At 39.2% G+C, this 56614-nt stretch carries 53 protein-coding genes, 33 tRNA genes, 1 rRNA gene and 1 riboswitch; of the genes, 65 read left to right on the forward strand and 22 right to left on the reverse strand.

What is annotated here, in order from left to right; translation table 11 throughout:
* The 23 genes from rrf to ACFSX4_RS00115 all read left to right on the forward strand — a co-directional run.
* A 5S ribosomal RNA gene (gene rrf, locus ACFSX4_RS00005) occupies positions 1 to 100 on the forward strand; the annotation flags it as partial.
* A gap of 33 nt (positions 101 to 133) precedes the next feature.
* A tRNA-Val gene (locus ACFSX4_RS00010) sits at positions 134 to 209 on the forward strand.
* 4 nt (positions 210 to 213) lie between these two features.
* Positions 214 to 289: transfer RNA gene (locus ACFSX4_RS00015), tRNA-Thr, on the forward strand.
* A gap of 15 nt (positions 290 to 304) precedes the next feature.
* Positions 305 to 377, forward strand: a tRNA-Lys gene (locus tag ACFSX4_RS00020).
* Between the two features lie 6 nt (positions 378 to 383).
* Positions 384 to 468 (forward strand) — tRNA-Leu (locus ACFSX4_RS00025).
* Positions 469 to 502: 34 nt separating this feature from the next.
* Positions 503 to 577, forward strand: a tRNA-Gly gene (locus tag ACFSX4_RS00030).
* A gap of 14 nt (positions 578 to 591) precedes the next feature.
* Positions 592 to 680, forward strand: a tRNA-Leu gene (locus tag ACFSX4_RS00035).
* Between the two features lie 7 nt (positions 681 to 687).
* Positions 688 to 761 (forward strand) — tRNA-Arg (locus ACFSX4_RS00040).
* Between the two features lie 11 nt (positions 762 to 772).
* Positions 773 to 846 (forward strand) — tRNA-Pro (locus ACFSX4_RS00045).
* 29 nt (positions 847 to 875) lie between these two features.
* Positions 876 to 951 (forward strand) — tRNA-Ala (locus tag ACFSX4_RS00050).
* A 30-nt stretch (positions 952 to 981) separates the two neighbouring features.
* Positions 982 to 1055, forward strand: a tRNA-Met gene (locus ACFSX4_RS00055).
* 3 nt (positions 1056 to 1058) lie between these two features.
* A tRNA-Ile gene (locus ACFSX4_RS00060) sits at positions 1059 to 1135 on the forward strand.
* Positions 1136 to 1157: 22 nt separating this feature from the next.
* Positions 1158 to 1250, forward strand: a tRNA-Ser gene (locus ACFSX4_RS00065).
* A gap of 17 nt (positions 1251 to 1267) precedes the next feature.
* Positions 1268 to 1341 (forward strand) — tRNA-Met (locus tag ACFSX4_RS00070).
* Between the two features lie 25 nt (positions 1342 to 1366).
* Positions 1367 to 1442 (forward strand) — tRNA-Asp (locus ACFSX4_RS00075).
* A gap of 24 nt (positions 1443 to 1466) precedes the next feature.
* Positions 1467 to 1539, forward strand: a tRNA-Phe gene (locus ACFSX4_RS00080).
* A 13-nt stretch (positions 1540 to 1552) separates the two neighbouring features.
* Positions 1553 to 1628: transfer RNA gene (locus tag ACFSX4_RS00085), tRNA-Thr, on the forward strand.
* 1 nt (position 1629) lies between these two features.
* Positions 1630 to 1710, forward strand: a tRNA-Tyr gene (locus ACFSX4_RS00090).
* Between the two features lie 10 nt (positions 1711 to 1720).
* Positions 1721 to 1794 (forward strand) — tRNA-Trp (locus ACFSX4_RS00095).
* Positions 1795 to 1796: 2 nt separating this feature from the next.
* Positions 1797 to 1872: transfer RNA gene (locus ACFSX4_RS00100), tRNA-His, on the forward strand.
* Between the two features lie 4 nt (positions 1873 to 1876).
* Positions 1877 to 1948: transfer RNA gene (locus tag ACFSX4_RS00105), tRNA-Gln, on the forward strand.
* 7 nt (positions 1949 to 1955) lie between these two features.
* Positions 1956 to 2029, forward strand: a tRNA-Cys gene (locus ACFSX4_RS00110).
* Between the two features lie 8 nt (positions 2030 to 2037).
* Positions 2038 to 2112, forward strand: a tRNA-OTHER gene (locus tag ACFSX4_RS00115).
* 511 nt (positions 2113 to 2623) lie between these two features.
* Here ACFSX4_RS00115 and ACFSX4_RS00120 read toward each other — a convergent pair.
* Positions 2624 to 2708 (reverse strand) — tRNA-Leu (locus ACFSX4_RS00120).
* Positions 2709 to 2919: 211 nt separating this feature from the next.
* On the opposite strand from ACFSX4_RS00120, the gene ACFSX4_RS00125 reads away from it, so the two are divergent.
* The 3 genes from ACFSX4_RS00125 (at position 2920) to ACFSX4_RS00135 (ending at position 6764) form a co-directional block, all read left to right on the forward strand.
* Positions 2920 to 4014, forward strand: a complete 1095-nt coding sequence (locus ACFSX4_RS00125) for a carbohydrate kinase (RefSeq protein WP_377770336.1) — start codon at positions 2920 to 2922, stop codon at positions 4012 to 4014.
* Positions 4011 to 4928 (forward strand): pseudouridine-5'-phosphate glycosidase, encoded by a 918-nt coding sequence (locus tag ACFSX4_RS00130; RefSeq protein WP_377770338.1) that lies wholly within the window; start codon positions 4011 to 4013, stop codon positions 4926 to 4928. Before ACFSX4_RS00125 ends, ACFSX4_RS00130 begins: the two co-directional genes overlap by 4 nt.
* 138 nt (positions 4929 to 5066) lie before the next feature.
* The gene (locus ACFSX4_RS00135) at positions 5067 to 6764 is read left to right on the forward strand and encodes a S9 family peptidase (RefSeq protein WP_377770340.1); all 1698 of its coding nucleotides are present in this window, start codon (positions 5067 to 5069) and stop codon (positions 6762 to 6764) included.
* A 28-nt stretch (positions 6765 to 6792) separates the two neighbouring features.
* Here the strand turns inward: ACFSX4_RS00135 and ACFSX4_RS00140 are convergent, their stop codons facing one another.
* Positions 6793 to 8145 carry an MFS transporter gene (locus ACFSX4_RS00140; protein ID WP_377770342.1) on the reverse strand — a complete coding sequence of 451 codons (1353 nt, stop codon included), beginning with the start codon at positions 8143 to 8145 and terminating at the stop codon, positions 6793 to 6795.
* 106 nt (positions 8146 to 8251) lie between these two features.
* Here ACFSX4_RS00140 and ACFSX4_RS00145 point away from each other — a divergent pair, with 106 nt between their 5' ends.
* On the forward strand, positions 8252 to 9484 hold the full coding sequence (locus ACFSX4_RS00145; protein WP_377770344.1) for a helix-turn-helix domain-containing protein: 1233 nt from the start codon (positions 8252 to 8254) through the stop codon (positions 9482 to 9484).
* Between the two features lie 27 nt (positions 9485 to 9511).
* Here ACFSX4_RS00145 and ACFSX4_RS00150 read toward each other — a convergent pair whose 3' ends face one another.
* From ACFSX4_RS00150 to ACFSX4_RS00160, 3 genes are all read right to left on the reverse strand, one after another.
* Positions 9512 to 10804, reverse strand: coding sequence for a Na+/H+ antiporter NhaC family protein (locus tag ACFSX4_RS00150; RefSeq protein ID WP_377770346.1), 1293 nt, complete (start codon positions 10802 to 10804; stop codon positions 9512 to 9514).
* Positions 10805 to 10872: 68 nt separating this feature from the next.
* A riboswitch (SAM riboswitch) is annotated at positions 10873 to 10971 on the reverse strand.
* 48 nt (positions 10972 to 11019) lie between these two features.
* Positions 11020 to 11592, reverse strand: coding sequence for a Maf family protein (locus tag ACFSX4_RS00155; protein ID WP_377770348.1), 573 nt, complete (start codon positions 11590 to 11592; stop codon positions 11020 to 11022).
* A gap of 12 nt (positions 11593 to 11604) precedes the next feature.
* Positions 11605 to 12144 carry a DUF4269 domain-containing protein gene (locus ACFSX4_RS00160; protein ID WP_377770350.1) on the reverse strand — a complete coding sequence of 180 codons (540 nt, stop codon included), beginning with the start codon at positions 12142 to 12144 and terminating at the stop codon, positions 11605 to 11607.
* A 216-nt stretch (positions 12145 to 12360) separates the two neighbouring features.
* Between ACFSX4_RS00160 and ACFSX4_RS00165 the strand changes: the two genes are divergently transcribed.
* Entirely contained in the window at positions 12361 to 12714 is a 354-nt protein-coding gene (locus ACFSX4_RS00165; RefSeq protein ID WP_377770352.1) for a DUF6176 family protein, read from the forward strand.
* A gap of 25 nt (positions 12715 to 12739) precedes the next feature.
* On the opposite strand, the gene ACFSX4_RS00170 is transcribed toward ACFSX4_RS00165, so the two are convergent.
* Together ACFSX4_RS00170 and ACFSX4_RS00175 are read right to left on the reverse strand one after the other, a co-directional pair.
* Positions 12740 to 13570, reverse strand: a complete 831-nt coding sequence (locus ACFSX4_RS00170) for an aldo/keto reductase (protein WP_377770354.1) — start codon at positions 13568 to 13570, stop codon at positions 12740 to 12742.
* A gap of 52 nt (positions 13571 to 13622) precedes the next feature.
* Positions 13623 to 14780, reverse strand: a complete 1158-nt coding sequence (locus ACFSX4_RS00175) for an MFS transporter (RefSeq protein WP_377773393.1) — start codon at positions 14778 to 14780, stop codon at positions 13623 to 13625.
* Between the two features lie 333 nt (positions 14781 to 15113).
* On the opposite strand from ACFSX4_RS00175, the gene ACFSX4_RS00180 reads away from it, so the two are divergent.
* The gene (locus tag ACFSX4_RS00180; protein ID WP_377770356.1) at positions 15114 to 15440 is read left to right on the forward strand and encodes a winged helix-turn-helix transcriptional regulator; all 327 of its coding nucleotides are present in this window, start codon (positions 15114 to 15116) and stop codon (positions 15438 to 15440) included.
* A gap of 101 nt (positions 15441 to 15541) precedes the next feature.
* On the opposite strand, the gene abc-f is transcribed toward ACFSX4_RS00180, so the two are convergent.
* Positions 15542 to 17038: a ribosomal protection-like ABC-F family protein gene (gene abc-f, locus ACFSX4_RS00185; RefSeq protein WP_377770358.1), complete on the reverse strand. Its 1497-nt coding sequence runs from the start codon at positions 17036 to 17038 to the stop codon at positions 15542 to 15544.
* A gap of 286 nt (positions 17039 to 17324) precedes the next feature.
* Between abc-f and queG the strand changes: the two genes are divergently transcribed.
* Genes queG through nfsA form a run of 3 tightly spaced genes read left to right on the forward strand, consistent with a single transcriptional unit; the run spans position 17325 to position 19694 of the window.
* Positions 17325 to 18458, forward strand: coding sequence for a tRNA epoxyqueuosine(34) reductase QueG (queG, locus tag ACFSX4_RS00190; protein WP_377770360.1), 1134 nt, complete (start codon positions 17325 to 17327; stop codon positions 18456 to 18458).
* A 17-nt stretch (positions 18459 to 18475) separates the two neighbouring features.
* The gene (gene trmL / locus ACFSX4_RS00195; RefSeq protein WP_377770361.1) at positions 18476 to 18946 is read left to right on the forward strand and encodes a tRNA (uridine(34)/cytosine(34)/5-carboxymethylaminomethyluridine(34)-2'-O)-methyltransferase TrmL; all 471 of its coding nucleotides are present in this window, start codon (positions 18476 to 18478) and stop codon (positions 18944 to 18946) included.
* Positions 18947 to 18956: 10 nt separating this feature from the next.
* The gene (gene nfsA / locus ACFSX4_RS00200) at positions 18957 to 19694 is read left to right on the forward strand and encodes an oxygen-insensitive NADPH nitroreductase (RefSeq protein ID WP_377770363.1); all 738 of its coding nucleotides are present in this window, start codon (positions 18957 to 18959) and stop codon (positions 19692 to 19694) included.
* A 31-nt stretch (positions 19695 to 19725) separates the two neighbouring features.
* Here the strand turns inward: nfsA and ACFSX4_RS00205 are convergent, their stop codons facing one another.
* Positions 19726 to 20796: a YkvI family membrane protein gene (locus tag ACFSX4_RS00205; RefSeq protein ID WP_377770365.1), complete on the reverse strand. Its 1071-nt coding sequence runs from the start codon at positions 20794 to 20796 to the stop codon at positions 19726 to 19728.
* Positions 20797 to 21290: 494 nt separating this feature from the next.
* Between ACFSX4_RS00205 and ACFSX4_RS00210 the strand changes: the two genes are divergently transcribed.
* The 6 genes from ACFSX4_RS00210 (at position 21291) to ACFSX4_RS00235 (ending at position 28167) form a co-directional block, all read left to right on the forward strand.
* The gene (locus tag ACFSX4_RS00210) at positions 21291 to 21884 is read left to right on the forward strand and encodes a hypothetical protein (RefSeq protein ID WP_377770367.1); all 594 of its coding nucleotides are present in this window, start codon (positions 21291 to 21293) and stop codon (positions 21882 to 21884) included.
* 141 nt (positions 21885 to 22025) lie between these two features.
* Complete coding sequence (gene fumC, locus ACFSX4_RS00215; RefSeq protein WP_377770369.1) at positions 22026 to 23414, forward strand: class II fumarate hydratase; 1389 nt, start codon at positions 22026 to 22028, stop codon at positions 23412 to 23414.
* Between the two features lie 9 nt (positions 23415 to 23423).
* Positions 23424 to 24950 (forward strand): exopolyphosphatase, encoded by a 1527-nt coding sequence (gene ppx / locus ACFSX4_RS00220; protein ID WP_377770371.1) that lies wholly within the window; start codon positions 23424 to 23426, stop codon positions 24948 to 24950.
* 35 nt (positions 24951 to 24985) lie between these two features.
* Positions 24986 to 27100, forward strand: coding sequence for an RNA degradosome polyphosphate kinase (locus ACFSX4_RS00225; RefSeq protein ID WP_377770373.1), 2115 nt, complete (start codon positions 24986 to 24988; stop codon positions 27098 to 27100).
* A gap of 292 nt (positions 27101 to 27392) precedes the next feature.
* On the forward strand, positions 27393 to 27827 hold the full coding sequence (locus ACFSX4_RS00230; protein ID WP_377770375.1) for a hypothetical protein: 435 nt from the start codon (positions 27393 to 27395) through the stop codon (positions 27825 to 27827).
* A gap of 13 nt (positions 27828 to 27840) precedes the next feature.
* Positions 27841 to 28167, forward strand: coding sequence for a helix-turn-helix domain-containing protein (locus ACFSX4_RS00235; protein ID WP_377770377.1), 327 nt, complete (start codon positions 27841 to 27843; stop codon positions 28165 to 28167).
* A 293-nt stretch (positions 28168 to 28460) separates the two neighbouring features.
* On the opposite strand, the gene ACFSX4_RS00240 is transcribed toward ACFSX4_RS00235, so the two are convergent.
* Genes ACFSX4_RS00240 through ACFSX4_RS00250 form a run of 3 tightly spaced genes read right to left on the reverse strand, consistent with a single transcriptional unit; the run spans position 28461 to position 30206 of the window.
* Positions 28461 to 29288: an RluA family pseudouridine synthase gene (locus tag ACFSX4_RS00240; RefSeq protein WP_377770379.1), complete on the reverse strand. Its 828-nt coding sequence runs from the start codon at positions 29286 to 29288 to the stop codon at positions 28461 to 28463.
* 2 nt (positions 29289 to 29290) lie between these two features.
* Positions 29291 to 29791: a thioredoxin family protein gene (locus tag ACFSX4_RS00245; RefSeq protein ID WP_377770381.1), complete on the reverse strand. Its 501-nt coding sequence runs from the start codon at positions 29789 to 29791 to the stop codon at positions 29291 to 29293.
* A gap of 1 nt (position 29792) precedes the next feature.
* The gene (locus ACFSX4_RS00250; RefSeq protein WP_377770383.1) at positions 29793 to 30206 is read right to left on the reverse strand and encodes a disulfide oxidoreductase; all 414 of its coding nucleotides are present in this window, start codon (positions 30204 to 30206) and stop codon (positions 29793 to 29795) included.
* A 121-nt stretch (positions 30207 to 30327) separates the two neighbouring features.
* Between ACFSX4_RS00250 and ACFSX4_RS00255 the strand changes: the two genes are divergently transcribed.
* The 9 genes from ACFSX4_RS00255 (at position 30328) to yhaM (ending at position 40896) form a co-directional block, all read left to right on the forward strand.
* Complete coding sequence (locus ACFSX4_RS00255) at positions 30328 to 31434, forward strand: GAF domain-containing sensor histidine kinase (RefSeq protein WP_377770385.1); 1107 nt, start codon at positions 30328 to 30330, stop codon at positions 31432 to 31434.
* A 4-nt stretch (positions 31435 to 31438) separates the two neighbouring features.
* The gene (locus tag ACFSX4_RS00260; RefSeq protein WP_377770387.1) at positions 31439 to 32071 is read left to right on the forward strand and encodes a response regulator; all 633 of its coding nucleotides are present in this window, start codon (positions 31439 to 31441) and stop codon (positions 32069 to 32071) included.
* Positions 32072 to 32186: 115 nt separating this feature from the next.
* Complete coding sequence (locus tag ACFSX4_RS00265; RefSeq protein WP_377770389.1) at positions 32187 to 33476, forward strand: dicarboxylate/amino acid:cation symporter; 1290 nt, start codon at positions 32187 to 32189, stop codon at positions 33474 to 33476.
* Positions 33477 to 33629: 153 nt separating this feature from the next.
* Positions 33630 to 34085 (forward strand): XRE family transcriptional regulator XdrA, encoded by a 456-nt coding sequence (gene xdrA / locus ACFSX4_RS00270; protein WP_377770391.1) that lies wholly within the window; start codon positions 33630 to 33632, stop codon positions 34083 to 34085.
* Positions 34086 to 34186: 101 nt separating this feature from the next.
* Positions 34187 to 35317: a DUF445 domain-containing protein gene (locus tag ACFSX4_RS00275; protein ID WP_377770393.1), complete on the forward strand. Its 1131-nt coding sequence runs from the start codon at positions 34187 to 34189 to the stop codon at positions 35315 to 35317.
* A gap of 53 nt (positions 35318 to 35370) precedes the next feature.
* On the forward strand, positions 35371 to 35721 hold the full coding sequence (locus ACFSX4_RS00280) for a YlbF family regulator (RefSeq protein ID WP_377770395.1): 351 nt from the start codon (positions 35371 to 35373) through the stop codon (positions 35719 to 35721).
* 101 nt (positions 35722 to 35822) lie between these two features.
* Positions 35823 to 37007, forward strand: a complete 1185-nt coding sequence (locus ACFSX4_RS00285; RefSeq protein ID WP_377770397.1) for a metallophosphoesterase family protein — start codon at positions 35823 to 35825, stop codon at positions 37005 to 37007.
* A gap of 7 nt (positions 37008 to 37014) precedes the next feature.
* Complete coding sequence (locus ACFSX4_RS00290; protein WP_377770399.1) at positions 37015 to 39942, forward strand: ATP-binding protein; 2928 nt, start codon at positions 37015 to 37017, stop codon at positions 39940 to 39942.
* 12 nt (positions 39943 to 39954) lie between these two features.
* A complete protein-coding gene (gene yhaM, locus ACFSX4_RS00295; RefSeq protein WP_377770401.1) occupies positions 39955 to 40896 on the forward strand; it encodes a 3'-5' exoribonuclease YhaM in 942 nt (313 codons plus the stop codon).
* Between the two features lie 207 nt (positions 40897 to 41103).
* Here the strand turns inward: yhaM and ACFSX4_RS00300 are convergent, their stop codons facing one another.
* The 3 genes from ACFSX4_RS00300 to ACFSX4_RS00310 all read right to left on the reverse strand — a co-directional run bounded on the left by ACFSX4_RS00300 (position 41104) and on the right by ACFSX4_RS00310 (position 43063).
* Positions 41104 to 42111 carry a peptidylprolyl isomerase gene (locus tag ACFSX4_RS00300; protein ID WP_377770403.1) on the reverse strand — a complete coding sequence of 336 codons (1008 nt, stop codon included), beginning with the start codon at positions 42109 to 42111 and terminating at the stop codon, positions 41104 to 41106.
* A gap of 133 nt (positions 42112 to 42244) precedes the next feature.
* Positions 42245 to 42589 carry a YtxH domain-containing protein gene (locus ACFSX4_RS00305; protein ID WP_377770405.1) on the reverse strand — a complete coding sequence of 115 codons (345 nt, stop codon included), beginning with the start codon at positions 42587 to 42589 and terminating at the stop codon, positions 42245 to 42247.
* Between the two features lie 36 nt (positions 42590 to 42625).
* Complete coding sequence (locus tag ACFSX4_RS00310) at positions 42626 to 43063, reverse strand: HIT family protein (RefSeq protein WP_377770407.1); 438 nt, start codon at positions 43061 to 43063, stop codon at positions 42626 to 42628.
* An 89-nt stretch (positions 43064 to 43152) separates the two neighbouring features.
* Between ACFSX4_RS00310 and ACFSX4_RS00315 the strand changes: the two genes are divergently transcribed.
* On the forward strand, positions 43153 to 43884 hold the full coding sequence (locus ACFSX4_RS00315) for an ABC transporter ATP-binding protein (RefSeq protein WP_377770409.1): 732 nt from the start codon (positions 43153 to 43155) through the stop codon (positions 43882 to 43884).
* Complete coding sequence (locus ACFSX4_RS00320; RefSeq protein WP_377770411.1) at positions 43884 to 45086, forward strand: ABC transporter permease; 1203 nt, start codon at positions 43884 to 43886, stop codon at positions 45084 to 45086. The genes ACFSX4_RS00315 and ACFSX4_RS00320 overlap by 1 nt, the downstream gene beginning before the upstream one ends.
* A gap of 512 nt (positions 45087 to 45598) precedes the next feature.
* On the opposite strand, the gene ACFSX4_RS00325 is transcribed toward ACFSX4_RS00320, so the two are convergent.
* Positions 45599 to 45886, reverse strand: coding sequence for a hypothetical protein (locus ACFSX4_RS00325; RefSeq protein ID WP_377770413.1), 288 nt, complete (start codon positions 45884 to 45886; stop codon positions 45599 to 45601).
* Positions 45887 to 45948: 62 nt separating this feature from the next.
* On the reverse strand, positions 45949 to 46485 hold the full coding sequence (locus ACFSX4_RS00330) for an antibiotic biosynthesis monooxygenase (RefSeq protein ID WP_377770415.1): 537 nt from the start codon (positions 46483 to 46485) through the stop codon (positions 45949 to 45951).
* A gap of 150 nt (positions 46486 to 46635) precedes the next feature.
* On the opposite strand from ACFSX4_RS00330, the gene hemE reads away from it, so the two are divergent.
* The 4 genes from hemE to ACFSX4_RS00350 all read left to right on the forward strand — a co-directional run bounded on the left by hemE (position 46636) and on the right by ACFSX4_RS00350 (position 51053).
* On the forward strand, positions 46636 to 47682 hold the full coding sequence (hemE, locus tag ACFSX4_RS00335; protein WP_377770417.1) for a uroporphyrinogen decarboxylase: 1047 nt from the start codon (positions 46636 to 46638) through the stop codon (positions 47680 to 47682).
* A gap of 8 nt (positions 47683 to 47690) precedes the next feature.
* On the forward strand, positions 47691 to 48608 hold the full coding sequence (hemH, locus tag ACFSX4_RS00340; protein WP_377770419.1) for a ferrochelatase: 918 nt from the start codon (positions 47691 to 47693) through the stop codon (positions 48606 to 48608).
* Positions 48609 to 48627: 19 nt separating this feature from the next.
* Positions 48628 to 49995, forward strand: coding sequence for a protoporphyrinogen oxidase (hemY, locus tag ACFSX4_RS00345; protein WP_377770421.1), 1368 nt, complete (start codon positions 48628 to 48630; stop codon positions 49993 to 49995).
* Positions 49996 to 50063: 68 nt separating this feature from the next.
* Positions 50064 to 51053 carry a lipoate--protein ligase gene (locus ACFSX4_RS00350; protein WP_377770423.1) on the forward strand — a complete coding sequence of 330 codons (990 nt, stop codon included), beginning with the start codon at positions 50064 to 50066 and terminating at the stop codon, positions 51051 to 51053.
* A gap of 51 nt (positions 51054 to 51104) precedes the next feature.
* Here ACFSX4_RS00350 and ACFSX4_RS00355 read toward each other — a convergent pair whose 3' ends face one another.
* Positions 51105 to 51332, reverse strand: a complete 228-nt coding sequence (locus ACFSX4_RS00355; RefSeq protein WP_377770424.1) for a hypothetical protein — start codon at positions 51330 to 51332, stop codon at positions 51105 to 51107.
* 177 nt (positions 51333 to 51509) lie between these two features.
* Between ACFSX4_RS00355 and ACFSX4_RS00360 the strand changes: the two genes are divergently transcribed.
* On the forward strand, positions 51510 to 52115 hold the full coding sequence (locus ACFSX4_RS00360) for a competence protein ComK (RefSeq protein WP_377770426.1): 606 nt from the start codon (positions 51510 to 51512) through the stop codon (positions 52113 to 52115).
* 37 nt (positions 52116 to 52152) lie between these two features.
* Here ACFSX4_RS00360 and ACFSX4_RS00365 read toward each other — a convergent pair.
* Both ACFSX4_RS00365 and ACFSX4_RS00370 read right to left on the reverse strand, forming a co-directional pair.
* Positions 52153 to 52240, reverse strand: a tRNA-Ser gene (locus tag ACFSX4_RS00365).
* A gap of 1 nt (position 52241) precedes the next feature.
* Positions 52242 to 52316, reverse strand: a tRNA-Asn gene (locus tag ACFSX4_RS00370).
* Between the two features lie 152 nt (positions 52317 to 52468).
* Here ACFSX4_RS00370 and ACFSX4_RS00375 point away from each other — a divergent pair.
* Positions 52469 to 53035, forward strand: coding sequence for a GNAT family N-acetyltransferase (locus tag ACFSX4_RS00375; RefSeq protein WP_377770428.1), 567 nt, complete (start codon positions 52469 to 52471; stop codon positions 53033 to 53035).
* A 151-nt stretch (positions 53036 to 53186) separates the two neighbouring features.
* Here the strand turns inward: ACFSX4_RS00375 and ACFSX4_RS00380 are convergent, their stop codons facing one another.
* Positions 53187 to 53393, reverse strand: coding sequence for a CsbD family protein (locus ACFSX4_RS00380; RefSeq protein ID WP_377770430.1), 207 nt, complete (start codon positions 53391 to 53393; stop codon positions 53187 to 53189).
* Positions 53394 to 53773: 380 nt separating this feature from the next.
* Here ACFSX4_RS00380 and ACFSX4_RS00385 point away from each other — a divergent pair, with 380 nt between their 5' ends.
* The gene (locus ACFSX4_RS00385) at positions 53774 to 54091 is read left to right on the forward strand and encodes a winged helix-turn-helix transcriptional regulator (RefSeq protein ID WP_377770432.1); all 318 of its coding nucleotides are present in this window, start codon (positions 53774 to 53776) and stop codon (positions 54089 to 54091) included.
* Positions 54092 to 54253: 162 nt separating this feature from the next.
* Complete coding sequence (locus ACFSX4_RS00390; RefSeq protein ID WP_377770434.1) at positions 54254 to 54451, forward strand: hypothetical protein; 198 nt, start codon at positions 54254 to 54256, stop codon at positions 54449 to 54451.
* 73 nt (positions 54452 to 54524) lie between these two features.
* Here the strand turns inward: ACFSX4_RS00390 and ACFSX4_RS00395 are convergent, their stop codons facing one another.
* Positions 54525 to 55085 (reverse strand): thermonuclease family protein, encoded by a 561-nt coding sequence (locus ACFSX4_RS00395; RefSeq protein ID WP_377770436.1) that lies wholly within the window; start codon positions 55083 to 55085, stop codon positions 54525 to 54527.
* A 602-nt stretch (positions 55086 to 55687) separates the two neighbouring features.
* Here ACFSX4_RS00395 and ACFSX4_RS00400 point away from each other — a divergent pair.
* The 8 genes from ACFSX4_RS00400 to ACFSX4_RS00435 all read left to right on the forward strand — a co-directional run bounded on the left by ACFSX4_RS00400 (position 55688) and on the right by ACFSX4_RS00435 (position 56419).
* Positions 55688 to 55761: transfer RNA gene (locus ACFSX4_RS00400), tRNA-Met, on the forward strand.
* 18 nt (positions 55762 to 55779) lie between these two features.
* A tRNA-Asp gene (locus ACFSX4_RS00405) sits at positions 55780 to 55855 on the forward strand.
* A gap of 22 nt (positions 55856 to 55877) precedes the next feature.
* Positions 55878 to 55950, forward strand: a tRNA-Phe gene (locus ACFSX4_RS00410).
* A gap of 8 nt (positions 55951 to 55958) precedes the next feature.
* A tRNA-His gene (locus ACFSX4_RS00415) sits at positions 55959 to 56031 on the forward strand.
* A gap of 19 nt (positions 56032 to 56050) precedes the next feature.
* Positions 56051 to 56124 (forward strand) — tRNA-Gly (locus ACFSX4_RS00420).
* 4 nt (positions 56125 to 56128) lie between these two features.
* Positions 56129 to 56200: transfer RNA gene (locus ACFSX4_RS00425), tRNA-Asn, on the forward strand.
* A 9-nt stretch (positions 56201 to 56209) separates the two neighbouring features.
* Positions 56210 to 56281, forward strand: a tRNA-Glu gene (locus tag ACFSX4_RS00430).
* 50 nt (positions 56282 to 56331) lie between these two features.
* Positions 56332 to 56419: transfer RNA gene (locus ACFSX4_RS00435), tRNA-Ser, on the forward strand.
* Positions 56420 to 56614: the final 195 nt, after the last annotated feature.

A 56614-nucleotide genomic window follows, 5' to 3' on the forward strand; every position in this document is an offset into this window, starting at 1 on the left:
GGAGAGGCCACACCTGTTCCCATGCCGAACACAGCCGTTAAGCTCTCCTGCGCCGATGGTAGTTGGACTGACGTCCCGCAAGAGTAGGGCGCTGCCAGGCAATACATATTTTTAAAATTAAATAACTTTTATTGGAGAATTAGCTCAGCTGGGAGAGCATCTGCCTTACAAGCAGAGGGTCGGCGGTTCGAACCCGTCATTCTCCACCATTTAGCCGGCCTAGCTCAATTGGTAGAGCAACTGACTTGTAATCAGTAGGTTGGGGGTTCAAGTCCTCTGGCCGGCACCATCTTATCTTTATTGAGAGCCATTAGCTCAGTCGGTAGAGCATCTGACTTTTAATCAGAGGGTCAGAGGTTCGAATCCTCTATGGCTCATGGAATGCGGGTGTGGCGGAATTGGCAGACGCACTAGATTTAGGATCTAGCGCTTTACGGCGTGGGGGTTCGAGTCCCTTCACCCGCACCATTCTATAAATTAGTTAAGTTAAAAATAATAGTAAGCGGAAGTAGTTCAGTGGTAGAACATCACCTTGCCAAGGTGGGGGTCGCGGGTTCGAATCCCGTCTTCCGCTCCATTATTTAAAATAATGCCGGGGTGGCGGAACTGGCAGACGCACAGGACTTAAAATCCTGCGATAGGTGACTATCGTACCGGTTCGATTCCGGTCCTCGGCACCATTCATAAGCGCCCGTAGCTCAATTGGATAGAGCGTTTGACTACGGATCAAGAGGTTAGGGGTTCGACTCCTCTCGGGCGCGTATCTTTTAAACGGGAAGTAGCTCAGCTTGGTAGAGCACTTGGTTTGGGACCAAGGGGTCGCAGGTTCGAATCCTGTCTTCCCGACTCAGATTCACTTTTATACCTATTTTAATGGGGGCTTAGCTCAGCTGGGAGAGCGCCTGCTTTGCACGCAGGAGGTCAGCGGTTCGATCCCGCTAGTCTCCACCATTTAATATTAAGAATTTTGATTCTAACCACGGCGGCGTAGCTCAGCTGGCTAGAGCGTACGGTTCATACCCGTGAGGTCGGGGGTTCGATCCCCTCCGCCGCCATACGGACCTTTAGCTCAGTTGGTCAGAGCAAACGGCTCATAACCGTTGGGTCGCAGGTTCGAGTCCTGCAAGGTCCACCATTAACTTAATATTTTTTAATACGGAGGAATACCCAAGTTCGGCTGAAGGGATCGGTCTTGAAAACCGACAGGGGCTTAACGGCTCGCGGGGGTTCGAATCCCTCTTCCTCCGCCATTTTTATTATTTATTATCGCGGGATAGAGCAGTCTGGTAGCTCGTCGGGCTCATAACCCGGAGGTCGGTGGTTCAAATCCGCCTCCCGCAATTATTTTTTTGAAATTTTATATTCAGGTCCCGTGGTGTAGCGGTTAACATGCCTGCCTGTCACGCAGGAGATCGCGGGTTCGATTCCCGTCGGGACCGCCATTATTAATTTAAACATAACCTTATGGTTCAGTAGCTCAGTCGGTAGAGCAAAGGACTGAAAATCCTTGTGTCGGCGGTTCGATTCCGTCCTGAACCATCTTTTTTTATAAGCCGGCCTAGCTCAATTGGTAGAGCAACTGACTTGTAATCAGTAGGTTGGGGGTTCAAGTCCTCTGGCCGGCACCATGGAGGGGTAGCGAAGTGGCTAAACGCGGCGGACTGTAAATCCGCTCCTTCGGGTTCGGCAGTTCGAATCTGCCCCCCTCCATTACCTTGATAGGGGTATAGTTCAACGGTAGAATAGAGGTCTCCAAAACCTTTGATGTGGGTTCGATTCCTACTACCCCTGCCATGGCGGTTGTGGCGAAGTGGTTAACGCACCGGATTGTGGCTCCGGCATTCGTGGGTTCGATTCCCATCATCCGCCCCATTTTTGGGCTATAGCCAAGCGGTAAGGCATCGGGTTTTGGTCTCGAGATGCGAAGGTTCGAATCCTTCTAGCCCAGTTTTTTCGGCGCCATAGCCAAGTGGTAAGGCCGAGGACTGCAAATCCTCTATCACCGGTTCAAATCCGGTTGGCGCCTCCATATATTAAGCGGAAGTAGTTTAGTGTTTAGAATATGCTTCTTCCTGAAGCAAGACATAGGTTCAAATCCTATCTTCCGCTCCATTTTAATGTTTCTTAAATGTTTACATAGATAATACCAACCATTTACGGTTGGTATTTTTGTGTTTCTAAGCTAATGCAGGAAGATTAGATATACATTCAAGTCATATATCTTATGTTAAAATTTTTATGATTGATTTTTACTTTATTTAATCATCATTATGAGGTTTTGATTAAGTTGTTTGATGTATAGGTGATGATCTGATGTATTTGTATCTTTGATTATTATATGATTCAGTTCATATATGATTTGAGTCTTCTAATTCATACTAAGTAATTTATAAAGATATTAAGGTACAATATTCTGTAATTTGATAATAAAGACGTGAGTATATCTTTTATGTATTATAAGAGGTGTATACGTTAAAACAATGATTATCAGAATGCGACGTAGCCCCAAAAAATGCGACGCAAAATACAGTATTTCTTTACGAACTGGAAACAAACAAAAACCCGAAAACGTTGATATATCAACGTTTTCGGGTTTTTAAATGAACTAAAAACATTCTATTAGTACCACCGGTCGGGGTCGAACCGACACTCCCTTAACGGGAATCGGATTTTGAGTCCGACGCGTCTGCCAATTCCGCCACGGTGGCATAGGCAAAATGCTTCTGATACCTCAAAAGCACATGAATCAATAATATAATAATGTATCATTATCGTCAATATATTTACTAATATAATATGGGAAGTTTTCCACTCTGTAAGAATCAATAGGCTAAATTGATAAAATATTGATTTTTTTAAATAGTGTGTTATCATTTAAACAAATGTTTTATTTTTAAACTTATGTTTGGTGGTGACTTAATGAATGATAATGAAAAAATGATTTTTCATTACATAAAGGAAGATCCTTTTATATCACAACAAAAATTGTCTGATAAAGTTGGCTTATCCAGATCAGCAGTGGCAAATATTATTTCGGGTCTTGTAAAAAAAGAATATATAAAAGGAAAAGCCTATGTGGTTAATGATGCACCGACAATCGTTTGTATTGGTGCAGCTAATATTGATCGAAAATTTTATGTAGGCAGTGATTTAATTGAGGGAACGTCAAATCCGGTTGAAACATCAAAGTCAGTGGGAGGTGTAGCCAGAAATATTGCAGAGAATTTAGGCAGGTTGGATGAAGTAGTTACTTTTATTACTGCCTGTGGTGATGATAATGAGTGGCAGATGATTAAAGAAGCGACTTCACCTTTTGTGAATGTGGATCAGGTTCATAAAATCCCTAATGCGTCTACGGGTTCATATACTGCTGTGATTGATTCATCAGGCAGCATGATATATGGTTTTGCCGATATGGCTGTCTATGATGCGATTAGTCCCGATTTACTGATGAAAAATGAGCAGCTTCTGAGTCGTGCAGGCTGTATCATAGTAGATCTGAATATTCCTAAAGATAGTATTGAATTTTTATGTTCTTTTTCTTTAAAACATGATATAAAAATGGTCATTGTTCCTGTATCAGGTCCGAAGATGAAAAATCTGCCTGAGAAGCTTCACAATGTTGAGTGGATAATTGTAAATAAGGATGAAACCGAAACATTTTTTAATGTAGATATTTCAACTTCAGATGATTTGGCACAGGCTGCAGAGATGTGGAATCAATACGGTGTAAAGAATGTGATTGTAACAAACAGTACAGAATCACTAGTATATGCAGGTAAAAGTGGTACAAAACAGTATGACATTGAAGAATCGAAATTAGTTGTAGATGTGACAGGTGCGGGTGATGCATTTTCTGCAGCTGTTATATTCGGCTCACTGTCCGGAATGGATATTGAAAGTTCTATTCATCTCGGTCTGATTAACAGCCGTGAAACTGTAAGCACGGATTATACAGTCCGACATAATTTAAATAAAGAGATATTGTTAAATAAATTGGAGGAAAGAAAATGACTACATATTTAGATATTAAGCAGGAAGTGCAGGATGCATTACAAAACAATCAGGCAGTGGTGGCGCTCGAATCGACAATCATTTCTCACGGTATGCCGTATCCTGAAAATGTGAAAACAGCAAAAGAAGTAGAGCAGATTGTGAGAGATAATGGTGCTGTTCCTGCAACAATCGCTGTTATTGACGGTAAAATAAAAATCGGCTTAAATGACGAAGAACTCGAATTAATTGCGAGTGCCGGAAATGTTACAAAAGTTTCCAGACGGGACTTGGCGGAAGTACTTGCTTCGAAATCACTTGGTGCTACAACAGTTGCATCAACCATGATATGCGCAGACATGGCAGGGATTAAATTCTTTGTTACAGGCGGCATAGGTGGTGTACACCGGGGAGCAGCAGAGACAATGGATATTTCAGCAGATCTTGAGGAGCTCGGGCGGACCAGCGTCGCAGTTATTTGTGCCGGGGCAAAATCTATTTTAGATCTGGGTAAGACAATGGAGTATCTGGAGACCAAAGGTGTGCCTGTTGTTGGATATCAGACAGATGAACTTCCTGCATTTTTTACACGCGAAAGCGGCATAAAGCTGAGTTCCAGTGCATCTTCTACTGCGGATATAGCTGAAATGATTAAAACAAAGTATGCACTTGGGCTTGATGGTGGTGTACTTGTTGCGAATCCTATTCCAGCTGAAGATGCGATGGATAAAGTATACATGGATAAAGTCATTTCAGAGGCTCTCAAAGAAGCTGATAAGAATGGTATTCACGGAAAAGATGCCACACCGTATCTACTCGGAAAAATTGTTGAAGCAACAGACGGAAAAAGTCTGGATACGAATATCAAACTTGTGAAAAACAATGCTTTTGTCGGAACCAGAATTGCAGCTGATTATTATTCGTCATTAAATTAATCTCATAAAAATATCACTATTTTCTTTACTATTTAGCAGATAAATAATATCGCAAATCAAAGATTTTAATACCCTGACCATGACAAAATCATTGGATTAGGGTATTTTAATATATAAGGACATTGGAGGAGTGTAAAAATGACTGAATTTATTAAGTATCTGAGTATGAAGCATAGTAAGGATGACAACGCCTTATACTATATCAGTGATGAGACAGGTTTCAGGGAACTATTTAAATATGATTTAGAAAATAGTGAATCAACTAAAGTAACTGATGAGAAAGAAAATGTTAAAAACTTCTGGCTGTTTAGTGACGGCGTGTTAATCGCAACAGATGTTGACGGTAATGAACGGGAACAGCTCACTTTAGTTAAAAAAGATGAAAAGATACAAGTCACAAACCAAAATGATTATTATCATCATTTCGGAGTTAGGATAAATGGTGTTTATTATTATTTGCGCAACCATAAAGACAGTGATTATTTTGAACTGATAAAAAATGACGGTGAAGAACACGTTCTCAGACAGTTCGATACACCGACTGCTATTTCAAAAAAATTATCAGATGAAACGCTTTTACTCACCAAGAATGTGACAAACATCGATAGTGAAGTCTTTATATACAATATTGAAAATGATGAATTGAAAGAAACACCTCTGCCTATTGGCCGTTTTAAAAACTATCATTCAGTATCAGAAAATGCCGGTATATTTGTGAGTGATTATGAGGATGGATATTTAAATTTATATTCAGTGGATAAAGAAACACAGTCATTTATTAAAGAAACATCTTTCAGATATGATATTGATCATCTGCTTTTAAGTGATGACAAGAAAACTGCGTATTTAACTTTAAATAAAAACGGCTTTTCAAAACTTTGCAAATATGAACTATTTAACGGTATTCTCACACCGTTGTCTTTTAAAGCAGATGGTGTGATTCATTCACTTCAGGAAACAGGCGGAAACTTATATATTTTATATTCAGGGATGACAGAACCCCATGCTTTTTATCAATACAATGAAGCCTCCGGCGACACGACGAAACTGTTTGGTAATCATGAACTGTCTGTTCCTGTAAATACCCACACGCAAACTTTCCCGTCTTTTGATTATTTGGATGTCCCTTATTATTTATATCAGCAGGACGGGGAAAATATTCCGACAATCGTCCATGTGCACGGCGGTCCGGAATCCTCTGCGAGACCGGAGTTTAATGAGCTTTACTACCGGTTGTATAAGGAAGGGTATCAAATTGCGGTGCCGAACATCCGAGGAAGCATCGGTTATTCCAAATTTTATATTGGTCTCGATGACCAGGAGAAACGTTTAGATGCGTTGGAGGATGTTGTTTATTTAAGACAGCATTTAATTGATCAGAAAGACGCGTCAGAAGATAATTTCTTTATTATGGGCAGAAGTTACGGCGGATTGATGACATTGCTGGCCGTGACACATTATCCGGACCTTTGGAAAGGGGCGATTGATATTGTCGGGATCTCCCACATGAGAACGCTGCTTGAAAATACACCGGCATGGCGTCGTGACCACAGATCATATGAATACGGATTTATCGGCGAACACGATGAATTTTTTGAAGATATTGCGCCGCTCAATAAATCGGAAGAGGTAAAATGTCCGCTGAGAATATTCCATTCGACAAATGATGTTCGTGTACCGTATTCAGAATCTGTTCAAATGTATGAAAAGATGAAGGCAGACGGGCAGGATGTTGAACTGACTGCATATGAAAATGAAGGCCACCAGTATTTATACACAGAGAATGTAGATGATATGAATGATAAATTAATTCGTTTTGTAAACAGTCTGATTTGAAGTATTTAAGAGCCGGAAGGCTCTTTTTTTATGAAGAAGTTTCTGCTGAACCATAACTGTTTTCCTCCAGTTCTTCGTCTGCCTCTTTGAGTACTTTTTGGTACATGTCTCTGGATTCAGTTAGAACTGGTTTCGTGTAGTTAATCAATACAATGGATATTAATATTATACCGGCTGTTAAATTGATCACCCAGTATCCGCCCATATCATACAAAATACCGTAAATGATACTTCCAAGCGGCATTAAGCTCATTGAAATCAACGATAAGCTTGAAAATACACGTCCTTTTATTTTTTGTGGGACAACGAGCTGTATGAATATACTGGATGGAATATTTGCAAACTGCATACCGACTGCCAGAGAAAATCCCATGATACTGATATAAATAAAATGAGTGACTAAATCCGATGATATATAAATAGGAAGCGGGTAAAGTATCGTCACGAGTGATAATCCAATAAGAGAATACTTTTGAAAAGTTAAAGGACTTTCTATCCTTTTTAGTCTCCCAAGTATCAAACCGCCTGTGAGCATTCCGATTCCGAGTACAGCATTGGCATAACCGACCATCTGTGAAGAGAACCCAAGCTCTGAAATCATCATCTTTTCAGGGAAAATGGACATCGAAGCACCGAATAAGTTGATAAAGGCGGATAAAATAAACATTCGTTTAATCACCGGCGTCCGAATAATAAATTTCATACCCTGACTGATATCTGATTTAAATTTTGAAAAAGTACCGGCTGTTTCTAATGAATTATGTACATCGGAATAATCATCCGGATTATGATAAAGACCGAATTTTAAAAAGAAATCAAGTATGGCGGATAACATGAACAAAACGAAAAACAGCAGGATAATTTGATTGAATGAAAGCAAACCGTATAGAACTCCGCCAAGAATGGGACCCCCTATAACTGCGGTTGACATAATGGCTGAAACGTATCCGGACACTTTTTGTATTCTTGATTTATGAAATAATTCGGTCATGGCAGTCTGAAAGGCATTTGAGACAAAAGGCTCGATTAATGATGTGAGGAAAGTTGTAATATATATTGCTGTTAGACTGATACCGTAAAAATAACTGTAAACAAACAATCCCAGAATAACACAGGTATACAGCAGCTCACCTCGAATGACAATATTTCTTTTATTTCCAAGGTCACTCAGCATCCCGGAGAAGGGCAGTAACAGTAAAGATACAGAGATAGCAATCGCCATATTAATTGAAAAATAAAATGCTGAACCTGTCTCGAATAATATAAAGTATGATACCGCAAATAAATACACATGATCTCCGATACTTAAAAGCACTCTGCTGAATACATAAATTATGAAATTAATTCTTTCCTGAAACGGTATTGTTTTGTCTAAAATCATTGAATCACACCTTTGTTTAATTAAATTAAACTTATTGTAAGCTTACTAAACTTGAAAGTCAAATGATAGTTTAATATAATTAAACATAATAGAATGGAGTGAGTATATGACTCTGGGTAAACGAATTAAAGAAAGCAGAAAAAAACAAGGGATGACATTGGTTGATTTAGCAGGGGATCACATTACGAAAGGGATGCTCAGCCTGATTGAAAATGATAAGTCCAAGCCGTCCATGGAAACATTGGATTATATTTCTGAAAAACTGGGTGTTTCTATCGGTTATTTGACACAATCGGGGGATGAGGAGTGGACGAAAAAGATACTTGATAATGAAGTGTTTATGGATATGTTTAACTTCCCGGGGGACTTTATTGAAAAAAATATCCTGACTGACTTTGAGAAAATCGCCGACTCTCAGAAAGGGATGGAAGTGTATCAAATTTTAAGGATCTATTATCGTTATAGAAGAATGCCGGCTGAAGCGGAGGCAATGTCAAAGAAAATTGGCGGTTTTTATAATGAGAAAGGCCTGAATCATCTGGCTCTTGCTGATAAACTGAATGATGTATCTTCCATGCTGTACAGTAAAGAATACTATAGTGCGTATCAATGGCTGATTGATCTTGAAGAGGAGGTTGAAACGCTTAAAGAATATGATTCCAGAACCGAAGAGTATTATTTATATATACGTTCTTTGTTTGCGGTTAATTTTGATATTGAGGACTTTATACAGTGTGCAGAGAAATTAATGGATTTATCTTTTAAAAAGGAGAGATTTGGCTACTATGCATCCATCAACAGTGATTTAAGCAGATATTATGGTTTAACAGGGGATGTTGAGAAGTATGAATACTATCAAGAGCGTGTTAAAAAGTATTTAGAATTCAACCCACACAGTAACAGTGTGACTGAAATGTATACACCAGAACAGCCGGTACAGCTGTATTATGTATTAGTGGATGAACCTAAGAAGCATGTAAGTAATTTAGAGGGATATATAAAAAGAGTGTCTTTAATCAATGACCAACGGACCACGGTGTTTTTTAGAGAGTATTCATATATTTTTGATTTGGAAATTGCCTATCATAAAGGATATTATCAAAAAGTAGTAGATACTTATGAGCCAAAAAGATATCATCGTCCGTTGGCACAGCACCCCATTGACCGGGTGCTGATGGCTATTCGTTCAGCAGTTTATCCAATGAGTCTTTTTTCATTAGGAAGAAAAGAAGAGGCGAGGGCAGCATTTAATGAGATTGAAGAGACAATCAGTGATATTAAAGATATTTTTTTCACGAAAGAATTTTACATGATTAAAGACATTATATTTAAAAAGTGATCAGGAGATTCCTGATCACTTTTGTTATTATGAATATTTTCTTGGAAAGCCTGCCCAGATTGCAATGGCACCGGCAATGAGAAGTAGTGCCGGATAGATGGAGTAAGGCATGACTTCGATTGGGGATATGGTTGATGCAAAGCCTGCTGCGGCAAGCATTTGTCCGCCGTAAGGTATAATCCCTTGAAAACCTGCTGCGAAAATATCAAGAATACTGGCAGATTTACGCCGGTCAACACCGTATTCATCCGCAATATCTTTTGCGAGAGGTCCCGTCATAATAATTGAAATAGTATTATTGGCTGTTCCGATATCCGTCACACTGACGAGACCGGCAATACCGAATTCAGCACCTTTTTTAGTGCGTATTTTACTTCTGATTAAATTTAACATGTAATCAATACCGCCGTAGTGTCTGATGAGACCAATCATGCCTCCGATTAAAATCGCAATAATTGATATGGTCTGCATACTCTCAATACCGTCACCGGCAGCTGTGATAAAACCTATACCGTCAAATGCACCTGTTGAAAAACCTAAAACCCCTGCGATGATAATACCGCTGATGAGCACAATGATGACATCGACCCCGAAGAGTGCAATGACGATAACAGCAAAATACGGAAGAATTTCAATCAATTGATAGTCAAACTGGCCGGTTGAAGTAATCGATGCATTCATTGTCATGAAATATAAAATCACTGTTGTAATGACTGCACTCGGGAGAATGATGAGGACATTCACTCTGAATTTATCAATCATTCTAACTTCTTGCGACCGGGTGGCAACAATTGTCGTATCTGATATAAAAGAGAGGTTGTCGCCGAACATCGCCCCGCCGATGACTGTTGCGACAGCGAGGGGCAGCGCAATATCAGTCTGATTGGCAAGTTCAATCGCAATCGGTACAATAGCAACAACAGTTCCGGTACTTGTACCCATCGCAAATGAAACGAAGCAGCATATAATAAACAAACCGCTTAAGAGCAGGTGGACAGGCAGAAGTGTCAGTCCGAGATTGACTGTGGATTCTACTGCTCCCATTGCACCCGCCACTTCCGAGAAGGCACCGGCAAGGATAAAGATAATCACCATCAGGATAATATTATTTTGGGAAGCACCGCTTAAATAGGCTTTGAATTTTTCTTCAAAAGGTTCTTTGAAATGAATAAAGAATGCAACAATGGATGCTATGATGACAGCAACGGGAATCGGCATAGATGTAAAATCACCGGTAATAATCCCTGTGCCGACGAACAGCAGTATAAAAACGACTAAAGGAAGGAGTGCAGTCCCTCCTTGATTTTTTTCTTGTTTCATATAGTTTCTCCTCGTCTGAAAAATAAAAATACCTCTTCATTTCCAAAGAACACATGAAGAGGTTAAAAATCTCATCTGTTTGAGGTGTACTCAATGGAATTAGCACAGTGCGTATGCCTGTTGCTGAGGCTTCACAGGGCCGTTCCCTCTGCCTCTCTGGATAAGAAAAGGATTATTGAATTATTATTAAAGAATACAGACTGAAAAACAGGTTGTCAATCATTTAAAATGATGGATTCATCCCAGTTCTTTAAAGCATGGTACACTTCAGCGGCCGGCAGCCCGACAATTGTACAGTAATCACCGTTAATTTTCTTAACAAACCTGGCACCTGTGGATTGTATACCGTAGCCGCCTGCTTTATCATAAGGTTCATTTGTATGGATATAATTTAAAATATCATCATTATCCAGTTCATAAAAATAAACGTCTGTTGTACTTAATATCTGCTTCGACTTTACTTTTGATTTTAATACTACTGCAGTGTGTACCTGATGGTGACGTCCGCTGAGAGCAGTCATCATCCGACAGGCATCATCAACATCTTCCGGCTTTTCAAAAATTTCATTGTCACAGGAAACAATTGTGTCTGCTGTGATTACAATTTCATCATCATACACAGGCGTCATATCTGCTTTCAACTGTGCAAGCTTTGTTACTTTTTTTACAGGATTATGTTCTGTTATTTTAGATTCATCGGCCGTCTGTGTTCTTAAAGTAAAAGTTATACCGATTTGATTGAGCAGCGCCTGTCTTCTGGGTGATGATGAAGCGAGCACAATATTCATGGAAAATCACTCCTAAATGTCAGTTATAATATTACGGGATATGCCGTATTCAATAAGTCTGCTGTAAGGGTCATCAGTATGAAGACCGAGAACAGAAACAAATGCCGCTTCTGTACTGTACCCTTTCTTTTTTAAATCCAGCACCTTTTCTTTCATCCCGGGATCAGCTTTAAGCAGATAATATTCAATAATCATATGCAGATAAGCATTCTGCATTTCAACAGGGATCTTTTGAACAAAAATTTCAATAATGAAGTGCCCATATTCAAAATGAGCGACTGTGTATGCTTCGCCTGAGCGGGTGCCGTCATATATTTTGAAATTACGGCACGATTGATATCTTTCGAGTGCCTTTTTTACACTCTGGATATCTGAACCGCCGATAATAATATCAAGATCTGAAGTGTCTGTAATTAAATCAATGGGGTAGGTGCCACAGAGCACCGGACTGTATTCTTTTAAATGATTGAAGATATTTAATTGATTCAGGCAGTGCCAGGCATTGATCTGTTCCGGGCTCCCGTTCTTTAAATAATCTATGTTAAAAAACATACGGCCTCCTTAATAGTCAGCATACATTGCTTACTCATTATTTAAACATAAATTGTTTATAAATACTGTAAGGAGATAATGATTTTATGTAAACGCTTGTCTTTATTTAAAAAATAGATATAATGAGTATCGATATAGTTATTATAATAGAAGAAATCTGTCAATTTAAAAATATTAGTATTTAAGTTGAAGCTGTTTTGAATGAGGGGGATAATGATGAAAGTCGAGTTATCTAAATTCAGGGTTAAAGAAGGAAAAAGTAAAAGGGTCGATGAATGGATTAAGTACATGCACGAAAACATGGACGACATTCTTTTAAATCTTGAGGGTGAGAAAATGTATGTGGAAACCATTTTCCGCGAAGCATTTAATGATGTTGAATATTTGTACTGGTACAGTGTCCAGGATGATAATCCATCAGATTCAGAAGATATAAATATTGATGAAAAACATCTTCGATTTTTTGAGGAGTGTATTGATAAAAGGTTCCGGCCTGAAGATATGAAGGCTGAAATTGTGATGATTCCAAATAGAATCCGTTGTGTCATGAATTATGATGATGAAAAATAAGGCGCCTCTGCGCCTTATTTTTTTGTTAAAAGTTAAAATCATCAGGGTCCGGACCGCTTCTTTCATTATTATTGAGCGAATCCAGAGCAATAATATCCTCAGGACTTAGTTCAAAATCAAATACATCCAAATTTAATTTCATTCTGTCCGGTGTCATTGATTTAGGGATGGTCACAATTCCCTGCTGTATATTCCATTTTATGATTACCTGTGCTGCTGTTTTGTTATATTTCTCTGAAATTTTGTTGATAACGTCATTATTGAGCAGTGCACCATTCATAAACGGTGACCAGGATTCTATTTGAATATCATTAATTTCACAGTATGCTATGACTTCTTTTTGTGTGAGGCGCGGGTGAAGTTCAATTTGATTAACTGCGGGCTTAACACTGCTGATACTATCCAGTTTCTCAAGATGATTTAAATTGAAATTGCTGACACCGATTGCTTTGACTTTATCTTTTTTATATAATGCCTCGAGTGCTTTCCAAGATTCAGTATACTTATCTTTTCCCGGCCAGTGAATTAAATACAAATCCAGGTAGTCCAGATTTAATTTTTCAAGACTGGCTTCAAATGCTTGAATCGTTTCATCAAATGATAAATCATCATTCCATACTTTGGTGGTGATAAATAATTCATCTCTTGTAACCAGTCCTTCGTTAACTGCCCGGTTAATACCCGCACCGACACTTTGCTCATTACCGTAAATCTGTGCGGTATCTATACTCCGATATCCAGTCTGGATGGCTGTATACACAGCATCAGACAACGCTTCACTATCCTCTACCCGGAATGTTCCATAACCAATGACAGGCATTTTGACACCGTTGTTTAATTTTATAGTCTGTTTCATATTCATATACTCCTTTAATTATATTGTTTTTATTAAATTATTTTCAGCATTATTATGCTTCAACAGTTGAATATCTATTTTCTAAAGCGGCACTCCATAACGATAACAAAACTGCTCCAAAGACCATCAGTGCACCAACCCATGGTGTGTGAATTACACCGATGGAATCAACAACGAGTCCGCCGACAGATGAACCAATCGCAATACCGACATTAAACGCAGCAATGTTCAGTGCAGATGATACGGCTACTGCAGATGGAACGTGTCTTTCAGCAAGAATGACGACATATGTCTGCAGGCCGGGGACATTCATAAACATAAACAATCCTAAGAAAATGAGTGTTGCGAGTCCGACAAATGGTACCGGTGCAGTAAACGTTAAAATAATCAGGATGACTGCCTGAATCATAAACATTTTGGATAATGCCTGAATTGGATTTTTGTTGGCTGCTTTACCGCCGATGGTGTTACCGACCGCAACCGCAACCCCGTAAACCAGTAAAATAAAACTGACAGCACCCGGGGTATATCCCATCACATCTTCTAATAATGGTGAGAGGTAGGTATAGGCAACAAATGTGCCGCCGTATCCTAATGCAGTAATTAAGAATGAGAGCATTAACGGTCCGTTCGATAATATTTTCAAATTGTCCTTCAATGTTGAAGGTGGTGCCTGCTTTAAGTCTTTTGGTATAAGAAACGCACTTGCGATTATCGCAATGACACCTAAAAGAGCAACCGACCAGAATGTGGCCCTCCAGCCGAATGCCTGTCCGATGAATGTACCGAGCGGGACACCGGTGACTGTCGCTACAGTCAGTCCTGTAAACATCATTGCAATGGCACTGGCCCGTTTATGTGCGGGCACCAGGTCCGCAGCAATTGTCGCACCGATTGAGAAAAATACGCCGTGGGAGAATGCTGTGATAAAGCGTGCAGTCAGTAGCAACTCAAAACTATGTGATAATGCCGCAACTGAATTACCGATAATAAAGACAACCATGAGTATTATAAGAAGTGTCTTTCTGTTAATACGATTAGTCAAAGCTGTGAGTACAGGTGCACCAATCGCTACACCGACCGCATAACCCGAGATTAGTAAGCCTGCTAATGTGATTGAAATATTTAAATCATCCGCAAGTGAAGACAATAAGCCGACCGGTACGAATTCTGTTGTTCCAATACCGAATGCACTGACAGCGAGTGCCATCAAAGCAAGATTCCCGCTTTTTGTTTTGTTTGAATTTATTTTTTTAGAATTCAATCATGAATCCTCCTTTATCTACTTTTGATCATTAGTGACAGTAACCAAAGTCCGGCGCCGGACAATATCTTTGCTGACTGTTAATATTATTAACCGGGTCGGATAAAAAAGGAAGTACGCACTTTCAAGTGCTGTAGGTACTTTCAAGTGCCTGTGCTGAAAAGATTGCTTTAATATGAACATGTGATATTATAGTTCCATCATTCTAAACGTGAAAAGTCTGTATTTTAAAATGAGTCAGGGACGAATACATCCCTGTAGATTAAGGAGAAAAACAATATGGCATATAATATACCGGTAGAAGCCACATTAGATGTGATTGGCGGGAAATGGAAAGTGGTCATTCTTTGTCACTTGATTAAAGGTGAGAAACGGACGAATGAGTTCAAAAAATTGATGCCCCGTATTACTCAGAAGATGTTGACACAACAGTTAAGGGAACTTGAAGCGGACGGGGTGGTCAAAAGAAAAGTTTTTGAACAGGTTCCTCCAAAAGTTATTTATTCCTTAACAGATTACGGCTGGTCTTTAAAACCGATTTTAGATAATATGTGCAGCTGGGGAGAATCGCATATAGAAATAAATGGGGAAGAAGTCGTCAGCTGATTGGTTTACTGAGACAATCATCCGTAAATTTTTTTAGGAATTAAAAAAGCTTCCAGGGAAATAAATTTATTTCCCTGGAAGCTTGAATCCGTTTATACACCTTACTTTTGCAGCTGCTTTTTTCTTTTTATCAGTTCATCAAATTCTTTTTCGAGCGCCGGGGTCGGGGATATGGATAATCTGCCGACGACCTCGCTGATTTTATTTTCAATAATCATCAGTGAGTCTGTCTCCGCATCACGTTCTGTCACTGTAATCTCTTCTTTCAATCGGGCTGCTTTGATTCGGAAGGACCGGTCAGTGACCGTTTCCCTGAACCGCTTATCATGTGAGACGAGTACTATCGTTCCGGGATAGGCGGTCAGCATCTCTTCAAATGCTTCAACGGTATTAATGTCGAGAAAATCAGTCGGCTCATCTAAAAGAAGTACCTGATGATCTGCGGTCAGCAGTTTAATCAGCTGTACTTTCACACGCTCTCCGCCGCTTGTCACGTTGACTGTCTTATAGACATCATCTCTTTTTATATTGAGCCTTGCAAGCATGGTTCTAACAGCTGTCTCACTATACCGGGAAGTATTCATGATATTTTCGATAATACTCAAAGTTGTATCCAGGGATTCGAGTTTTTGATAAAAGTATCCAATTTTTAAAGAAGTATCTTTGTGCTTTTCATATAGTCGGCTGAGAAAAGTCGTCTTACCGCTGCCGTTCGGCCCGGTAATACTGACTTTATCCCCGGCAGTGATATAAAATGAAATATCTTTCAGAATCGTTCTGCTGCCGGCGGAAAGTGTCTCGTTTTCCATTCGGAGTATTGTTTTTTTACCGAGAGACTGCACTTGTTCATTATGAAAACGGACCGCTTTCTCTTCAAACGGCTTTTCTTTTTCCTCCAATTGATTTAAACGGGATTCTATGCCTTTACTTACCTTATGAAGCCGCTGCTGCATTTTGTTGAAATAAGGTGTTTCCTTTGTGATATATTTGCCTTTTGCTTTATCATACACTCGGTTCGCCCGGTCAGCTTGCCGGCTTTTGTTCTCAACTGCTTCCTCTAGGTGTGCCTTTTCCTGCCGGTATTTTTTATACTCACTCTGTTGTTGTTTTAAGTGATTTGCTTTAATTTCTTTATACTTTGTATAGTTGCCCGGGTAAATATTCAGCGTTTTATCTTCTACCGCCCAGATTTCATCGACAGTTTTATCCAGGAAGTCACGGTCGTGGGAAACAATAATCATTGCTGCATTGATTCCGGTCAGCTGCTGGTAGAGCCAATTAGTATTATTTTCATCCAGGTGAGTAGTCGGTTCATCCAAAAGAATGACGCCTGCCGGTCTCTTGAATGCTTCTTTAAGATAAAGTTTAGTGGTCTCTCCGCCACTTTTTTCAAGTCCTGTATCCTTCAGCTGAGGAATTAGTGTAATGATGTCATCAGTTGCACCGGAATGGGATTTAATATAATGGAGCAGTGTAGACTTACCACTGCCGTTCGGACCGATGAGACCGATGGTTCTGCCGTTTTCAATATTAATATCGGGGACATTTATCAGCGTCTCACCGTTAATTTCGAGTAATGTGTTTTTAATTTGGAACATAAAAAAACCTCCTTGATTTACTGACAAATCAGGAGACAGAAAAAGACACCGATATGGTATAATATAGTGCATTATACACCAGTTGAATTGAAAGGTTTCAATTGCAGGGCTTTAATCTGATTATCCTGATTCGACATAAAATTGTGCATGTTAAACAAGCATCGTTATGTCATGAGAAAAAGAATAATCTTAAATCATCGTCCTGCAGTTCACCTCTTTAATATTTAATAACCTAACTATAGACTATAAATGAAAATATTTCAAATGTATGGAGGGAGGAATTTTTTTGGACCGTCATGAGTTTAAGCAGAAAGTCATTGATTTTGCGCATACAATCGGCATTGATGAGATTGGTTTTACACATGCTGAACCTTTTTATGAGTTTAAGGAGAAACTCATTGATTATTATAAAAAAGGGTATGCCTCCGGCTTTGAAACAGGCACAGTTGAGGAGCGTACAGAACCAAAACGAAGCCTGGAAAGTGCAGAGAGCATTATTTCAATCGCGGTCGGCTATCCGAATAAACTGCCGGATGCACCGAAGAGCAGAAGAGGAGAACGAAGAGGGATGTTCGCCCGGTCATCGTGGGGGGTGGATTATCATACACTTTTGAGGAGGCGTCTCACGGCACTTGAGGATTTTATTAAAGAACAGGCACCGGAAGTTGAATGTAAATCGATGGTGGATACCGGTGTATTGAGCGACAGAGAAGTCGCGAGGCGGAGCGGCCTCGGCTTTACCGGTAAAAACGGTTTTATCATTAATCCAAATCTCGGCACATGGTCCTACCTTGGGGAGATGCTGGTCAGTTTCCCGTTTCCGCCGGACGAAGAATTAATTGATTCATGCGGAGACTGTAACATATGTGTGGACCGCTGTCCGACAGGGGCGCTGATTGGTGACGGACAGTTAAATTCCCAGAAATGTATTTCATTTTTAACTCAGACAAAAGGATATTTAAAAGATGAATACCGCTCTAAGATCGGCAACCGTCTATACGGCTGTGATACCTGCCAGCAGGTATGCCCGAGAAATAAAGGTATTAATACTACACATGACGACATCGTACTTGAGCCTGAAATTTTAAAGCCTGAGTTAACCGGTCTCCTTGAAATATCCAATAAAGAGTTTAAGGAGACATACGGACACCTTGCCGGTGTCTGGAGAGGGAAAAAGCCCATTCAGAGAAATGCCATCATTGCGCTTGCACACTTTAAGGAAATATCCGCAGTCGACACATTAAAACGCGTGGCGGAAAATGATCCGAGACCGATGATTAAAGGGACTGCCTACTGGGCGATCGGTCGGATTCTCGGCAGCGGGGCGCTTGATTATATTAATGAAAGGTTTAAAATAGAGACGGACAGTGAAGTGAAAGAAGAGATGCTTAAAGGTATCCAGGAACAGACAGAGATTTAAGAAGGAAGAGGAACTTAATGCCAAATCATATTGTTTTATATCAACCGGAGATTCCATCAAACACAGGAAATATCGGACGGACCTGTGCAGCAACCGATACACATCTGCACCTGATCCGCCCGCTTGGCTTCAGTACGGATGACAAGATGCTGAAAAGGGCGGGTCTTGATTACTGGCCGTTTATTACTGTAGTCTACTATGATTCGATTGAAGAATTTTTTGAGAAGACCAGCGGTAAATATTATATGTTGTCGAAGTACGGGAAGAAGCCGCATTCAGATCTTGATTATTCAGACACAAAAGAGAATCATTATTTTGTGTTCGGGCGGGAGAGTTCAGGGCTTCCGGACTGGGTGAGAGAGAAGCATCAGGACACACTGTTAAGGGTGCCGATGACAGGTAATGTCAGGTCACTCAACTTAGCCAACACAGCATCTATTTTAATATATGAAGCTTTAAGACAGCAGGATTATCCTGAATTACATTAGGAGGGAAAGCATGAACGAAGTGATTAATTTATTGAAAAACCACCGTTCCATCCGTAAATTCACATCAGAAACACTGGATGAAGGAACGATACGCACACTCGTTGAAGCGGCACAGAGTGCCAGCACTTCAAGTTACGTACAGTCCTATACAATCATTGGGGTGACTGACCCTGCCAAAAAGAAAGCACTGCGCGAAGTCAGTACACAGCCTTATGTTGAAGATAACGGACATTTGTTTGTATTTGTATCAGACTATAACCGGCATAAAGGTTTGTCTGAGGAGAAGGGGACACCCATCTCTTTTGATACGACAGAAAGTTTAATCGTCGGTATTGTGGATGCTTCTCTTGCGGCACAGAACTTAGCAGTGGCAGCAGAGAGTATGGACCTTGGTATTTGCTATATCGGTTCACTCAGAAACGATATGCAGCGTGTCATTGATATTCTGGAACTGCCGGAAGGGACATTCCCGTTGTTCGGTATGGTTGCGGGATATCCTGATCAGGAAGGCAGTGTGAAAGAACGTCTGCCGTTTGAAACAGTCTATCATGAAAATACGTATGACGGTCTCGAGAAAACGAAAGAAGCGATTGAAGCATATGATCAGTCGATTCAAGATTACTATAAGGCACGTACGAACGGCAAAAGAGATGAAACCTGGAGTGATCAGGTGGTTAATATGCTCAATAAAAAGCAGCGTCATGATGTTCATGATGTCTTAAAGAAACAAGGGTATTTAGGACAATAAGAAGGTTCGGACAATTTGTCCGAACCTTTTGTTATACGAGTTTCTTTTTACTGAATTTATTCATGAACCAGCGGACAGTCAGAGCTGCACCGATTAAGAGGCCGATATAGCCGAAAATAGGATAGAAAATATTGACGAGATCGACAAACCCGACGAAGCTTAAAAGATAGCCGAAAAGTAATCCAATTGTCATCAATACTTTATACTTCCTGGAGTAAGGTGTTGAAAATCGTGTCAGGAAAGGATACATTAAGCCGACTGCTGTATTATAAATGACAAGGAGCATTACAATAGAAAGTCCGATGCCAATTACAGGATGAACGTCATTGGCTAAAAGCAGTGTCGGCAGTGCTGCATTGTTTGCTTCTTCAATATTAGCAAGCAACCCGCCGTTAATTAAGAACATAAGTAACATAATAATAATACCGCCGACAATACCGCCGCGTCTTGCCGCTTTATGTTTTGATGCTTCCGACCCCATAATAGACAGGAAACTGAAAGCTGTTGCCAGTGTGAGGCCGCTGTAAGTAACAGCATCCCACCACCATAATCCACTTGGTGAACGGTCAATCTGAGTATGTTCATTGACTTCACTGAAAGGTATTGACGGTGAAAAAATATTAAAGGCAGCAATGATTAATATAAAAAGAACCAGAAAAGGCGTTACGCCCCCGAGTGCCACCATAATTTTATTGAAATCAAGCAGTAAAGTTGCAAATACTGCAACGAGCATTATTAATGAACCGAGCCATGGTGATATACCGAAACTTTCATGAAAGGCAGAACCTGCGCCTGCAAGCATAATGACTGCAATCCCGTACAGAAAAAATACAAGGACATAGTCAATGACTTTACCGGCTTTTGTCCCGAACATTGCATAAATGGGCAGCTGGTGGGAGTCGGCCTTAAGCCTGTATCCAACCTTTGATGCCTGTCTGCCGATAAACATGATAACTAGGGCAGAAAGAATAATTGCTGCATAACTCCATGTCCCGTAGTTTGTAAAAAACTGCAGTATTTCCTGTCCTGTCGAAAATCCTGCACCTACAACGACACCTGTGTAGGCAAATCCAATCACAATTGATTCTCTTCTGTAACTCAAAAAATCTCCTCCGTATTTAATTGTTTACTGTATAGATATGCCCTGTATGAAATAATATAAACATTCTATAACAGAAAACTTGAAATGTTTCATCAATAGAGAAGAGTTTAAAAGCCTGTACAGTAATTTTAAGCAGGAATAAAAATATCAGAGAATTACAGTTTAAGAGGAGATAAAACAGGTATATACATAATAAAAACGGTACTGATGTCAGCACCGTTTCAGAAGATTATTTGATTTCTTTTTTTCCATCGTCTTTATAGCCGTATTCTGTTTCACGGCAAGCTGTTAAGATTGCAGCTAAAAATGCAATACATACCATTAAAATTAAAAATGCATCCATGGTAATTGCCTCCTCTGTTTACTCTTTACATATTCATTATTATAAACCATTGTACCATATTTAAAAAGATAGGATATAATAAAATCGTGTTATAAAATGAAAGAATACGGGTACACTAAATTTAACAGTATTAAAACTAGGAGGAATCACCATGGCGATGAATTTTAAAATATTCAATGATAAAGAAGCAGTCAGTGCCTACGCGGCTGATTTATTAAGAAAACAGGTTCACAGCAATAAAAACAGTGTACTGGCACTTGAAAACCACAAAGATCTCGAATGGACATATGAGAAATTTGTCGGTGAAATTAAACGCTACCCTGCAGATTTATCCCAAGTATACATCACTACCGTGAATAATGACGGTGATATCAGTATATTAAATAAGCTTTCTATTCCATCCGGCCAATTTTACACAGATGGCAAGGAAGGCTCTCTTGAACACATATTAAAAGATAAAAAAGCAGTAAATCTGGCGCTTTTATATTTGGATAAAGACAGTAAACTCGGATTTACTCAATCCATTAACAATGAGCTGTTATTCGGTGCAAGGGAAATTGTGATTGCAGCATCAGGAAAAGAGAGTGCAGAAGCGGTTAAAGATTTATATAATGCATCAGAGAATAATGCAGGCGGATACAGCAGTGTTAAATCCCACCGCATGGTCACAGTAGTTCTCGATACTGAAGCGGCAGCAGAATTGGATGAAGATATTAAAGAATACTACAGCTATAAATTTGCCTGACCGGTAAAAGACGGACAGGTACAGTCTGCTATTTTGAAAGACTTTTCAGAAGAAATCAAAAATAATGCATAAAGAGATGAACTCTCCAGGAAATTAGTATAAAATATTTATATATACTAATATTTCTAGGAGGGTTTTTCATTGTCTTACAGAATTGAAAAAGATACAATCGGTGAAATTAAAGTTGAAAGTGATAAGTACTGGGCGGCGCAGACCGAAAGAAGCCGTCAGAACTTCCCGGTGGGCAAAGAAAAGATGCCGATTGAAGTCATCGTATCATTTGCACATTTAAAAAAAGCAGCAGCCATTTCAAATAATCAGCTGGGGAAACTTTCTGATGATAAAAAAAATGCGATTGTTTATGCCTGTGAAAAAATTATCAGCCGTGAGCTGGACGCACATTTTCCACTTGTTGTGTGGCAGACGGGAAGCGGTACTCAAAGCAACATGAATGTAAATGAGGTCGTGAGCTATGTTGCGAATGAGTATCTCGAAGAAAAAGGGATCGAAGAACGGGTTCACCCGAACGATGATGTTAATAAATCCCAAAGTTCCAATGATACGTATCCGACAGCGATGCATGTTGCACTGATGCAGGCGGTGGAGGAGATTCTTCTCCCTGCTGTTTTAAGATTAAAAGATACATTCCTTAAAAAAGAGAATGATTTTAAAGATATTATTAAAATCGGACGTACGCACCTTCAGGATGCCACACCGTTGACTCTCGGACAGGAAATCAGCGGCTGGAGATACATGCTTGAGAAGTGTGAAAATCTGATTGATGATTCAAAAGAGCAGTTGAAGTTTCTCGCAATCGGAGGCACAGCAGTGGGGACAGGCATTAATGCCCATCCTGAATTCGGACAGCGTGTCGCAAGAGAGATTTCAACGCAGACAGGTTATGAATTTGTATCAAGTCCGAATAAATTCCATGCACTGACTTCACATGACGAAGTCGTTTATTTCCATGGTGCAATAAAAGCACTTGCTGCAGATGTCATGAAAATTGCCAATGATGTCAGATGGTTGTCTTCAGGACCGCGTGCAGGTATCGCAGAACTTGAGATTCCTGCCAATGAGCCCGGGTCATCCATTATGCCGGGGAAAGTGAACCCGACACAGTCTGAAATGCTGACAATGGTGGCGTCACAGGTGTTTGGTAATGATGCAACCATCGGATTCGCAGCAAGTCAGGGCAACTTCGAATTAAATGTATTCAAGCCGGTGATTTTCTATAATGCACTGCAGTCTATACAATTACTTGGTGATGGTATTGATTCATTTAATGACAAATGTGCAGTCGGTATTGAGCCGATTCATGAAAACATTGATCGTTTCTTAAACAACTCATTAATGCTTGTCACGGCATTAAACCCTCATATCGGCTATGAAAATGCGGCAAAAATTGCTAAAAATGCGCATAATAAAGGGATTACACTTAAAGAATCTGCGATTGAATCCGGTCTTTTGACTGATGAACAGTTTGAAGAATGGATTCGTCCGGAGGATATGATTGAATCAAGAGAGTAGGTTTTATTTATGAAGCGAATTGGATTAATTGATATCGGTTCAAATACCGTACGCTTAGTTTTATTTAAATATGATAATGATACAGGCTTAAAAGAAATTCAGAATATAAAAACGCCGGCAAGACTTGCCCGTTTTTTGGATGATGATAATGTGATGAGCGAGGAGGGGATTCATTCCCTTCTCGTGACGCTGAAAAGCTATAAGGATGTAGCAGAAAAATATAAGATTGAAGAGCTGTATCCGGTCGCAACAGCAGCAATCCGCCAGTCTGTCAATGTGGATGAAATTATCAAACGAATCAAAGACGAAATTGACCTCGATGTCAGAGTGATATCAGGTAAAGAAGAAGCGTATTTCGGCTACCATGCAGTAGTGCACACACTCAGTAACAGAGACGGTGTGACCATTGATATCGGCGGCGGAAGTACAGAGCTCACGTTCTTTGAAGAAAACGAACTGGTTTACTCTGTCAGTCTGCCTTTTGGTGTCGTGACATTGAAGGAGCTCTTTTTCCACGATAAGAAACACAGTGATAAAGAAGCAATCGAACAGACGAAAGCTTTTATTAAAGAACAGCTTGATTCTGTAAGGTGGCTGTCAAAACGGCGTGTACCTGTGATTGCTATCGGCGGGAGTGCGCGTAACATTGCACGGATTCACCAGTCCATGACAGAGTACCCGATTGCAGGAGTTCACGGCTATTCGATGGACCGTGATGCGTTGTCCGATGTTTATAAACTTTTGACCGGGGCGGATGAAGACGAGCTTGATGATATTGATGGTCTCAGTAAAGACCGGGGTGATATTATCCTGCCGAGTGTGATGGTCTTCCAGGCATTATATGATGTGGTTGAAGCGGAAGAATTTAAATTCAGCCGCAAAGGTCTCCGTGAGGGGATGGCAATGTCCATCATTTCAGAGGATTATCCGGAGGCATTCAGTAAATACCGCGTTTATGAGAATTCATTAAAAGAATTATCCAATGATTTTCAGATTAACCCGTTGTCATCAAAGAAACGGTCGGAAATTGCGGAGCGTATATATTACGAGCTTGAACGTTTAGGCTTGATTGATATTTCAAAGCACGATAAATATTTGATGAAAAATGCAGCAAAAGTATTTTATCTGGGTGAGTTTATCGACCGTGATGCAACCAGCCAGCACACATACTATTTAATAGCAAACAGCAATATTAACGGAATTGTGCATCGTGACCGGGTGAGACTCGCATTGATGTCCAGTTATAAAAATAAAACACTGCTTAAATTTTATGCACGGGAGACTGGATGGTTTAATCAGGATGATCTTGATGTGCTGCAGATTTTAGGCGGAATTTTAAAATTTTCCGATGCATTAAATATATCAAATACGGGAATCGTTCAGGATTTATATATTGAGGACGGTGACGGCGGTTTAACATTGAATGTTATCTATCAAGGTGATCCGATTGCTGAGAAATATCAGGCAAACAGACAGAAAAAGCATATTGAGAAGACAATTAACAAGAAATTAACCATTACGTTTACAGAATCTTAATATGCCGCGTTTAGAATAAAGTGCGGAGGGATATGATGACATACAAACTCGATAACAAAGAATATTATAATAATCGGGAAACCAGCTGGCTGCGTTTTAATTACAGAGTTCTTGAAGAAGCGGTGGATGAATCAAACCCGCTTCTTGAACGCCTGAAATTTCTAGCAATCGTCAGTTCAAATCTTGATGAATTTTTCATGGTCAGAGTCGGCGGTCTGAAAGATCAGGTGCAGATGAATTATAATGAGCCGGATAATAAAACCCAGCTGACACCAAAGGAACAGCTTGAAAGTATTAATGAGCTGAACAGGGAAAACTGTGAGCATCAGTATGAGCAGTATCATCAGCTGACGAGATGTCTCGAAGATTATAATATTTATATGAAAAAACCTTCTGATCTGTCATCGGCACTTCAGAAAAAAGTTGAAGATATTTTTGATACTGAAATCTTTCCCTCACTGACGCCGCTCGGAATTGATGCATACCGTCCATTCCCGAAATTAATGAATAAGAAAATTAACATTTTCGTTGATTTAGTCAATGATCTTGGAGAGCAGACTGCTATCGTTCAGCTCCCTACAGTAATTAAACGGTTTTATGAAGTGGAAGACGATGGTAAGACATACGTGATTTTAACAGAAAACATTATAGAAAAACATTTGGATAAACTGTTTAAAGGGTACACGATTAAACGGACATTTTCGTTCAGAATCACAAGGAATGCAGATTTAACTATTCATGAAGAAGGCGCACAGGATTTGCTGATTGAAATTGAGCGTTTTCTAAAGGAGAGAACACGCGGGGCTGCGGTCCGTCTGGAAATTGATATCAGCAGTAATAAGACGATTAATGGCTCATTTCTAAGAAATGAACTCAGTCTGAACGGTGATGATGTTTATAAGTTTGACGGTCCGTTAGATCTGACGTTTTTATTTGAATTAGTATCGAGATTTAAAAAGCAGCTTCCATCATTGGTGTACCGCCCGTTTACGGCGCAGGAACCTAAGTTTCTGCAGGATGATGATATTTATAAAAAAGCGTTGAAGGAAGATGTATTTTTCCATCATCCGTTTGAAAGTTTTCAGCCGGTGATTGATTTTGTGAAAGAGGCTGCGGTTAATCCGGATGTTCTCGCGATTAAACAGACACTGTACCGGGTGTCCAGTGATTCACCGATTATCGAGGCATTAAAAACAGCATCTGAGAACGGCAAGCAGGTCACAGTACTTGTGGAATTGAAAGCCCGTTTTGATGAAGAAAACAATGTCCACTGGGCAAAAGAGCTTGAGGATGCGGGGTGCCATGTCATTTACGGCATGAACTTCCTGAAAACACACAGTAAAATCACGCTCGTTGTTAAACGTGTCAATAATAAGCTCGTCCGCTTTGTCCATCTCGGAACAGGAAATTATAATGATTCTACAGCGAAATTATATACTGATATGGGAATTATCACGACAGATTCCGATATCGGAGATGATGCGATTAACTTCTTTAATTATTTAAGCGGTTATTCATTAAAACCTGAGTATAAAGCACTTCATGTGGCACCATTTGAAATCAGGGATTTGTTCAGTGGTCATATTGATAAAGAAATTGAACTCCACAAACAGTACGGCAACGGTTATATTTTTGCGAAAATGAATTCATTGACCGACAAGAAAATCATCAAGAAATTATTACAGGCATCACAGGAAGGCGTTAAAATTGATTTGGTCATCCGCGGGATATGTTGTGTTAAAGCAGGCATTGAAGGTGTCAGTGATAACATACGTGTCATCAGTGTTGTCGGACGCTTTTTGGAACACACCAGAATATATTATTTCCGTCATAACGGTGAAGAAAAAATGTTCTTATCGAGTGCGGATATGATGACCCGGAATATGATTAAACGTGTTGAAATTTTGTTCCCGGTGAAAAGTAAACGAATTATGAATGAACTTAAACAAATTAATCAGCTGTATTTGAAAGATAACACAAAAGCACGTTATCAAAAGCCGGACGGCACGTATGAATATGTGAAAAATAATTATCCGCCGACAAATGTTCAGGAAGAGCTGATGAAAAATGCGGTGGTAGCTGCAGAAAAATCGATAAAATATGAACGCAATAATTTAATTGCCAAAGTTAAAAAACGTTTTAAAAAGTAATATTCAAAACAGGACCGGGGTATATCCGGTCCTGTTTTTTTGATGAGAATTGTAAAATGAGTGAGATTGACATTGGGAAGCTTGGATATATGTTGATGAACTAATAGTAATAGAGATGGATTAATTATTAACAAGTAGAAAATATATAAGTGTAAAAATTTTAAACTTATAATATTAGGTACTTCTTACCCTCGGTTTTAATCATATTTAGTTATTATTCAGATTTTATATATCATTTTAGACATAATATGTTGAATATGATATAATTTTAAACAATATGAGAAACATATCAATGGAATTTTTAGAAGACGAAAATGGTCAGCAACAAGTTATAGACTTGATACATGACATAGTAACTAAAGCTCAGACAGATAAAAATTATAGAGAAATGGCTAAAAGAATAGCCCAGGTTTTTCAACATTTGAAAACAACAGGTGTTCCGCCTGAACATTTAAGTACTATAAATGCAAAATCCACTGATGGCTTTACAATTACTTTAGTAGATATTGTCAAAGAGCTTACCGAGTATAAGCCATTGTTAGAAACAAGAATAAACTGGAAACCTGTGGGAGCGTTTAGAGCAATATTTTTTTACGAAGAGGACAGCCGTGGAAATCAAATCATTTATTATACTAAGGCAGTGATAAAAACAAGTACTTTTTCACAGGATTTTGAAGATATTGCTGCTGAGAGTGAGAAGATGATGAAAGAATTTTATACTAACTAAAAGGGTGATTGAAATGACAAAAAAAACATTCACTGACCTAATGGATACGCTGATGTCAGTACCGGAAGTCAAGGAACATGTAAATTCACTGCCCGTACAATTAGCCATAGAGGTGCACAAAAAAAGAATTGAATTAAACTTAACTCAAAAACAAGTCATTAAGCTAGCTAAAATAAGAAAGATACCTTTAACACAAGCGCAATTATCCAGGATAGAAAATGGTGATAGAGATATAAGTACTGACAAATATTTGGACGCTTTAGGTGTTTTAGGTGGTCATATAAATCCTAAAATTGATTATGATAACCCGCCGACAGAAAAAGAGTTACAAGCTATATAATTTAAAAACACAGCTTATCAGTAATTTAAATATACTGGTGAGCTATTTTTTATTTTGTGTGGATATGTCAAAGAAAATGTCCCTATAGACGTAAATTTGGAAAGTAATCGAAGAGTATTGATATGAATGACAAACATTTCTTTAAATGATAATGCTCCGAAATCATTTGAGAATTAAAGCCAAATACAGTCACCGTTTCAAGACAAAGATAAAAACCATGCTCTAAACTGAACCTTCAGTTTAGAGCATGGCTTCAAGATACAGAGATTCGTCTTTTTCGACTTCTGTTTTAATTACAATGTGTTTCTGTCGAGTTCAACAACAATATTTTTCTGTGTTACCGGATGTATGAATTCAATACGGTAACTGAAGAGCTGAAGGTCACGGAGTGTGGCACCACCGTATAATGTATCACCGATAATCGGCAGTCCGAGATGGTCCAGGTGCACCCTGATCTGATGGGTACGTCCTGTTTCAAGCTCAAGTTCAATTTCACAAAATTCATCTGTGACTTTTGACTTGATAATATGAGTAACTGCATCTTTTCCTTTATCAGACACATGATACTTGTTACGCTCTCTCGGATTTTTGGCAATTGGTGCTTCAATGGTTTGAGGGCGGATAAGTTTTTTCGTTCTCACTCTCGCGAGATAGGTCCGTTTAATATCACGCTCACTCAACATGTGATCAAGCATCTTTTTCACAAGAGGATGTTTCGCAACCAGTATGACACCTTTAGTTTCCTGATCCAGACGGTGGACGGGTTCTAAATAATCAACGTCCAGTGTGTAGACCGCATGATTCAAGAGTGTGTTTGTTTCATTCAGCTGGTTGGGGTGTGTTTTAACACCGCGCGGCTTAAACAGGACAGCCAGATAACGGTCTTCATACATTACGTCACATGTTCTGTAACTTGGCTTGTACTGGCTCTTTTCATCCCCATCCGGCAGTGTGACTTTATCTCCGGTGTGGACGACTGTATTCAACGGCTTTTGTTCACCGTTTACGAGAATTTCTTTTGACATTCTGAGAAGATGCATTTCTTTTTTCGGTACATGCAGGCTTTTCAGCATATCTTCAAGGGACATGTTATTAAAGTGTTCATGAATGGATAATTTCATTATTATTCTCCTGAATGCTCAGAGATGAATGATTCGTAAGTTTCAACATTTCCCGGGTTGCCGGTAATACGATCAACTTCTTCTCCATTTTCAAAATAAATCAGTGTCGGTGTGGATTCAATCTGATAAGTCTGCCACGATGCTTCATATTCAAGGACGTTTAACTGATTCAGTTCAGCCCCTTCATTGTCAAACGCTTCAATAAGAAGTGGTGTAGCTGCCTGACAGTGTGGGCAGGTCGGTGACCAGTAGTAGACAAATGCACTTTCTTCCTGTGTAATGTCCGCAATTTCATCCGGTGTGTGATTGTAGTGGTAGTTTTCATCATCCAGTGTATCAACAGTCGGACCTGATATCACTTCAGGGTCTATATCTGTATATGGATAGTAGCCGGAGTCACTCAGTGATTCCGGTGAATTTGACTGTGAATTCATGTAAAAAAATGTACCTGCAAAAATAACAACAACAACGGCAATGATTAAGTAAAATATCTTATTTCCCATACTATTCTCCTTTATTTCTAATAAAAAATGACATTATAAAAATTAATACAAAAGCAGTTAACGCAAGAAATGGAATCGTTATGAATCCGTACCAGTTAATGTACTGCGCAGTACAGGACACACCTGAGCAGGCAGGAAGACTGTCTCCGATGAAAGTGATTTTCTGCATACCGTAGTGGCTGAGTGATACAAGGATGCCGATTCCTGAGAGCGCACGTGCATAAATTCTAACGTTTCTGTCTTCTCTAATCAAGCCGATCAGCATGATCAGCACAATTGGATACATCAATATTCTTTGATACCAGCACATATCGCAGGGGATGTAATTTCTTATTTCGCTGAAATACAGTGAGCCGAGTGTCGCAACGAGTGACACTAAAAACATCAGCTGCATCCAAAGTTTGGATTGTTTCATATCAGACCTCCAGAGTACTTCCTAAAATTATAATGTTACTTTATCATTATAATAGATAGTGATTATAATAGGTGACAAGGATTTTACAATTTGATTAACTTTATAGGAATTAGGTGCAAATATGAAGAGTAAACTGCAGCTGTTAAAAGATATTGCTGAATTTTTAAATGAAGAAACGCATATTCAGACGATGCTTGATGGTGCATTGAAGCTGCTGATTGACCATTCGGAGTTTGATACCGGCTGGATTTTTTTCATTAATCATGAAGGTAAGCACGAACTGATCAGTCAGTACAGTCTGCCGGATGAGTTAAGGCGTGATAACTGCCGCCACTTATGCAGCGGCAACTGCTGGTGCGTGCGGAAGTATCAGAATGATGAACTGAAAACAGCGACTAATATATTTGTGTGTTCGAGGCTTGACCGTGCGAATAAGGAAAGTCCGGACATTCAGGATAAAATTACGCACCATGCAACGATGCCTTTAATATCCGGCGAGGAATCCTACGGCCTGTTGAATGTTGCGACACCGAACCGGACAGAGTTTTCAAAAGATGAACTGGATCTGCTTGAGTCGGTATCTTTTCAAATCGGTTCAACATTGAAACGGATTGAACTGAATGCTAAAGAGCAGGAGAATATCGTCATTCGTGAACGGCAGAGACTTGCCCGTGATCTTCATGACTCAGTCAATCAAATGCTGTTTTCAATCAGTATCACATCGCATGCCGCTAAAACACTGAAAGGCGGCGACAAGCTCGTCCAGGCGTTTAATTCAATCGAAAATACATCAAAACATGCCATGAAGGAAATGCGCGCGCTGATCTGGCAGTTGAAGCCGATTGGACTGGAAAATGGTATTATCAGGGCAACAGAAGAATATGCCAAAATCCTTGATCTCGATTTAAGTATTGAAATGGACGGTTTTTATAATGTTTCCGATGCAGTGGAAATTGAACTGTACCGCGTCATTCAGGAGAGCCTGAATAATATTTTTAAGCATGCAGATACAAAAGAGGCCTATATTACGATTGATAACAGGGACAGGGCACTTGAACTGAAAATTATGGATTACGGAAGTGGATTTACCATTAATACAAAAAAAGAGACCAGTTATGGTTTCAGTAATATGCGTGAACGACTGCGCAAGCTCGGCGGTGAATTAAATATTGACTCCACGCCGGGTAAAGGAACATCAGTAACGGCACGTGTGCCGCTTGGGGAGTGAGAATATGTACAATATATTATTAACAGATGATCATCATATTGTCCGTGAAGGAATGAAGTTTTTATTATCAACAACAGACGATATTAATGTGGTGGAGGATTTCGGATCCGGGAAAGAAACTCTTGATTATTTAAGTGTGCATCATGAGTTGGTGGATTTGGTGCTTTTAGATCTTGTCATGCCTGAAATGGACGGTATTGAACTGACCCGGAAGATTAAAGTGGATTTTCCAAAAGTGAAGGTGCTTGTGCTTTCAAGCTATACGAGTGAAGAGTACATCCGGCCGGTATTCGCTGCCCGGGCAGATGGGTATATCATTAAGGAAATGGAGGCGGATGAACTTGTCGATTCAATTACGGCTGTGATAAAAGGAGAGCGGGTCATTCATCCGAATATCCTTGAGATTATTGACAGTGAAGGTGAGATGCCGCATGAGAAAAATGCATTGTCGGCGAGGGAAATTGAGGTGCTGAAAGAAATTGTCAAAGGTAAATCGAATAAAGAAATCGGTGAAACGTTGTTTGTCAGTGAAAAGACAGTCAAAACCCATGTCAGCCACATCCTGAATAAGCTCGAAGTATCTGACCGCACCCAGGCGGTAATTTATGCAATAAAATATAATATTGTAGGGATTTAACCTTATATTACAGAGTGTTCAGAAGACTCCTGTAAAAACAATATTGCTTAATTATAAGCGAATATGTATAATTTAAGAAAATAGAATAACAATTTCATAATAACGGGGGGATAATATGAAAGTAGGAAACAGGATGACCATGTACATAGTGATTGGTCTGATTGCAGGTATCGTGGTGGGTTCATTATTCAATACAATGAGCGACCAGACATGGGTACAGTGGATTGATCAGTACATATTTAATGTTGTCGGCCAGCTGTTCTTGAGTATGATATTTATGATGGTTGTGCCGGTGGTATTTGTTTCTATCGTACTTGGTGTGTTTAATGTCGGCGATCCTAAAACTTTAGGAAGCCTTGGAATTAAAACAATTGCTTTTTATCTTGTGACTACGGCGATTGCGATTACTATCGCTATAGTCGTTGCATTGGTATTTCAGCCGGGTGAAGGACAATCTGAGCTGCTTGATGGTGATGAGGTGTCTGAATACCGGGAAACAGAACTTGAAGGGGATACAGGCGATGCGATTGAACAGACAGTCGATCAGACAATTATTGATTTAATTCCGTCTAACGTGTTCCAGGCAATGGCTACAGATAATATGCTGCAGATTATTGCTTTCGCGATTTTCATTGGTGTCGCAATGATTGCCGTAAAAGAGAAAATCGGCGGTGTGGTACAGCTCTTTGAGCAGGCAAATGAAATTATCATGTGGATTGTACTTGCGATTATGAAATACTTTGCAGCAATCGGTGCGTTCGGCCTGGTCGCAACTGCGTTTACACAGGCAGGTTTCGGTGCGATTCAGCAGCTTGGTATGTACTTCATCTGTGTGCTTCTCGCACTCTTGATACATTTTGTTCTGATATACGGGTCTGTTGTACAGTTCCTCGCAAGAAAACCGTTCTTATGGTTTGTGAAGAACTTTATGCCGGCGATGACTGTCGCATTTAGTACGTCATCATCCAGTGCAGTACTGCCGATTTCACTTGAAACTGCGCAGAACAAACTGAATATCCGAAAAAGTGTATCCAGTTTCGTTCAGCCGCTTGGTGCGACTGTGAATATGGATGGTACCGCAATTATGCAGGGTGTCGCAACAGTGTTTATTGCCCAGCTGTCAGGTATTGACTTAACTATCGGCCAGATGGTGACAGTGGTATTAGTCGCAACACTGGCAAGTATTGGTACAGCAGGTGTACCGGGTGTCGGTCTTGTTATGCTTGCGATGGTGCTGACAGCGGTTGGACTTGATCCAGCTGCAATCGGTATTATTATCGGTATTGACAGACTGCTTGATATGACACGTACAGCAGTCAATATTACGGGTGATGCCGCAATCGCATTAGTATTAAATGAACAGATGACAAGAAAAGAAGAACGACAGGCAGGAATTAAGCAGTAATTTAATAAAAAATAGAGTATAGAAGTGAAAAGAATGTGAAATTCGCTTCTATGCTCTTTTAATTTTCTCTGATTTATATTATTATATTAAAAGTGTATTATTATCGTTAATCAAAATTAATGAAGAAGAGTAGTTGAAAGGATGTATTTTTGAATGGATAAACAGGCTTTTACAGAAATATTACAAGCCAAATTTAAAATGGTTCGTACGGAGGCAGGATACACTCAGGACTCAATGAGTCACACAATCGGGTTATCCAAAAAAACGCTCGTACAAATTGAAAAGGAAAGAATCTTACCTAACTGGACAACATGTATTTCATTATGTGCATTATTCAGAAACAGTGAAGTACTGACAAATACTTTTTCCGGAGATCCGCTGGAACTTGCGCAGGTCATTTCAAGAGGCCATTGTGTATACCCGAACTATGAAAGTGAGAAGGTATACTGGGAAGATATCGATTCTAAAAATGGATTTAAACTCCAGTTCAATAAAGTGAATAAAGTGTACCGTGTCATCAATGATGAAAACCTTCCGGTACATGCTTCATATATCGAAAGAGAAATCCGTACTTATTTTAATAAGCAGACAGAATTACAACCTGTATAAAATAAATTTCAAGACGCCGCCGGCGTCTTTTTTTGTGGGATCGTTTGTTAAAACGGGTATAATGGTGTAGGATATGAAAGATAATTTAAGTAGGTGACGATATGAATTCAGTAACATTAGTGATTTTTATGGTGGTGACAGGTTCTTTAATTGCGGGGTTCACCAACATCCTTGCGATTAAAATGCTGTTTAAACCCTACCATGCTAAATATCTTTTCGGGATTAAACTGCCGTTCACCCCGGGTGTAGTCCCTGCAAGGCGTAAAGAAGTTTCCGTCAAGCTCGGTCAGATTATTACCGGGCACTTACTGACACCGGAAGTGTTTATCAGTAAAATCCGAAAGCCCGAGAGTGAGCGTTTTATCATTTCTTTCATTGACCGGCAGATTCAAACCATTGAAAATGAAAAACTCAGCATCTCATATTTTCTTGAGCGTCTGAGTGAGGGACTGACGGATAAAATCATTACCGGCTTTAATGAAACGCTGACAGACAAAATACATTCAGAAGGCGACCGGCTGTATCATGAAGTCATTTCAGACCTGGTGCCGGAAGATGCACTGCAGGTGATTGACGGGAAAGTTTCCAACATTCAGCCGCAGATAGAAAAAAAGATAAAGAGTTACATCACCTCTGAAAAGGGCTATAACGATTTATATGTAATGGTGGATGAGTTTATAGAACACAGAGGGAGACTTGCTAAAACTTTGAAACTGTTCCTGACAAAAGAATCGATTGTTGAAAGTATTCAGCGGGAAGTGATTAAGTTAAGTGAACACCCGAAAATGACGGGTATTATGAATGAATTTATCTCCTCTGAATATGAAAAGATCAAGACGAGCAGAGTTTCTGACTTCATGAGTGAAAAAGACAAATCAGAGCTCGAATCAAATATCGTTCAGACCGTCGGGAAATGGATTAACATTGAACGCCTGCTTGAAAAGCCGGTCGCAGAATTCAATCCTGCGCTGTTTGAGTCATTTAAAGAACGCGGTAAGTATAAGCTTCTTGATAACATGACGGATTATTTATCAGTAAATATGGTAAGGATAATGGATAAGCTGCAACTCGCTGAGCTGATTAAGGAACAGATTGACAGCTTTGAGATAGAGAAGCTCGAGGAACTGGTAATGGATGTTGCAAAAAAAGAGTTTCAGATGATTACTTTACTCGGCTTTATATTAGGTGCGGTTGTCGGCTTTGTACAGGGCTTGATTGTCGTATTTTTATAATTGGGTGAAATGTGTTAAAGTAGTTGTAGCCAAATAATAAAGGAGTTTGACTAATGACAGTAAATGTATATGATCAGGCGAATGCACTTGAAAGTGCACTGCGCAGTTCTGAAGAATTCAACACTATGAAAGACTTATATGGAAAGGTCAACGGCAATGAAGAATCAAAAGCATTGTTTGATGAGTTCCGTACAGTTCAATTAGAACTTCAACAAAAACAAATGCAGGGTGAAGAAATCGGCGAAGAAGATGTGATGAAAGCTCAACAAACTGCTGCAGAAATTGAAAAAGACGAAAATATCCGTTCATTAATGGAAGCAGAACAGAAAATGAGCCAGCTGATTCAGGATTTAAACCGTGTTATCATGAAGCCGATTGAAGAATTATACGGTGAAAACAGCTAATATAAATTAATTTGTTACGGAGGTCTGTTACAGGGCCTCTTTTGTTTTTAATTTTGATATAATGGATATAGATTGATTTGTGATAAGAGGATGTGACATGAATGGTTAAATTTATTCATTGTGCGGACCTTCATCTCGACAGTCCGTTTAGATCGAGAAACAAGATGCCGCATAATATATTCGAGGCACTGACTGAGAGCACGTATAAAAGTGTCACTAAAATGATTGATACTGCGATTGATGAACAGGTGGATTTTATTATCATCGCAGGCGATGTATTCGACCGTGCAAACCGTACGCTGAAGTCCGAAATATTTTTAAAGCGGGCATTTGAACGGCTGAAAGACAACGGGATTTTTGCCTATATCATTCACGGGAATCATGATCCGCTGACTGAGGGGATTAAAACATCCTGGCCGGATAATGTCAGCGTGTTTAAAGAGCAGGTCGAAACCTACCAGACGGTCAGTTCCAAAGGGGAGAATGTTTACCTGCACGGTTTCAGTTATTTCATGGATGATTCATATGAAAATAAACTCGATGACTACCCGGTGAACACGATGAACCAGGGGATTCATATCGGTATTCTTCACGGTACATATTCGAAGAGCAGTCATAAACAGGAACGCTACACCGAATTTAATCTGGAAACATTGAATTCGAAACTGTATCATTACTGGGCGCTCGGACATATTCATGTCAGAGAACAGTTGTCAGATCTTCCGCCGATTCATTATCCCGGAAATATTCAGGGACGTCATAAAAATGAATACGGTGAAAAAGGGTTTCTTCTGGTCGAAGGTGATGATGTGTATTTAAATACGAAGTTCATCCCGTCACAGGACATTATTTTCGCAGCCTATACGCTCGATGTTAAAGAGATTAACAAGCAGGATTTGTATCAGGCTGTTGCCGAATTTAAAAACCGTCTCCGTGAGCAGGGACGCCTCATTATTCAGCTTGAATTATATTATGAGGGTGAAGATGAAATGACAGAGTCTGACTTTAATGAAGTCATTGAGCTCTTAAAAGAAGATGAGAACGGTCTGAAACAGTTTGTCTGGATTGACCGTCTGACTTTAAAGTATTTAAATGAAGACCAGATTGCGCTCTTAAATGATATTAAAGCAAGTTATTCAGGCAATGAAGATATTTTTAAGGAGTCTTTGAATTCCATGTACATGGATCCAAAACTGAATCGTTTCCTGCCTGATATACAGACGCTCGACAAAGAAGAATTTTTAAAAGAAGGCGAAGAACGCCTGAAAATGTTGATGAGGAAGTAGTGATGATATGAAGATAGTATCACTGAATATATACGGCTACGGAAAGATTAAAGAAACTGTAATCAATACGAATCATCAGTTGGTGCAGATTTTCGGTGAGAATGAAGCGGGTAAATCAACAACGATGTCCTTCATCCATTCGATACTGTTCGGTTTCCCGACACGTAAAGAGCAGGAACCGAGAAGAGAACCGAGAATGCACAATCTCTATGGTGGAAAGCTGGTTGTGACTTTTCCTGATGAGGACGGACATATTGAAATTGAACGGGTTAAAGGGAAAGTTCAGGGTGATGTGAAAGTCTATCTGCCTGACGGTACGACACGCGGTGAAGACTGGCTCATTAAAAAGCTCAATTACATCGACAAGAAGACCTACCGTTCAATTTTTTCTTTTGATGTACTCGGCCTGCAGGATATTCATAAAAATATGACAGAAGATAAGCTACAGGAGTATCTTTTACGGGCAGGGGCACTCGGTTCTCATGAATATGATGAGATGATGTCTGCAATTGACCAGGAATTAAAGCTCATCTATAAGAAGAACGGGATTAATCCCGAGGTGAACCAGGAGCTCGAGGAACTTCGTGAATTAAACGGCAGAATCAACAAGCTTGAAGAGACTGAAGAACGTTACAAGTATTTAACCACTGAAAAGTTGAAAACAGAAGAAAGTGTATCTGCCAAGAAAAATGCATTGTTCCAGCTCGAAACGATCCGTAAACAGAAGATGAAAGAAATTATGTATCATAAAGATATTAAAGACTGGAAAGTGCTTGAAGGAAAATTAAATATCGCACCTGTTGTCTTCCCTGAAAAAGGGATTGAACGATATGAGAGACTTCAAAATAATATTAAACAGATTCACCGCGACCTTGACCTCCGTTCAGAGAAATTAAAGACTTTAAAACACGAGATTAATGCGGTTGAACTGCCGGATCCAAAAGACATGAATTACCTCAGTGTCCTTCAAAAAAGAGAGCCGGATATTAAACAGAAGAATCTCGAAGTTTCACGACTCGATCTCAATATGCAGAACCTGGAAGATGAAAACATTCAGCTCAGACAGGATATCGGCTGGCAGAAAGAGCATGAGGAAGTAGATGACTCCAATATTGTTAAGGAATCTGTGCAGACACTTCTCGCAAAATTTGATGAAGTATCTCTTGAAGAGCAGTACTTAATACGGGAGATTGACCATTTAAAGTCTGATATTAATCAACTGGATCAGGAAATCATTGAACTTGAGAATGCACAGATCAGTGATTCCCGTGTCAAAGCCAAACAGGAAGTGGTTCAGCGTGAAGTTGAACTGAAAGAAAAAGAAAAAATGTTTAAGCTGATTGAAAAAGAGTACGAACGTGAAAAGCGTGAACGTGACCGTGTAAAACGCGGGCAGTCTGCTCTAATCATCGGTATCAGTGTCATCACACTGTTAATCAGTGTGTATTACTTCTTCACAGATTCCCTGTTAATGGGCGGAGTCTTTCTTTTAGTCGGGGCAATCGGTCTGATATTCCTGTTCTTTATGAACAGAGATCATGATGACTCTCTCAAAATGGACTACGAACGTGAAGTGAAAGACCTTCAGACGGAAATCGATTATATGAAAGAGCGCACAGATGTCGACTTTGATTTGAATGAGGCACGCGATTTAAAAATGGACCTTCGGACATTGAACGCAAAGCGTATTTCATTTAAAGTGAAAATTGAAGAATTAAAACAGACACTCTCAGTGAAAGAGACACATAGAGATCAGCTGAATACGAGTCTTTTAAATGCGAAACGCGCACTTAAAATCAATACTGAGATTGAAAATAAAAACATTATTGATGCGATTCATACCATTCGTGAGATTAAACATAAGCGCAATCAGATTAACCGCCACATGGTTGAGAAGGGTAATCTGTTAAAGGCACTTCAGGAATTTAAACAGGAAGTGAAAGCTGACGTTAAAGATCTTGGAATCGAATTTTATGAGGCAACGATATTTTTCGATGTCGGTCAACTGCTTGAAGAAATGAAGACAAATAAGGCGAATTACCATCGTCTGGATGATCAGATTAAACTGATTGAGAGCGAACTGTCCAAACTTCAGGAGCGTCTCAATGAAGCGGAACAAGAAGTCCGCGGTCTGTTTGATTACGTCGAAGCAGAAGATGAAGAAGCATTTTATTATTATGCGAGAAAGTACGAAGAGTACCAGGACAACACACGCCGCTTCAAAACACTCAATGATAAACTTGAAGAAGAACATTTTGATTATGCTGCGAGAAATGAACTGTCTAATTTCATGCTGGCTGATTTGAAGGATGAAGAAGAGCACATCAACGGCCAGATTGATTCATTCAACGGAAAAATCCAGGATGAGCAGCAGATACTGGCAGAACTCAATCAGGAAATTACCCATTTAGAGGGTGACGGGAAACTTTCAGAGCTGAATCATTTATTCGAAATGAAGAAAAATATCATTGAAGAATTGTCCAAGGAATATATGTCTCTCTACTATATTAAATTATTGATTGAGACACATATTAAAGCGATTAAAGATGAACGTCTGCCAATAGTGATTGAAGAGGCCAGAAGCATATTTGAATATGTGACTAAAGGCCGCTATATTAATGTAGTATACGACGATAACGGCATCACAGTCAGACACAGCAACGGACAGGTATTCCATCCGCTTGAATTATCCCAGTCGACAAAAGAAATGCTGTATATCAGTCTGAGACTGAGTCTGATCAAGGCACTGAAAAGCTATTACCAGCTGCCGATTATCATTGATGATGCATTTGTTCATTTTGATAAAGAACGTAAGAAAATTATACTGGATTACTTAAGGAATGAAGTAAGTGATCAGGTCATGTACTTTACATGTAATCTTGATTCGTCTATTGCTTCATCCCAGACAGTGAAATTAAAAGAAAAAGTAAGGTAGGAGTGAGGGATATTGACCAGCATCGCTAACTTAAAAGCAGGGGACAGTGTAGAAACATTCTACCTGATTAAACGTGCCCAGCAGGGCGTCACGACACAAGGTAAACCTTATATGACACTTTACCTTCAGGACCGTTCCGGCGAGATTGAATCAAAACTCTGGACAGTTTCCAAAGAGGATATGGCAGTGCTTGTTCCGGAAGCTTTAATCAAAGTCAAAGGAGACGTCATTGATTACCGCAACAAGAAGCAGATGAAAATTGCGATGTATCGTCTTGCAAATGAAAGTGACGGCTTAAGCCCGAAAGATTTTGTCGAAAAGGCACCGCTTGATGAGGATACATTGTTTGACAGTATTATGGATTATACTTTGAAAATCGAGAGCGGCAGTCTGCAAAGAATTGTCAGACAGCTCATAGGAAAGTATAAAAAAGAGTTTCTGACATTTCCGGCTGCGATGACCAACCATCATGATTTTGTTTCGGGCCTTGCATATCATGTCCACTATATGCTGAGAACTGCAGAAGCACTGTGTGATATTTATCCGTCACTCAACAGAAGCCTGCTGTACAGCGGGATTATTCTGCATGATATTGGTAAAGTGAAAGAATTGTCCGGTCCTGTCGGTACAACATACACGACAGAGGGTAACCTGGTCGGTCACATCGTCATTGCCTGTGAGGAAATTACGAAGATGGCAGATGAGCTGAATATTGAAGGTGAAGAAGTGCTGCTCCTTAAACATTTAATACTCGCACATCACGGCAAGCTTGAGTACGGCTCGCCGAAAGCACCGATGTTAAAAGAAGCAGAAATTTTGAACTTTATAGACAACATTGACGCACGCATGATGATGATGGACAAACACATCGACAACGTAGAGCCGGGTACATTTACAGACCGTATCTTCCCGCTCGAAGGCCGGTTCTTCTACCGTCCGGAAACATTAAATTGATAAGAAGCATGTATGATTGGGAATTATCCGGTCATACATGCTTTTTTGTTTATAAATTTTCCCAGAATGCAGGAGTATAGCGGGGACGGTGCATTCAGTTTTAAATAGGTCAGAGAGGGCTCAGGAGTTATCCAATCTTATAGAGGGCGCAAAAAAGCAGAAACTCATTTTTATAAGAGTTTCTGCTTTCTTTATCAATTGAATATTTTATTCTTCTCCGAGCTCGTCTTCAGGATTTTCTTCTGTGTCAACAGCAGCTTCATCCTGCAAATAAGTGTCTTCGATGAATGTTCTGATGTCTTCATTTTCGAATTCAACATTGTATTCATCAAGGAGTGACTGATACATTGTCAGTACTTCATCGGGACTTTCCTGAACTCTTTGGTTCACAATCTGGCGTTTGACAGATGATAGCTCATCATCAATATTTTCTTCTTCGCCTCTTAAGATAATATGGTAGCCGAAGTCACTTTTTACCGGTTCTGTTGTCATTTCACCGGGTTCAAGTTCAAACAGTGCATTTTCAAATGGTTCAACCATCTGTCCTCTCTGTACATAGCCGAGGCTGCCGTTATTTGCAGCACTTCCCGGATCATCGGACTCTGCTGTCGCAAGTTCCGCGAAATCCGCACCGTCTTCAAGCTGCTGGATTAAATCTTCTGCTTTCTCTCTTGCTTCCTCATCAGTCAGTGCTTCTTCACCTTCAGGTGCCTCTTCGCCGTCTTCAGTGACGCTGACTAAAATATGAGAGCCTTCCCGTACAGATTCTTTTGCTTCTTCGTCTGTAATATCAAACTCATCGATGAAGTAACGGTCATGATACTGAGCGATTAAACGCTGTTGTTTATAGCTTTCAACATCAACATTGCTCTGCTGCTGCTGAAGCATCATAGCAACTTGTTCTTCGCCGCCCATTTCCTCAATTTCCTGGTCGATTTCCGCCTGAAGATCTTCCTGATTGAGTTCTTCACTGTATTTATCCATTAACACCTTATCTAAAGTGAGCTGGAAAGTTTGAGTAGCGACCTGCTGGGTGCCCATTTGATTCAGAATATCATCTGCTGTGACATCACCGGCATCACTTGATGCAAGGACCTCTCCAAAATCTACGTCACCTTCTGATGTTGTATTTTCCGCTTCTTCTCCGTCATTGGAACAACCTGCGAGACCAATGATACCAAGTGAAACGAGTAGGGGTGCTAATTTCTTTTTCATGAGTCAGTTCTCCTTTAATTTAACTACGATATACAAGAGCAAATATATCATAAAAAAGTGACGGTATACAAATTAAACATGCATACCGTCACAATATTTTAAAAATTAATACATTTTATCACGAAGCGTGAATTTATTTCTTAGTGAGTTCTTCACCACGGTTTTGAAGATTGTCTACATGCTCCTGAATATTTTCGATATTCGGTTTCATATCTGACTGGAAGTTTGAAATCATTGTTTTAATTTCATCGCCGAGATTACTGAAGACTTCCTGTGATTCATGCTTTGTTTTTAGGAATGAAGACTTCACTTCATCTGCTTCTGTTTTAATCTGGCTGATCTGTGATTTAATACTTCCTGATCCGGATTTCAATGACTGTGTTAAGTCTTTTCCGGATTTAGGTGCATTCAGTACTGCGATAAGTACACCGCCGGTGACACCGACGAGAAAACCTGCAGTTACATTTTTAAGTTTCATATTGTGTCACTTCCTTCTCATTTTAATAGGTGCAGATTATTCTGCAGTATCTTTTAAAGCTTCAATGACGGCATCTCTTAACGCCGTTTTTTCTTCATCTGTACGTTCTGTGGGATCATCTTCCCATTTATATCCAAAACCGTCAAATGAATTATCATAACGCGGGATAATATGGAAGTGAAGATGGAAGACGGACTGTGATGCATAAGAGCCGTTATTCTGAACAACATTCAATCCTTTCGGCTGGAATGCATCCCTGACTGCCTTCGAGACCTTCGTTACCGCAGAGATCACTTTGGCACCTGTTTCATCATCCAGTTCATAAATGTTTTCAATCGGGCGTTTCGGGACGACAAGTGCGTGCCCTTTACATACCGGGAATGCATCCATAAATGCAATCACGTCATCTGTTTCATATACAATGTTTGCCGGAATTTCTCTGTCTGTAATTTTCTCAAAAATAGTTTTGCTCATTCGTTGTACCTCCGTCTTATGATTGTGATATATTGTTCTTTAGAACAAGTATACAAATAATTTAATCGAAATAAAAGGAAGTCGGGCATATGGTACTGCATATAGATTCATTGACAGGCGGTTATTCTAAAACACCTGTCATTCATGATATCAGTTTTGATATAAAAAAAGGTGAAATAGTCGGCTTAATCGGTCTGAACGGTGCCGGTAAAAGTACGACAATTAAACACATACTGGGGCTCTTACGTGCACACAGCGGCACTGTCGAAGTTGCCGGTGAAACGATTGATGATGATGTTGAACGCTACAGAAGACATCTCGCATACATCCCTGAGACACCGATACTCTATGAGGAGTTAACATTACAGGAACATATTGATATGACCGCGATGGCATACGGTATTGATAAAGAGACTGCAGGCCGCCGTGCAGCACCGCTTTTAAAAGAATTCCGTCTCGATACAAAACTGTCTATGTTCCCATCCCATTTCTCAAAAGGGATGAAGCAGAAAGTGATGCTGATCTGCGCATTTTTAGTGGAGCCGGATCTCTACATTATTGATGAACCGTTTTTAGGTCTTGATCCGCTTGGTATTGAGTCGCTTATCCGTCTGATGATTCATGAGCGCTCAGAAGACCGTTCGATATTAATGAGTACACATATTCTCGCAACAGCGGAACGCTACTGTGATAAATACATCATTATTGATGACGGCAGAGTAGCGGCTGCAGGTACTCTGGAAGATTTACGAAAACATACAGGCCTCGAAGATGCGACCCTGGATGAAGTGTATTTGAATATTACGGGAGGACAGTTCTGATGTCACAGCACTTATACAGAGACCGTATCGATAAAGATGTCGGCATCAGAAGTTATTACAGTAAATTTATATTCAACAGTCACTTTCTGATTTTTATCGTCATTGCCGGCGGGGTGTTTTTATATACACTGCTTGATTTTGTGAGTACTGCTGCGCCCAATGTATGGCTGAATGTGATTCCCTCTATACTAATCAGTCTCGCGGTGTTTACAAAATACCGCTCACTGTTGAAGCGGGCGGATGAAGTATTTCTGCCGCCGTATGAAACACACATGAAGGCATACTTTAACAGAGTCAGTTCTTATTCACTGATTATCGGAATACCGAAAATAATTATCGTGTTTGTGGTCGCATCAATACTTTACAGTGCAGGCAATGATTTATTGATACTGATGTCGCTCTTAGTCTATACGACAGCGGCATATATCGCAGTATTTAATATCAGACGGGATGCTTTAAATTCACCGTTAAGTCTTTCTTTATTAAATACAGTACTTTTTGTACTGAACTTTGCTGCACTGATGCTGATTACAGTCACACCGTATATGATTTTTGCGGGTCTCCTGGCTTTATTTTTAATGAAGAAATACGTAGACAAAAGAATGTATGAAATTATCAACTGGCCGGATGTGATTCAGTTTGAAGCGGAGCAGGTGACGAGGTACTACAGAAATGTGTCGATGTTTACCAATGTCAAACATATCGATAAGCAGTTTAAAAGACGCCGCTATCTCGACCGGCTGCTTTGGCATCCGAAGGAGAATAAATATGATAAGGCACATATGTATGAGTATTTATTCTACAGATCATTCTTAAGAAATCACGATCTGCCGATGATTACACTGCGTTTAATCCTGATTTTCGGTGCAGCGATGATATGGATGAACACGCTTTACTTCAGTATTATTATTGTACTCTTCTGTACGTATTTAATCGTGCTGCAGATGTCTCAGATATATACAGCGCAAGCCTATCTCCTGTGGCCGAAAGTCTGGCCGGTCAACCGGAGTTTTATACAGAAAAGCTACGTGACATATTCACATAAATTGGTCTTTGTCATCACATTGATTTTAAGTGCACTTTTTATCGTGACACATCCCGGACATTTTTATATCGCAGTGATATTCCCGGTGTTCGGTTATATCATTAACCGTGTACTCAGCCAGTCTGTGTATAAAAAAGAAAGATTATTGAGCGATTAAAGTCAGTCTCTTCAGTCATATTAGACAGCAGGATTAGTAACAATAGACTTTTGCAGTGATTTTTTTGGCGCCTAAAATAATTTAAATTTATAAAAAATAAAAAATATTTTAATTCATGTTTATATAACCTTTTTTATGTAAATGTATTTAACATAAAGAAATTTTTAGTTGCAACTATGATTTTTTATTTCTTATAATAAAGGGGATTTTATGAAGCGAAAAACTAAAAATATTTTATTGGCTATAATTCTAGTAGTTATTGTTGTCGCTATAATATCTATAGTGGCAGGTAATATGCTACTTGCATAAAATCTTAAGTAATTGGAGTAATTTATCTGTTTGATTGCTATTGAACACTTAAACTCTTGTTTAAATGTTGTTATTAGTTTAAGAATATTGAAGATATTTTGCACTTTTACTGAAGTATATACTTCAGTAAAAGTGCTCTTTTAATTTCCCGTGCATCTTTTTAAAAAATTATTGGGCATGCTGAATTACCTTAAGTGTATGCATCAGTTACATTCTTTGAAATACTTTACCGCTGCCCATATTGGAGATATTAAATAGGCAACAATCATTGAATAATTGGCAATAATAGCGTTCCAATCTTTAGTTTTCCCTCCAAACTCTGTACTAACCGGGGTTAATGTGAAAATTGAAATGAAAAAGTAGATCGTTAGTATGATATAAGGGAAACTCAGAGCATCATGATTCAGTATGGCGTTAACAATTGTAATATAAAAGATAAAGAAGAAAATACCAATCACAATATTAAGCAGATATGTGAATTTGTCATTCACTTTATCACTCTCCATTTAAATCTAAACCCGGACTGAATTAACGGCCCGGGTGGTGGATTCAATTAAAATTCTGCCTGTTCTTCCTCATCGATGTGCACATTATCTTTTAATGGTAGATATAATTTAGATGAAATATAATCCTGGAATAAAGACTCTGCGTTTCTGTATTTATGAAGCACATCGGTTTTTAAATACTTCTGGTAGGAATCTGTATCTTTAAAATCTTTGTAGGCAGTTTTTGATGCCCATGTTGTAATAACGACAAATGAATCACCGTCAACGAGCTCACCGATACGATGTGAGATCAGACCGCTTTGTTTTTCAAGTGAATAGTGAAAATCCTTTAAGTGGCCGATGGTTGAATCATGACTGCTGTGTGCGACAGGAATCGTTGATATGACGGTTGGATACTGGTCGTTTAAATTACCGCCGCCGCATAAAACATTGTACGTGCGTTTTGAATTGAAAAGTGTATCTGTTGTATCATCTTCATAATACAAAACAGCATCCTGGCCGATAGCATTCATGGATAGACCATGATGTTTCTCAAAAACGTCATGAAGATAAGATACTGTTCCTGTTGTAATGTGTAAGTACATTATGTTCACCTCTTTAAAATGTCTTCTTTCTATATACCAATATTATATCAGCCTCAAACAAAAGCAAGTTGAAAATAAAACGAATTTTTGACATTAATCGAGTTATTAATAATTAATTTAAATAATATGTTAAAATGATGAGTGGATATAATGAGAACGGAGGATATTCTAGTGTTCAATGATACGTTATTAAGGGCAGCACGCGGAGAGCGAACGGATTATACACCGGTATGGTTCATGAGACAGGTCGGCCGCAGTCAGCCTGAGTACAATAAAGTAAAAGAAAAATATTCCTTAATTGAGATTACAAAGCAGCCGGAATTAACGGCTTATTTAACAGCGACGCCTGTTGAAAATTATAATGTGGATGCAGCTGTGTTATATAAAGATATTATTTCGCCGCTTGCACCGATCGGTATTGATGTGGAGATTAAGGCAGGTGTCGGACCGGTCATTCACAACCCGATTAAAGATATTAAAGATGTAGAAAAACTCGGGGAACTCGACCCATACAAGGATCTCGGCTACATTTATAAAACGATTGAGATTCTGACAAAAGAAAAACTTAATGTACCGCTGATTGGTTTTTGCGGGGCGCCGTTTACAGTCGCGAGCTATATGATTGAAGGCGGACCTTCTAAGAATTATCATAAAACGAAGCGTCTGATGTATAATCAGCCCGAAACATGGTTTAAGCTGATGGACAAACTGACCGCAATGAGTATTAAATATCTAGAGGCGCAGGTGGATTCCGGTGCTTCAATTGTACAGATTTTTGATTCATGGGGCGGAGCGTTGAACCAAAAAGATTATGCCTACTATTTATCGCCGTCGATTAATAAAATCGTTAAAGCAGTCCGTGCAAAAGGTGTGCCTGTGATTATCTTCGGCATCGGTGCGTCGCATTTAATTCATGAATGGAATGCACTGGATGTTGATGTTGTCGGGCTCGACTGGAGAACGTCTATTGAAGAAGCGAGAAACATGGGTGTTAAAAAAGCAGTGCAGGGGAACCTTGATCCGGCGCTGTTACTGGCAGACCGTGAAATCATTGAAAAAGAAGCAAAGTCCATTGTCGAACAGGGCAATAAAACCGGACATATATTTAATCTCGGACACGGGGTATTCCCTGAAGTGAATCCGGAGACTTTGAAGCAGTTAACAGAATATGTACACAACTACAGTAAAGGAATGTGATTTTTAAGATGACTACGAAAAAAGGATTACTCGTCATGGCATACGGAACGCCGTATAAAGAAGAAGACATTGAGCCGTATTACACACACATCAGACATGGCAGAAAGCCGAGTGAAGAAGCATTGACTGATTTAAAAGAGCGTTATGAGGCAATCGGTGGTATTTCACCACTTGCACATACAACAGAGAAACAGGCAACAGCACTGTTGGATGCATTAAATGAAGCGGGCGATGATGAATATCAGTTATATATCGGCTTAAAGCATATTGATCCGTTCATTGAAGATGCGGTTGCCAAGATGCATGATGACGGCATCACTGAGGCAGTATCAGTCGTACTCGCGCCGCATTACTCCAATTTTTCAGTCGGCTCTTATAATAAGCGTGCCAAAGAAGAAGCGGAAAAATACGGTATTACAGTGAAATCTGTAGAATCTTATTACGAGCAGCAGCCGTTTATCGACTTTTGGACAGATGCAGTGCAGGCATCCCTTTCAGAAATTCCTGAGAATGAACAGGACGACACTGCTGTGATTGTCAGTGCACACAGTCTTCCTGAGAAAATAAAAGAGCACAATGACCCGTATCCGGATCAGCTTGAAGAAACAGCGAAACTGGTTGAGGATAATGCGGATCTTAAAAATGTATTTATCGGCTGGCAGTCTGAAGGTAATACACCGGATCCATGGCTTGGACCGGATGTACAGGACTTAACGAAAGCACTGCATGACGAACACAACTTCAAACATTTCGTTTACCTTCCGCTCGGTTTTGTGTGTGAGCACCTGGAAGTACTGTATGATAACGACTATGAATGTAAAGTTGTTTGTGATGAAGTTGGTGCCGGTTACCATAGACCGAAAATGCCGAATACGGATGGTCGTTTCATCCAGGCAATGATTAATGAAATCAATAAACTAAACTAATATAAAGAAGGCGAATAATGTGACAAAAGTAGCGATTATCGGTGCAGGCATCACAGGCTTATCCGCACTTTATTATTTAGTTAAAGATAATGATGATATCACGGTGGATGTGTTTGATGCTGCAGACAGAGCAGGCGGTAAAGTCAATACACACCAGCGTGACGGTTATACGATAGAGCTTGGACCTGAATCTTATTTGAGCCGTAAAAAAATTATGACGGAACTTGCAGAGGAAATCGGTATGGCGGACGACCTGGTGCGTAACGAAACAGGTCAGGCCTATATTTACGCGAATAATCGTTTAAATACGGTGCCTCCGGGAACGATGCTCGGTGTACCGACAGAAGTGGCACCGTTTATTAAAACGGACATTGTTTCCTGGAAGGGGAAACTGACAGCGGGTCTTGATCTGTTGAAAAAGCCGAGACCTTTATATAAAGATGTCTCCGTCGGCCGTTTTTTCAGAGAGCGTCTTGGAGATGAAGTGCTCGAGAAAATGATAGAACCACTGCTTTCCGGCGTTTATGGTACAGATATTGACCGTTTGAGTCTGATGTCAACGTTCCCGTACTTCAAAGAACGTGAACAAAAGTACGGCAGCTTGATTAAAGGGATGATTAATGAAAAGCCGTCGAAGGAAAATAAAAAGAAAATCGGTCAGTTTTTCCAGTTTAAGAACGGACTGCAGTCGTTTATCAACCGTCTGAAAGAAGCGGGAGAAGAGCTCGGCGGCAGTGTTCATTTAAACAGTGATGTCTCAGCGATTGAAAAAAATACCGACGGATATACACTGACGGTGAACGGCAGAGAACACCAGTATGATCAGGTGATTGTGACTACACCGCATTTTCAGTACAAGCGGTGGTTTAATGATCAATCACTCGAATATTTCAACCATATGCCGGCAACAAGTGTCGCAACAGTCGTGATGGCATTTGATGACAGCCAGGTTGAAAATGATGTCGACGGTACAGGTTTTGTCGTATCCAGAACAATGGACACAGCCATCACTGCATGTACATGGACCAATAAAAAATGGAAACATTCATCACCGGAAGGGAAGACACTGCTGCGTGCATATGTCGGCCGCCCGGGGGACTTTATTGTCCATGAAAAAACAGATGATGAAATTGTGAGACTTGCCCGTAAAGATCTCGATAAAATAATGACCATTCACGGAGATGCCGAGTTCACTATTGTGACCCGGATGAAACACTCCATGCCGAACTATCATGTCGGGCATAAGGAAATTATCGACAGCATTCACAGCTATATGAACAAAGAATATCCCGGTGTTTACTTGATTGGGGCATCCCATTACGCAGTCGGTCTTCCGGACTGTGTACAGACCGCAAAAGATACGGCAGAGAAAATACTGAGCAAATAATACCAATAAGCAACCTGATGATTTATAATTGAATCAGGTTGCTTATATTTATATATGGAGGGAATTACGTGAAATTTATTTCGAATAATAATATTAAAGATCCAATGGTCAATCTGGCTATGGAGGAGTATGTGTTAAGAGAGATTCCGACAGACGATTCATATTTCTTATTCTACGTGAACCAGCCATCCATCATTATCGGTAAGAATCAGAACACGATTGAAGAAATCAATGAATCATATATCAGAGAGAATCATATAAAAGTCGTGAGACGTGTATCAGGCGGCGGCGCGGTCTATCATGACGAAGGAAACCTGAACTTCAGCTTCATCACTGAAGACGACGGTGACAGCTTCCATAATTTCAAACGCTTCACACAGCCGATTGTAGATGTCCTTCAGGAGATGGGCGTGAACGCTGAACTTTCCGGGCGGAATGACGTAGAGATTGACGGCAAAAAAGTATCCGGTAATGCGATGTTCACACAGAGAGGCCGTATGTTCTCACACGGTACTTTAATGCTCGAAAGTGATATTTCAGAAGTGCAGAATGCACTGAAAGTGAACCCTAAGAAAATAGAATCCAAAGGCGTAAAATCTGTCCGTGCCCGTGTCGGTAATATTAATGACTTCCTGCCGGAAACAATTGATATTGAAGCATTTAAACAAAGAATCTTAGCGAAAATCTTTGACGGTGCAGAAAATATTGAAGAATACAAACTGACCGACGAAGACTGGGAGAAAATCAACAAGCTGTCAGAAGAAAAGTATCAGACATGGGAATGGAACTACGGCAGAAATCCGAAGTATAACTTTAACGCCTCACATAAATTTACTGCCGGACTTCTCGATGTAAGACTCGATGTGAAAAAAGGCGTCATTGAGCATGCGAAAATATTCGGAGACTTCTTCGGCGTCGGTGAAGTGGAAGACATTGAAGAGAAGCTCATCGGTGTACAGCACAATTACGAGAAAATTGATGAGGCATTAAAAGACGTCGACATCAGCCACTATTTAGGACGGATTACAAGAGAAGAGTTTTTAAACTTAACGGTATAAGAAAAAGCCTGAGATGAAATTTTCATCTCAGGCTTTTTATGTACCAATATATTAGTGATACTTCACCAGTTCATTCTCAGTGATTTCGTTGAGCAGGCTGGTGTAAGTATTGAATTTTTCTTCATCTCTTTCAAGTAAGGCTTCTTCAATTTTGTCTTTGTAGAGTTTCTTGTTGAAATCTGTCAGCGCCTCCTGTAAAAGAAGTTCAGCAGATAAATCGTTAATAGTATTGATAAACATTTTTAACTGATTGACGGGATACGCTTGTTTCTTGCTCAAAGCGATCGCCTCCTCTATGAGTTCTTGAAATCGATTATAATACAAATTTTCAGTCAGGTCAATGCAAATGAGAATCAATATCAAGTGAATTATAGAAATTTAAATAAAGTTAACATTAAGTTAACTTTTATTAAATATGTGTTATAATATATTTAATAAAATTGAAAGAGGTGCTAAATGAAAAAACAACATTATTTAATCAATGAAGAAACAATGTATTTGATGTCTAAGGATAACATGGGATTAGTTGAAAGTAAGATAGGTGAATTGTATGGGGATGGAGAAATTTGTATATGCTCTCCAAACAAAATAATTGCAACTAATTGTAAGCATCATTCACAAAGTTATTCAGCACGAAAAGAATTGACGAAGCTATTAACCAATACTAATTCTAAACTGCCAATTATAATTGATTTATTTGGCCAACATATTTTCTTTTGTACTCATTCAGATAGAATAATTGATAATAATTGGTTTAATATTAAACATGTAGTATCATATAAGACTTTTGACGGTAATACACGTATTACATTCTCAAATAACGAAGTGATAGATATTCCAATATCATTCAATTCTTTCAATAACCAATATCTTAATGCATTAAAGTTACATTATCGATTTAGTTTACAAAAAGAAAAAGCACATCAAAAAGAAATGTCCAAGATATATCATTATTCTAAATTAAATAATTATAATAGGGAGAAGGGGAGTATGATTGCAGAAAGTATCGATTTGCTACATATGAATTATCTAGAAGAAATAAACAGGAAAATAGAGTTTTAAAAAAGAACCCATTCATTTTGAATGGGTTCTTTTAATACGGAGATGGAGGGATTTGAACCCTCGCGCCGCGTAAACGACCTACACCCTTAGCAGGGGCGCCTCTTCAGCCACTTGAGTACATCTCCATGGCTCCACAGGTAGGATTCGAACCTACGACCGATCGGTTAACAGCCGATAGCTCTACCACTGAGCTACTGTGGAATATTATTATTTTTCAATCGAACATCATTTATTATATCAACCGAACCATATCATTTCAATAGATTGTAGATATTAATTATTTAAATTTTACACTGAATTCATATATTATTTTATGATACGATTAATGAAATATAATGTGAAGGAGAAATTTCATGATCTATTTCAAAACAGACAGACTGATTTTCAGGGACTGGAAGGATACTGACCTGGAACTGTTCATTAATATGAATGCAGACAAAGAAGTGATGAAATACTTTCCGGATACATTAACGCAGGATGAATCAAAGGATTTTTTGAACCGAATTAAAGAAGAATTTGTAGACAGAGGATATGGACTTTACGCTGTAGAATTAAAAGAAAGTGGAGAATTCATTGGTTACATTGGTTTTCATCTTTCTACGTTCCAAGCTGATTTCACTCCGTGTGTAGAAATAGGCTGGAGGCTGAGGAAAGAATTTTGGGGAAAGGGTTATGCCACTGAAGGTGCTTTGTCATGCCTTGAATATGGATTTAACACTTTAGGTTTTAAGGATATCTACAGCTTCACAGCTGTTATTAACACACCATCTGAAAATGTAATGAAGAGAATTGGACTTAGTTACATAAAACATTTCAATCATCCTAAAGTAGAAAAAGGATTGTTGGTTAATCATGTCTTGTATCACATAAATGGTGCAGCGGTTGATGAATATCGCAAATCAATGCAGAGTATTTATTGAACACCTTCTTTCATAAATATCATGAACCAGCAGCATCCATAGCTAAATTGAAATCGTTTTGAATATATAATTATTCATAAATAAAGACACAACGACTGTTTACTACAGAAGTTGTGCCTTTAACGGATAAACATAACGTCATTTGACGATATTATTTATCTTTATTCAGTTTGTCTGAAACTTTATCAATCGCATCATTTGCTTTATCCTTCGCATTTTCAACGAATTCTTTTGCTTTTCCTGATGCTTTGTCTTGTTTACCTTCATTTTCTAATTCTTTATCATCAATCGCATTACCAACAGTTTCTTTGGCATTACCTTTTAACTGATCAACTTTGTTTTCTTCATTATTTGACATAATAGATTACCTCCATAATTTGTTGTAATATCAAAATACCCGCTTATGATTTTTTTAAACAAATTTTATGGGAATAAAAAAAGTAACGCCAGGGTCAATGACGTTACTTTAGTATATGCGAATATAGATTCAAGTAGTTGAAAATGATTTTTAAATATTAATAATAAGAGGGGGCCTATTAATTAATTGATAATCATTTTCAATTAAGATTATATGATAATTGAGAATCATTGTCAACTACATATATAAAAGTTTTTTTTAAAGTATTTAAAAAGAGGTGATGACTTACCATTAGTAACTGATTTACTAATGGTAATACTAAAATCTTCTAATGAATATTTTGCTGTGATATAATTGTTATATTAAAGGATGTGAAGTAAATGGCTCAACAAAATATGTGCCCACGTTTTGAAAAAGCAGTCAAAGTATTGAGTCAGCGTTGGATTGCTTTAGTAATCTATCAAATGCTTGAAGGACCAAAGCGTTTCAGCGAAATTCAATCAGGAATTGGTGTGAGTGGTAAAGTATTGTCAGAACGCCTAAAGAGTATGGAAACAGAAGGCATTGTTCATAGAGAAGTTTATCCGGAGACACCGGTAGTGATTGAATATTCTTTAACTGATAAAGGCCGGTCATTAGAGCCTGTTTTGAGAGGTATTGAGAATTGGGCTGAAGACTGGGTCGAAGTAAAGAACTAATTAAATATTTTCAAGTGAGCGTATGGGTTCATCCGTACGCTCATTTTTTATGCAGATAGACTTTTCTCATTAATTAAGTTTTATTATTTTAGTCCGGGGTAAAACATTTACAAGGATGACAACTTGCTTAATGACTTCATTGAATATAGGGGGGAGTGTATTATGCCTGATTCAAACGAAAGAAAAGAAGGTATGCCATTAATAGCGGTAGTATCAGCGATGCTTGTATTTCCTGTTCTTGCGGTTTTAATATTTACAGGGATTATTTCATTACCTATGTGGGTAGGATGGCTTGTGATAGGATTATTTGTAATAGAAGTGATTATGTACTTCGCAGTGATTAGGAAAATCCAGTCATGATTATGGTTAATCGTACATACAAAAAGTATTGACTACGTAAAAAGAGAGTGCGAATTATTCGCACTCTCTTTTGTCATTCCAAGGACCAAATACCTAATCCTTCTTCTTTAGCGAGACGCTCAGCGTCTTCAAGCTGCTGCTGTCGGGAAGTATTAGGCGGATTTAAATATCTCACACTGGCCAGACCTTCTCTTACTAAACGCTCGTTAATCATTTCTCCATCTGCATAGACATAAACCAAATATCTCCCGTGATGATCAGTTTCTGGACCGACATCAAATTCAACTTCAATCGTTTCTGCATTTTCCAGCAGTTCCTGTGTTCTGTCAGCAGCTTCAACAGCAAAGGGCTCTGGATCTCCAGTTGAAGTATTGAGTTCAGGGGTATCAATAATCAGATACCTGAAACTTTCGCTTTGTCCGTTGTAGTAGAAGCGTGTTGTGTCTCCGTCAATATAATGATCGACTGTTACCTCCGTTCTGTCCTCATCGGCAGGTGAATCTTCTGTAAAATAGTAGGAAGCTGCGGCAATAATAATAATTAGAATGATGCCCGGCAGACCGAGTTTCTTGAGTTTGTTCCGGGATTGTCTGTTGTTTAACTGATTTAAAATTTTCTTGTTTTTATTATTCAATGTAAATCCTCATTATTATCCATATTTTGTTTAAATCTTTGAGTGCACACTCGTTCCAGTAGTGTAAACGACTTTTTAGCTGACTGAGTCTATGACTCTTAGAATATTATAAACTAAATAATGGCTTCTTATAAAGAGAGAGTGGAAAGTTAAGATAAAGTATTCATTTTGTCTCTTTTATAATCAATGTAATAAAACGATGTAAATAGTTTATATTACTAGATGAAGGGAAGAGTAAATTATATTTAAAAGAGAGGGGACTCCTGAATATGTGGAAAAAAATAATGTCGATTATTTTACTGGCACTTATTTTCGCGTTAATTTCATATATATTTACCACGGATTTAAGAAGAACACTTTGGGTGGGACTTGGGGCACTATGTGTTCTCATTATAAGAGAAATTATCATTAGTCTTTATAAAAGTGTAAAGAAAAATTGAACAGGTGAGAGGATTAAGTATTATATGAAATATGGGCCGATTATTTAAAGACATCATCAAAAGTGTAATATTTATGTAATTTAATCGGTGAAAAGACTTGAAATAAAGTCATAAAACATATAATATATTATTCAGACGTTAAAGAAACGCAAATAATATTGTCGCGGGATAGAGCAGTCTGGTAGCTCGTCGGGCTCATAACCCGGAGGTCGGTGGTTCAAATCCGCCTCCCGCAATTCTTTTTTTTATGTCCAGGTCCCGTGGTGTAGCGGTTAACATGCCTGCCTGTCACGCAGGAGATCGCGGGTTCGATTCCCGTCGGGACCGCCATTATTTTTTTATTACATATTTAGGTTCAGTAGCTCAGTCGGTAGAGCAAAGGACTGAAAATCCTTGTGTCGGCGGTTCGATTCCGTCCTGAACCATACTTATGGCGGTTGTGGCGAAGTGGTTAACGCACCGGATTGTGGCTCCGGCATTCGTGGGTTCGATTCCCATCATCCGCCCTTTCGCAAAATTTTACCTGCGGGTGTAGTTAAATGGTATAACCTCAGCCTTCCAAGCTGATGTCGTCGGTTCGATTCCGATCACCCGCTCCATTATTCCACAGTAGCTCAGTGGTAGAGCTATCGGCTGTTAACCGATCGGTCGTAGGTTCGAATCCTACCTGTGGAGTTTTTTTATGGCCCGTTGGTCAAGTGGTTAAGACACCGCCCTTTCACGGCGGTAACACGGGTTCGAATCCCGTACGGGTCATTTTGAAGTGTATACATCAATGTGCACTTCTCTTTTTATTTTAATATTGTGGACAGCTGGCCGAGCGGCTTAAGGCGCACGCCTGGAACGCGTGTAAACGGCAACCCCGTTTCTAGGGTTCAAATCCCTAGCTGTCCGTAAAGTGAACTGATTAAATCCCTTAAAATCTTGTTTAAACCTTGATTTTAAGGGATTTTTCTATATCCGTATATGATTTAAAGATACTCAATTTTGGCACCATGACATAAGCAGCATCTTTGAGTCGGACATATAGGATTAATTACATATCATTTTTTGTTATTATACAATTGGTACACTTGATTTGATATTTGC

The organism is Corticicoccus populi (genome assembly GCF_042686195.1).
In the GTDB taxonomy this organism is placed as follows: domain Bacteria; phylum Bacillota; class Bacilli; order Staphylococcales; family Salinicoccaceae; genus Corticicoccus; species Corticicoccus populi.

Coding starts and splice junctions, on each gene's coding strand:
- ACFSX4_RS00125 (WP_377770336.1), top strand. CDS start 2,920: ATGAATGATAATGAAAAAATGATTTTTCATTACATAAAGGAAGATCCT.
- ACFSX4_RS00130 (WP_377770338.1), top strand. CDS start 4,011: ATGACTACATATTTAGATATTAAGCAGGAAGTGCAGGATGCATTACAA.
- ACFSX4_RS00135 (WP_377770340.1), top strand. CDS start 5,067: ATGACTGAATTTATTAAGTATCTGAGTATGAAGCATAGTAAGGATGAC.
- ACFSX4_RS00140 (WP_377770342.1), bottom strand. CDS start 8,145: ATGATTTTAGACAAAACAATACCGTTTCAGGAAAGAATTAATTTCATA.
- ACFSX4_RS00145 (WP_377770344.1), top strand. CDS start 8,252: ATGACTCTGGGTAAACGAATTAAAGAAAGCAGAAAAAAACAAGGGATG.
- ACFSX4_RS00150 (WP_377770346.1), bottom strand. CDS start 10,804: ATGAAACAAGAAAAAAATCAAGGAGGGACTGCACTCCTTCCTTTAGTC.
- ACFSX4_RS00155 (WP_377770348.1), bottom strand. CDS start 11,592: ATGAATATTGTGCTCGCTTCATCATCACCCAGAAGACAGGCGCTGCTC.
- ACFSX4_RS00160 (WP_377770350.1), bottom strand. CDS start 12,144: ATGTTTTTTAACATAGATTATTTAAAGAACGGGAGCCCGGAACAGATC.
- ACFSX4_RS00165 (WP_377770352.1), top strand. CDS start 12,361: ATGAAAGTCGAGTTATCTAAATTCAGGGTTAAAGAAGGAAAAAGTAAA.
- ACFSX4_RS00170 (WP_377770354.1), bottom strand. CDS start 13,570: ATGAAACAGACTATAAAATTAAACAACGGTGTCAAAATGCCTGTCATT.
- ACFSX4_RS00175 (WP_377773393.1), bottom strand. CDS start 14,780: ATGGCACTCGCTGTCAGTGCATTCGGTATTGGAACAACAGAATTCGTA.
- ACFSX4_RS00180 (WP_377770356.1), top strand. CDS start 15,114: ATGGCATATAATATACCGGTAGAAGCCACATTAGATGTGATTGGCGGG.
- abc-f (WP_377770358.1), bottom strand. CDS start 17,038: ATGTTCCAAATTAAAAACACATTACTCGAAATTAACGGTGAGACGCTG.
- trmL (WP_377770361.1), top strand. CDS start 18,476: ATGCCAAATCATATTGTTTTATATCAACCGGAGATTCCATCAAACACA.
- nfsA (WP_377770363.1), top strand. CDS start 18,957: ATGAACGAAGTGATTAATTTATTGAAAAACCACCGTTCCATCCGTAAA.
- ACFSX4_RS00210 (WP_377770367.1), top strand. CDS start 21,291: ATGGCGATGAATTTTAAAATATTCAATGATAAAGAAGCAGTCAGTGCC.
- ppx (WP_377770371.1), top strand. CDS start 23,424: ATGAAGCGAATTGGATTAATTGATATCGGTTCAAATACCGTACGCTTA.
- ACFSX4_RS00225 (WP_377770373.1), top strand. CDS start 24,986: ATGACATACAAACTCGATAACAAAGAATATTATAATAATCGGGAAACC.
- ACFSX4_RS00230 (WP_377770375.1), top strand. CDS start 27,393: ATGGAATTTTTAGAAGACGAAAATGGTCAGCAACAAGTTATAGACTTG.
- ACFSX4_RS00235 (WP_377770377.1), top strand. CDS start 27,841: ATGACAAAAAAAACATTCACTGACCTAATGGATACGCTGATGTCAGTA.
- ACFSX4_RS00240 (WP_377770379.1), bottom strand. CDS start 29,288: ATGAAATTATCCATTCATGAACACTTTAATAACATGTCCCTTGAAGAT.
- ACFSX4_RS00245 (WP_377770381.1), bottom strand. CDS start 29,791: ATGGGAAATAAGATATTTTACTTAATCATTGCCGTTGTTGTTGTTATT.
- ACFSX4_RS00250 (WP_377770383.1), bottom strand. CDS start 30,206: ATGAAACAATCCAAACTTTGGATGCAGCTGATGTTTTTAGTGTCACTC.
- ACFSX4_RS00255 (WP_377770385.1), top strand. CDS start 30,328: ATGAAGAGTAAACTGCAGCTGTTAAAAGATATTGCTGAATTTTTAAAT.
- ACFSX4_RS00260 (WP_377770387.1), top strand. CDS start 31,439: ATGTACAATATATTATTAACAGATGATCATCATATTGTCCGTGAAGGA.
- ACFSX4_RS00265 (WP_377770389.1), top strand. CDS start 32,187: ATGAAAGTAGGAAACAGGATGACCATGTACATAGTGATTGGTCTGATT.
- xdrA (WP_377770391.1), top strand. CDS start 33,630: ATGGATAAACAGGCTTTTACAGAAATATTACAAGCCAAATTTAAAATG.
- ACFSX4_RS00275 (WP_377770393.1), top strand. CDS start 34,187: ATGAATTCAGTAACATTAGTGATTTTTATGGTGGTGACAGGTTCTTTA.
- ACFSX4_RS00280 (WP_377770395.1), top strand. CDS start 35,371: ATGACAGTAAATGTATATGATCAGGCGAATGCACTTGAAAGTGCACTG.
- ACFSX4_RS00285 (WP_377770397.1), top strand. CDS start 35,823: ATGGTTAAATTTATTCATTGTGCGGACCTTCATCTCGACAGTCCGTTT.
- ACFSX4_RS00290 (WP_377770399.1), top strand. CDS start 37,015: ATGAAGATAGTATCACTGAATATATACGGCTACGGAAAGATTAAAGAA.
- ACFSX4_RS00300 (WP_377770403.1), bottom strand. CDS start 42,111: ATGAAAAAGAAATTAGCACCCCTACTCGTTTCACTTGGTATCATTGGT.
- ACFSX4_RS00305 (WP_377770405.1), bottom strand. CDS start 42,589: ATGAAACTTAAAAATGTAACTGCAGGTTTTCTCGTCGGTGTCACCGGC.
- ACFSX4_RS00310 (WP_377770407.1), bottom strand. CDS start 43,063: ATGAGCAAAACTATTTTTGAGAAAATTACAGACAGAGAAATTCCGGCA.
- ACFSX4_RS00315 (WP_377770409.1), top strand. CDS start 43,153: ATGGTACTGCATATAGATTCATTGACAGGCGGTTATTCTAAAACACCT.
- ACFSX4_RS00320 (WP_377770411.1), top strand. CDS start 43,884: ATGTCACAGCACTTATACAGAGACCGTATCGATAAAGATGTCGGCATC.
- ACFSX4_RS00330 (WP_377770415.1), bottom strand. CDS start 46,485: ATGTACTTACACATTACAACAGGAACAGTATCTTATCTTCATGACGTT.
- hemE (WP_377770417.1), top strand. CDS start 46,636: ATGAGAACGGAGGATATTCTAGTGTTCAATGATACGTTATTAAGGGCA.
- hemH (WP_377770419.1), top strand. CDS start 47,691: ATGACTACGAAAAAAGGATTACTCGTCATGGCATACGGAACGCCGTAT.
- ACFSX4_RS00360 (WP_377770426.1), top strand. CDS start 51,510: ATGAAAAAACAACATTATTTAATCAATGAAGAAACAATGTATTTGATG.
- ACFSX4_RS00375 (WP_377770428.1), top strand. CDS start 52,469: ATGATCTATTTCAAAACAGACAGACTGATTTTCAGGGACTGGAAGGAT.
- ACFSX4_RS00380 (WP_377770430.1), bottom strand. CDS start 53,393: ATGTCAAATAATGAAGAAAACAAAGTTGATCAGTTAAAAGGTAATGCC.
- ACFSX4_RS00385 (WP_377770432.1), top strand. CDS start 53,774: ATGGCTCAACAAAATATGTGCCCACGTTTTGAAAAAGCAGTCAAAGTA.
- ACFSX4_RS00390 (WP_377770434.1), top strand. CDS start 54,254: ATGCCTGATTCAAACGAAAGAAAAGAAGGTATGCCATTAATAGCGGTA.